This window comes from Nocardia sp. NPDC056000, from assembly GCF_042269265.1.
Lineage (GTDB): Bacteria > Actinomycetota > Actinomycetes > Mycobacteriales > Mycobacteriaceae > Nocardia.
The window spans coordinates 548,420-604,131 of the sequence record NZ_JBHJXS010000004.1; the positions used below are offsets into that span (position 1 = coordinate 548,420).

The window sequence follows — 55,712 nt, forward strand, 5'->3', positions numbered from 1 at the left end:
CATCGAGGCCGGCGAGGACATCCGGTACCTGCCTAGGCACCTGATCGACCCGTCCGAGCTGTCTGCGGACGACTTCTGGCTGTTCGATGACAACCTCGTCTCCTTCACTACCTTCACGCCCGAGGGCGCTGCGGGTGGAGGTGCGGTCACCTCGGACCCTGCAATAGTCGACTACATCAGTGGCGTGTGGAATCGGGTGTGGGACAAAGCCGTCCCCCACGCTGAGTACATCCGGGCGTGACTACAACCGCGAAACAGGCTCGCGAGGCGTTCGGTGAGCGTCTGCGCAACCTCCGTAAAGATGCTGGGCTGACCGGTAGGCAACTCGCCGAGCTTGCCGGTTGGCCTGGCTCCAAGGTCTCGAAGATCGAGTACGGCAGGCAGGTGCCGACCGATGACGACATCCGCGTCTGGTGCATCCACACCCGCAGTGCCGATCAAGTACCCGACCTCATTGCCAGTCTGCGCAATGTCGAAGCCGCATACCTCGAGTGGCGTCGGATGCGCTTGCCGCACAGGCAGAAACAATCCGTAGCTGTCGCGGAAAAGACCAACCTCATGCGCTGCTACGAGCCGGTTCTAGTGCCCGGTCTCTTGCAGACACCGCCCTACGCCGAAGCGATCCTTCACCGGGTACTCGACTTCTACGACGGGCCAGGTAACGATCTCGAAGCCAGTCTTGCCTCGCGCCTCGAACGGCAGCAGGTGTTGTACCGAGGCAATCACCGGTTCTTCTTCATCCTCGCGGAGCAGGTTCTCCACACCCGCGTGGGCACCGCAGATACGATGCTCGAACAGATGGACCGCTTGCTCACGGCGATGTCGCTGCCTCGCGTCGTGCTGGCCATCATTCCGTCCGAGCACGAATACCTCGCGCCGACAAACAACTTCGTCATCTACGACGAGCGAGAGGTCCGCGTCGAGACCGTGTCCGCAGAGCTGACGATCACCCAGCCCGCCGAGATCGCGTTGTACACCAAGGCATTTCACCGGCTCAAGGATCAGGCCATCCACGGACAGGAAGCACGCGCCATGATCGCCGCAGCGATGGACGGCTTGCGGTCTGATCATGATCCACGTACATAGGTTCCAACGTGCGGCCGAGCACCGCTCATCTGATCAGTGATCAGAAGCCTTTGCTTCAGCGTCGATACGGGTGAGCGTCGCGCGGAACTGCTTGATCATCTCTGTGCGAGCAGCCTGGGTCGCCTCGTGGTCCGTTCGCTGATCGTTCCCAGATTCAAGGGCAGTCTGATTATGTTGGACCGCCTGGCGAAGCGTCTTCAACGATTGCTTGGGGTCAAGGTCAAGCAGTTCAAGTTTCAGTTCCGCCGCCAACACAGCTCTGACAGCTTGACCTAAATCCGCCCGCGTTGGGATCCGGTCACCGATTCCACTGAAGTCCGCGCCCAAGTCTTCGACCAGGTCCCAGTACGCGGTTGCGGCTCCGAGCGCCTCTACCAGAACGTCACTAGCTTCCTTGCGCTTTCGGTCTCGCAGGGCTGCGCGTTCTTTGTCTCGGTGCTGGCGCTGGCTGACTACCGCGTTGACGACCACACCTATGAGAGCGATGGTGGCGGGCACCTGCACTGACAGCATCGGACTCACGCCGCGCAGAGTACGTCGGTGCGCGGCTATCGGGTGGTGGACTTGGTGTCGGGAATCGGAGGCAGCGGTCGGCCGAGAGCCTTCTCGGCCTGACGACGACACCTCTGCGCCTGCTCCAGGGTCAGCGTGCGCATGATCGGCTGCCACGACTCCTGTGTCAGTGCGCTCATGAATCTGTCTTCCCGGTTATCGATGTCCGTCTTCGGCCTCTTCGAAATGGCTTGGCGCCCATAATAGATGGCATCGCGGCTGCGACAACCGTATGCGGCAGCGCGCAGCTCCAGGAAGGGGTGTGATGAGCGCTCTCACGCAGGACACCTTGTGTCCCGTGCGCAGGTACCTGACTCCGGAGCAGCGGGAGGCGCGCATGCGCAAAGTTGAGGAGATACTGGGCCGAAAGCTCCCCCGCACACCGACTGCCACTGCGGACCCGGCCGACGAATAGCCCGTGAGGGCAGGGCACGTCACTCGCCCGCGATCGCGTGAGTGCGGGCCGATATCGTGGACCGATGAGTGCCGCCGACTGCCCGGACTCACAGTCACTGCGCATGGCGCGCGCGTACCTGGGGCAGACCGTCGAGCTCATCATCGACCGACCGTGCGGGAGTCTGCACCCCACGTACGGCTTTCGGTACGAAGCCAACTACGGCTACGTCCCCGGAACTCTCGCACCCGACGGTGAGGAACTCGACGCCTACTATCTGGGTGATTCAGTACCCCGGCACAGTGCCCGCGGGATCTGCATCGCCATCGTGCACCGCACCGGAGACGATGACGACAAACTCGTCGTTGTCCCTGAGGGATGCCAACTCGCCGACACCGATATCGCTGCCGCAGTGGCATTTCAGGAGATCGCGGGCCGGTATCGAATCGTTCGGCAGTGATCGGGTGGGCCGCGGTGAGCGAGCTGGCCCACCACCTGGGAGCAGCCGATCGGCGGCACCGAACTTGCCGACTCGGACTTGACTTAGACCATTGGCGTCAGACGGTGTCGCGAAGTCCCATATGGCCGGGCGTCCCTGGCGTTGTCACTCCCGGCTTATCTGCCATAGCAGGCGCTACCCCTGCTATGGCTTCAGACGCTCATACGAGACAGGGTGCTGCCGTTGCTGCGATCCGATAGGTCCCGCTCCAGTGGGATGACCAGGAGTCGTGTTGCTACTGCCGCCATTTCAGTGGTGAGGTCGTCAGGGCAGCGTCGGCGATCTTTATGGCGCTCGTGGTTTTGAGCCTGCTGTAGGAGTCATCGATCCATTCCTGCATCAGGGTGTTGCCGCCCGCGCGGTATTCGAGCGCTTGGAATAGGCATTCGAGCCGGTCGGCGTCGCGGGCGCAGACCGCTTCAACGGTGGCCTGGGCCTCGAATTCGGACACTGTGTCGTGCAACAGATTTCGCAATAGATCGGGCATATTCGCGACTTGTGCGACTGTGACGGCCACATGATCGACAGACGGCAGGAAGGGCTTTGCGGCCTTGTTCAAGTCGCGGGTGCGCGTCTCCTGGGAGTCGTGCCAGACGGCCATATGCGCTGCCTTGGAAGGATCACCACCTTCCAAGGCGGTGATCAAGGCAGCCAGCTGAGCGGTGCGGCAGGTATGGTCGGCAACCGATTCTGGATTGGCCACGAGCGCGTCGTTCCAACCCTTGCGTGATTCACGTTTGAGTCCACCGAGTTCGAATGCGAAGGCGGCGATCTCGGCAGCGGCTTCGGGGCCGAGCTGGGGTGTATCCATGGTTCGGTCCTCCGCGTCATCGGCGTGCAAGACGTATTGCGTAGGCCACGTTAGCCAGATCTCGTTGAGCATGCGGCATTAACTCGGAGTCACCGCGCATCTGCTCCACCACTATGGCGAGTGTCTCGCGCGCTGTGGGATTGGCGGCGAGCAAGTGCGGATGGCTGGCGATCAGGTCAGCGAGTGTGCGGGCGTAGAGATCTGCTTGGTCGGTACCTGGCCGGAGTCGGACGAGCAGGTGCCGCAGCAATTGGTCTCCAGACCACGCCGAGGGCGCGATGCGGATCATCGTGCTGTCGTCAGTGACTGCTGCGGGTCCCAGTTCGCCAACCCAGTACGCGTAGTAGTTGAGGTTGGTGATTTCCTGGGCATCGTCGTTGCGCACGCGAGTGAGGTAGGTGTGCAACGGTTCTCGATCACCGGTAGCTGCCAGCGCGATAGCTGAGGAGCGCACACGGAGCCAGCCCGGTGCGCCGGTGTTGTTGGCACACCGCAGTGCCCGGCCGAGTTCGTCGGCCAACCAGCCTGTGGAATCGGTGCGATCGTCGAATCCGAGCAGATAAATTGCTTGCCGGCGCAGCAGCGCGTTGCTGGGCTGGCCACATTTGTCAGCCAGCAGGAGCAGGTTGTCGAAGAATCGTCGACGATCATCCGTTGGGAGGAGTGGGCGGTCCGGGCGTGGCCCTCGGCCCTTGCGTCCGAGCAGACCGATCGCTTGCATCGGTGGGCGTCCAGTCATCGGCCAGGTAATCAGGTTCGCGAGGGTGCGCTGGTGCACGTTGATCGCAAGCGGATGAGTGTCGGTCCTGATCAAAGCGGTTTCGAGGGTGTCGCCGATGATGATGTCAGCTTCGAGTGAATCGATGAGTAGCGCGCTGGCCGCCGGTGGTGCTCCATGACGGATGAGCAGCATCCGGATGCGGGTCAGATCACCGGCGCGCAATGCGGCCAACGGTCGGCGACCGCTTTCCCACCCGTAGACGGTGCTCGGATCCACTCTCAGAAGTTCAGCGAAGTCGTTCTGGGTCAGTTGCGCTGATTCGCGCAGAAGCTTCAGCAGAAACCCGGACACCGCGCCAAAACGTGAACTCTGACTCGGAAGTGGGGTTTCGAAGGGGGTGCCCATGGGCTGTCCTCTGCGTTCACGCCCTGGCGTCGGTTAACTCGTACTCCAGGTCAGTTCAGCATCCAGCCTGGTCAGCATACCTTTGTGGATGTGCTCGGGCATCGGATCAACGGAATCGATTTAAGTGTTCAGCCTATCGGATTCGGTTGTTGCAGAGCATATTCCACGCAGTGCGCCAGCTCCGCGACGCGCCAGGACAATCGAACGAGATGAGGAAAATCGATGTTGCGCAAGAAATTTGGCGGCTTCATCATCGCTGCCGCAGTGCTCGGAACCGGCGGAATCGACATCGGCGCAGCTGGCCCGGCCGTTGCGGAAGCACTGCGCTGCGACAACTCTCACCCTGAGGTCTGCGTCCATATCCGGGGTGACTCGATCTTCGTCGACAAGTTCGCCGCCTACTACTACAGCCCGCCGGTTGGGTGCCTGCAGGCGCACTTCTTCTACACCCTCGCCGGCATGTCGACCGCGACCGGTGTCTACCACGACGTTTGCCCCACACCGGACAAGTACTCGTCGCATGATGGCTATTACTACGACACCACGGGCACGACCGGTGTCTTTCAAGCGGGAACACTTGCTTGCGCGGAATGGATCGGTAAACCTGGAGTAGCGTGCGCCGATATCAAGCGCTGAACAGGCGATTGGCAGGACCCGGGTCCAGACCCGCAACAGAAAGGTCGCGAGTCCGTGCAGGAACGAATTCCGGTCACCGACCGCAAACGAGACCACAGCCGCACCTGGCAATTGTGGGCCGGTCCTGCCCCGGCTCCATTGGCCGAGGCCCACCCTCACGACGACATCCTCATGACAGGAATCGACGTGACGGGGTCCGACGGACACGCAGAAGGGTGGGCTTGGGGCGGGCCGCTGCCGACCGAGAGCGATCCGGTACAAGGGGGCGGCTCCCACACCGAAGACGGCCGCACCGAATTCGTGACTCTGCGGTTCCTGGACCGACTCCCCACAGTCCATATAGAGACCACCAGGCGAACATTCACCGTCGACGCACGCGCATTCCCGTCTCATTTCGGGCTGAAGTTCTGGGCGCAACCCATGGAATCGGGTGAAGAATTCGTCGCAGCTTACGTCGACCCCGCTCAGCGCCCCAGACTGGAAGACCCCGCCCTCAGCTAGAGCATCCTGCCGGGTTTCGGAGCCGTGGCAGGTTCGTGGCGACTTCTACACCAGGCCAACGGATTTCGTTCGCCTACCTCGTGTTCGCGACCGCTTCTGCGCGAAGGCGAGCCGTACCGATGTGCCATCTATGCAGGTGACGCCGCGCGAAGTGGGGCCCGGCAGGCCGATGACAGCCCGCGCTGCTCTCCTCTGCCTCGCGGCGACATTGCTGCCGCGGTCGCATGTCACGACATCGCGGGCGGGTGCCCGATCGTGCGACGCTGAGCGAGTTGTTCATGGGTCCACGGGTTGGACATCGGTGGTGGCGGGAGATGGTGCGTATGGAAAGTGTTGGTGTGCATCCTGATGTGGTGCAGGCGTGCAACCTTTTCGACTGTATGGGTGTGGAGTTCTCGGCTGCGGTTCCCGAGGCCACGAACGCCGAGTACGGGGCGTGTGCGGCCGATGTGGGTTGTGGGACAGTCAGATTCAGAGTGGGCAAGGTGACCCCGACCAAGGTGGGGTTGTTCGTGGCAGTGTGGCGGCGCGTCGGCGATGGGTCGACCGAACCGTTCGCTGCCGAGGATGGCACCGATGTCTTGGTGGTCACGGTCCGTGAGGGGAAGCGGTTCGGGGAGTTCGTGTTTCCCACCTCCGCGTTGGCCGAGCACGGGATCGTGTCCACTGCGGGCAGAGGGGGTAAGCGGGGATTTCGGGTGTACCCGCCGTGGTCGGTGACCGCGAAGGGGCAAGCGAGTCGATCGCAGACATGGCAGTGTGAGTACTTTCTCGACCTTCATGATGCGCAGCCGAGTGATTTGGCGCGGGCGCGCAGGCTGTACGACCTCGTGTGGCCGATTGTGCCGCAACGCAATTCGCCATAACCATGCTGGCGGGAATTCGTCTCGGCGCCGGGTACTGTCCCGCGTTCTCAGTTTCAGAGGTGGTTTGCCCTGAGGTTGGTGTCGTGGACTGATCGCGATCGCGTGTCGTGCCAGGGCATTCGGTTGCCGTGCAGATGCCTCGATGACAGGAACCGCTATGCAGGATGTTTGTCCTTCCGACACCGAGCTGTGCCTGCGGGCCGGGGCCAATACCGTGGTGGCAGCGGCGATGGTGTGGAGCAGTCATCGGCTGCGCGCGATGGATCTCGATCAGATGCAGGATCGGCTGGGCACGCTCGATGCCGGTGGCCGGGAAGCGGTCACGCGGCTGGTTCGGTCGTTGCACGGGGGTGCGATGTCCGCGGGGGATCGGACGGATCTGTTTCGGGTCGGGAGTCTTTTCGCTCATGCGGTTGATCGCTTGGCCACCGCGGGGCGGATCGCGCGCGATTACGGGCTGATAGTGCTCTCGGAGCAGGTGTGCGTGCTGATCGATCTGGTCGTGGATTGTGCGTGGATTACCGCGCAATCGCTTCCGCCGCTGGAGGTTTCGGCGCCGGTGCGGCCGTATTGGGTCGAGTTGGCCGAGGTGGCGGGGCGTGCGGATCGGGTCTATGAGGTGCTGCTGGCTCGGCATCCCGTCGACAGCATCTTCTTGAGCAGCCACGCCGCCATCCGTGCCATCGGCGCGGAGTTGCAGGCCGCGGTCCACAACATCGCTGCTGCCGCTCACACGGTCGAGTTGCTGCTGTCGCGTCGCGGCGGGGCGCTGGTGTCGCCGTAGGTGGACCAGTACACCTCTGTCCTGCGACACGCGATCCCGCCTTCGGGTCCCGCGCTTGCCCTACCAGCGTTGATATCACTTGGGTATGACTCCGGTCTTACTGCGTCTGGTGGCGGCAGTTATCGGCGGAATCTCGTTGGTCATCGGCGCACCCGTGCTGGCGATGGCGCGACTGGCGGTAGCGATACCGGGAGTCCCGATCGCGGTGCGCAATAGAGCCCGGCTGGTGATGCTCGCGGCCGCGTTCGTGCTCGTGTACGAACTCGGGGGCAGCGTGGCGGTCCCCGGGCAGCGCGCGGGACGCCAAGGCGGATGCGATCGCCTGGCGGCGTTGAACCGGCGCTTCTACGGCTGGGGTTTCGCCGCCGCCGGAGTCCGCCTCGAGTGTGCGCCGCCCCCGCGGGTGGCACCGGATCGGCCGGTGATCGTGCTCGCGCGCCATGCCGGGGCGTTCAACAGTGCGCTGATGGCGCATCTGATCGCCCGCGATCTGGGCCGCGACACCTACACCATCGCCAAACGGTGCGCCGCGTTCACCCCGGGCCTGCGCCGCGCGTATGAGGCCTCGGGGGTGGTGTTCTGTCGGTTCGATGAACAAGGCAAAACTCAAGCGGTGCAACAACTTCGGGACCAGGCCGTCGGTGCGCTGCCGACCGACGCGTTGCTGCTGTTTCCCGAGGGCACCAACTATTCGGCCAAACGCTGGCGCGAGGCCATCGCCGCGCTGCGCGCCGCGGGCCGCGACGCCCACGCGCGCCGCGCCGAGCAGTGCCCGCATGTGATGCCGATTCATCCCGCCGGTGCGTGGGCGCTGGTCACCAGCGCTCCCACCGCGGATGTGGTGGTGCTGGCCCAGACCGGGCTCGAGGATTTGGCTTCGGGGACAACAGGTTTGGGCTATCCACCCAGCGGTCGCGGGGTGGTCGAGGTCGGCTGGTGGCATTTTCGCGCCGATCAGATACCGCGTGAGCGCGATGTGTTCGCGCTGTGGCTGAGCCAGCGCTGGTGCGAGGTCGACGCGTGGATCGCCGCGGCCCGGCGCGGCGAGCACCCCACCGCACCCGCGCTCACCGAGCCTGCCGCGCCCTCGATTCGAACCTGACACCGCCGCCCCGAAGGGACACACCCATGGCCGAGGCCACTGCGAGCACGCCACGAAACTCCGTGCCGCACACCGCGTTCGTGCTCGGCGGCGGCGGCATGCTGGGCGGCTATCAGGTGGGGATGCTGCGCGCGCTGCTCGAACATCACATCACCCCGGATCTGATCATCGGCACCTCGGTCGGGTCGATCCAGGGTGCGATCCTGGCCGCGGACCCGACCCCCGCGGTGGTGCGGGCGCTGACCTCGTTCTGGCAGGACGCGCTCACCCACAAGGTCATGGGTGTGCCGGTGCGGGCGCTGCTGGCGAATCTGGTGCGGTTGCGCCCGGCGCTGGCGACCCAGGATGCGTTGCGCGAGGTACTGATTCGCCATATCGGCGCGCACACCCGCATCGAAGACCTCGCGGTACCGTTCCAATGCGTGGCGGCCTCGATCGAACGCTCCACCGCCCGCTACTTCGACTACGGCCCGGTGGTGCCGGCGTTGCTGGCCTCGAGTTGCATCCCGGGACTGTGGCGGCCGCTGCGGATCAGCGCCGAGCACTATATCGACGGCGGCGTGGTGGAGACGGTGCCGCTCACCCGCGCGGTGTCCTTCGGCGCGAGCGAGATCTACGTGCTGCGCCTGCGCCAGCGCGAGCTGGCCCTGACACCCCCACGCCTGCCGTGGCAGCTCGGGCAGACCGTGTTCGAGGTGTCGCGCCGGCATCGTCTCGGGCAGGTGATCAATATGCGCCCGGCCGGGGTCACGGTGCATCTGCTGCCCACCGGCGAGGATCTGCTCGAGCCGCCCGATACGGGGCTGCACACCACCCTCGCGCAGCAGTTGGAGGTGTTCGATCGGCGCGTGCGGGCCGGCTATGAGAGCACCGTGGCCTATCTCGAGGCCACCGAGGAACGCAAGACCGCGACCATCCGCTCACGCACCCTCACCCGCCGCTCCCGCCGGGTGCGCGATGCCTCGCCCTCGGCGTCCCCGCTGGTGCGCGCCAAACTCACCCGGTTCTTCGACCTGTTCGATCTCGACGGCGACCAGCGCGTCACCGACCGCGAATACGCCCGCGCCGCGGACCGCATCTGCGCCGCGTTCGGTGTCGCGCCCGAGAGCGGCACCGGGGCGCGCGTGCATGGCGCGTTCACCGACTTCTGGGCCGGACTGTGCCGCGAGGCCGGGGTCGCGGACTGCGTCGAACTCGATCGCGACCGGTATGTCGCGGCGCTGGCCCGGCTCACCACCGATACCGCCGGATACGAGCGCAATGTGCTGCCCGCGATCGCGGCGATCCTGGCCGCCGCGGATCAGGATCGCGACGCGGTGCTCAATGTGGACGAGTTGCGGGCGCTGCTGACCGCGTTGCGCGTGGACACCGCCGATATCCACGCGGTCTCACTGCGCCTGGACACCAACAACGACGGTGTGCTGAGCCTGGACGAACTCGACGAGGCGTTCTGCGACTACTTCACCAGCGACGAACCCGGAGCTCCGGGAAACCTGCTGTTCGGTGCCGCGCACTGACGCGGTTGCCCCCGGCTCTACACTGCTTCTACACGATCGCGTTACCGCAGTTCCAGGCATCGACTCTATCGGTCATGAAACGGAGCGGACGATGATCACAGCCCGAACTCTGGTGCCCGACACCGCCTTTCGTGCCGGAACCCTGGTGCGCAGCGAGGATCTGCCGGTCTCGTTCCGGCCGCAGCACACCGGCGCGGCCTATCGCATCTGGTATCAGGGCGTGGGCTATGACGGGTCGGGCCGCATCGTCTCGGGCTCGGTGTTCGTGCCCGAAGGCGATCCCCCACTCGAGGGCTGGCCGGTGGTCAGTTACGCGCACGGCACGACGGGCCTCTCGGACCGCACCGCACCCTCGATCGCGGGACTCTCGCGGCCCGAAGCCCGGCACGTGGGCCTGTGGTTGCAGGCCGGATACCTGGTCACCGTCACCGACTACGAGGGCCTGGCCTCCCCCGGCCCGCACCCGTACTTCAACGGTGAGGCCGCCGCCGACGACGTGGTCGATATCGTGCGCGCCGCACACGGGCTCGGACATCGGGTGAGTCCGCGCTGGGTCGCGGTCGGGTTCTCCCAGGGCGGGCACGCGGCCCTGTTCACCGGGCTGATGGCCAGCAAATACGCTCCCGAACTCGACTTTCGCGGCACCGTCGCGCTCGCCCCGCCGGTGGAGCTGCCGATGATCATCGACCTGCAAACCGCCGAGGACAGCGCCGCGGTCACCCTGTTCCTGCCGTATCTGCTCGCCGGGCTGCGCACCACGCGCGGGCTGGCCACCGCGGAGTTCATGACCGGCCTCGGCCAGCGCCTGCTCGAATTGGCCGAACACGCCCCGGTGCGCGATATCCATTACGCGGTCGCGGTATTGACCAACCAGGACATCGGCACCACCGGGTTGAGCGCGCGCCCCGGAATCGAGGCCATGCTCAGCGACTGCCGAGTCCCGTGCGCGCGCTTCGATCAACCGGTGCTGCTGGCCGCGGGCACCGCCGACGAGGTCCTGCCCCTGGCCGCGGTCGAACACTTCGCCGCCGAAATACGCAGGGCCGGAACAGATATCGAACTGATCTCCTGTGCCGGAGCCGACCACACCGGCATGCTGTGCGCTGCCCCGCACATGCTCGCCTGGGTCGCCGAACGCATGAACGCCCCTCACATTGCCGAAACACCCCTGACCCGACGGGGATTCGGGCTGCTGGACACCACCGGCGACGGCTACCTCACCATCGACGACTACGAAGCGTTCGGCCTGCGCCTGGTCCAAGCCTTCGGAGAAGCCCCCGGCTCCCCCCGCGCCCTGGCCGTGCGCGAGGGCTACCGCGCCCTGTGGCACTCGATGGCCGCGCGCGCGGACACCAACCGCGACCAGCGCATCACCGCCACCGAATTCCTCATCTGGCTCCACACCCACTGGGACGACGACGGTTTCGACCGCGACATCACTCCCCTGGCCCAAGCGGTCATCGACCTGGCCGACACCGACCGCAACGGCGTGCTCGATCGCGAGGAATTCATCGCCCTGCTCACCGGGTGCGAGCACACCCGCACCGAAGCCTGCGCCCTGTTCGACCGCCTCGACACCGACCACTCCGACACCATCACCACCGACGAACTCATCACCGCCATCCGCGACTTCTGCCTCGACCCCACCCCCGACAAACCCGGCGCCTGGCTCTTCGGCCGCGTGGGCTGAGACCCACCACACCCGGTGGTATCACAGGAAATTCGAGATGTGCGCAGCCATTGCCCGGCCAGCGCTGCCCGTTGACCTGAAATCGGCTAGGACCCGGTGCCCAGGGGCTCGACGGTGGCCAGTTCGGTGAGTCCGCTGATTCGTAGCGCGGACACCAGCAGCGGGTTGCAGATCAGGTGCAGGCGCTCGGCGTGGGCGAACAAGGCGTTGATGGCGCCGCTGTCGAGATAGTCGACGCCGCTGAGGTCGACCACGATCGAGGTCGCCTCGGCGAGGGTGGCTACCAGCGCGTCGTCGAACGCGGCCAGGTTGCTCATGTCGATCTCGCCCTGCACGGTCAGCATCGGGCGGCCGTCGCGGTGCAGGCCGGTGCGCAGGGTCAGCGGAGTGCTCATGGGGCGATCCTCGCGTACATCTCGACGGTGGTCCCGGTCCGGCCGGGAACGATGGTGACCCGGTCCATCAGGCCGCGCATCAGGGTGATGCCGCGCCCGCGCCGCCCGACCGCGGTGGCGACAGGATCGGGGTTCTTCCAGGTGCCGCTGTCGGTGACCCGCAACCACAGTTGGTCGGCTAATGCGGTGGCGCGCAACCGGATCACTCCGGCAGGGCGGTCGCGGTGGCCGTGCTCGACCGCGTTGACGCAGGCCTCGCCGATCGCGATCACCACATCGCTGATCTGCTGCGCGTCCAGACCGCACGACTTGAGCCAGTCGCGCAGGGCGTGCCGGACCGGGGCCAGCTCGCCCGGATCGGCGCGGAAGTCGATTTCCAGCGGGCCGGGCTGGCGATACAGCAGCAGTGCGACGTCGTCCTCGTAGCCGTCGGTCGGGGTCAAGGTGCTCATCACGTGCCCGGCGAGGTCCTCGACCGGTTGGTTGCGGCCACCGTGCACCGCGGTGCCCGCCCGGGCGATCCCCTCGTCCAGGGATCGGCGGCGGCGTTCGACGAGCCCGTCGGTGTAGAGCAGCAGCGTCGCGCGCGCGGGCAACACCAGCTGGTCCTGGGTTCGGGGCCGGTCGACGCGCACTCCCAGTGGAAGACCGTGGATCGGGCCTTCGAGGGTGGTGATGGTGCCGTCCGCGTGGACCAGGATCGGCGGAGGATGCCCGGCGCTGCTGTACAGGAGTTCCCCGCTGATCGGATCCAGGACCGCGCAGAACACGGTCGTGCACCGCGCCCCGGGTAGCAGCGCGGCGAACCGGTCGAGCCCGGCCAGCGCGGGGGCGGGCCGGGCGTGTTCGAGCAGCAGAGCCCGGCAGGCGCTGCGCAGCTGGCCCATCACGGTCGCCGCGTCCAGCCCGTGCCCGACGCAGTCCCCGACCACGATGCCGATCCGCTGATCCGACAACGGCACGATGTCGTACCAGTCGCCTCCCACCTGCAAGGGGCGGGTGGCCGGTTGGTAGCGCACCGCGAATCCGGCGGGCAGCCGGGCAGGACCGAGGATGGCGTGCTGCAAAGCCACCGCGGCCTCGCGCTGCTGATCGATCTCCTGCACCCGGTGCAGGCCCTGGCCCAGGCGCGCGGCCAGCACCGACAGCAAGGTCAGATCCTGCGGCTCGATCGGCGGTCGCACGCCCAGATCGAGCCAGGCGACCAGCCGCCGCCGGGGATAGCTCGCGCTGACCCCGACACATCCGGGCTGATCGAGCTGCGGGGTCGACACCGGCGCGTGGACCAGGGCTACCAGAGACTCGCGCAGGCCCGCCTCGAGCCGGTCCCAGGCGTCGCTGCCGTGGATCAATTCCGGCTCCGGGTCGAGCCCGGGCGGGTCCGCGAACGTGGCCAGGATGACCCGGCGGGCTGAACAGATGCGGCGCAGCTCGCGCGCCGCGGCCCGCAGCGCGTCCGGCACCGTATCGGCTGCCGCCAGAGCCTCGGCCAAGGCGGCCAGGGCGGTGTCGCGTTGGGCGGTGTAATGCTCGGCGGTGATATCGCGAACCGTGCCCACGATGGCGTGGCGGCCCGCGGTCGGATCCTGCACCCGGTTGTAGGTGATGCGCACCCAGACCCGGTGCCCGTCGCGGTGCACCAGCGGCATCGTCGCCTCACCGCTGTCGGTCTCCACCAGCCGGGTGAACTCGCGCAGGGCCTGCTGATGGGCCTGCGGATCGGTCTCGGAGGCGGGCCACCACGGCAGCGGCGGGCGGTAGGGCAGCGCGTCGGAGCCGTAGCCGAGAATCTCGGTGAACGTGGAGTTGATCTCGACCACGCTGCCGTCGGCGTCGCAGACGAAGAACCCCTCCTGCAACGAATCGATCAGCGCGGTGCTCCATCGGGCGTGCTGAGCGCGCAGGCGCGCCAACTGCACCCCGGCGCGGACCTTGGCCAGCAGTTCGGCGGCGGAGAACGGTTTGACCAGATAGTCGTCCGCGCCCGCGTCCAGTCCCTGGATCGAGGCCTCCTGGCCCGCGCGCGCGGACAGCAGCAGCACCGGCACACCCGCGGTGCGCCGATCCGCGCGCAACGCCGCCACCAGCCCCAACCCGTCCAGCCGGGGCATCATGACATCGCTGACCACCAGATCCGGTAGCCGGACACAGATCGCCTCCCACGCGGCCTGCCCATCGGCGACGCTCTCGACCTGATGGCCCGCGCCGCGCAACAGACGCGTGAGGTACTCACGCATATCGGCGTTGTCGTCGGCGACCAGCACGCGCGCGGGCGACCCCGGAACGGGGGTGCCGACGATCGGGGGCGTCTCCGAGCCGGTGATCGCGTCGGTGTTGGGGTCCGGCTCGGTGCTGGGCAGCCACCGCAGCGCTTCCTGCACGAACGGTTCGGCCGAGCCCGCCGCGATCTCCGGGGTGAGCGGTTGGGCGTCGATCACCGCCTCCGGTGGCAGGTGCGCGTGACCGTAGCGCAGCGCGAGGGTGAAGGTGGTGCCGTGGTTAACCTGCGACTGCGCCTCGATGGTGCCGCCGTGCAGGCCGACCAGTTCCTTGACCAGTGCCAGGCCGATACCGCTGCCCTCGGTCGAGCGCGAGCGCGCGTGCTCGACCCGATGGAACCGGTCGAACAGGCGCGGCATCTCCGCCTGCGCGATCCCGACACCGGTATCGATCACCGTCAGCACCGCGTGCTCGCCCTGGTCGCGCAGCCGCACGGTGATGGTGCCGTCGAAGGTGAACTTCACCGCGTTCGAGAGCAGGTTCAACACCACCTTCTCCCACATGCCCCGATCGAGGTAGACCGGCGCGGGCATGCCGGGGCAGTCCACCTCGAACCGCAGCCCCGCCCGCTCGATCGCCGAGCGGAACACACTCGCCAGCTCGGCGGTCACCGTCGCCAGATCGACCGGCTCGTACCGGGCCTGCATGCGCCCGGCCTCGATGCGGGAGAAATCCAGCAGCGCGTTGACGAGTTTGCCCAGTCGCAGCCCGTTGCGGTGGATCACCTCCACCTCTTCGCGCACCTCGGGTTCGGCCTCGGCCAGGCGGGTCCGCAGCTCCTGTACCGGACCGGAGATCAAGGTCAACGGCGTGCGGAACTCATGGCTGATATTGGAGAAGAACGTGGTTTTGGCCCGGTCCAACGCGGCCAGCTCCTCGGCCCGCCGTTGCTGGGCCTGATAGCTGCGGGCCACCAGAATCCCGGTCGCGATATGCCCGGCGACCAACTCCACGAACCCGCGGTACGCCTCGTCCAGCAGCCGATACGGATTGAGCGCGGCCACCACGAATCCGACCGGCAGGGCGCCCTGCTGTGCCAGCGGCATCACCAACGCCTGGCGGGGAGGCTGAGACCATGCTCCGGTGGGCAACCCCGCGAACACCTCCGGGCTGAGGTCCACGAGCGCCGACTCCCCCTGCGCCGCCGCCGCGAGCGGCCACACCTGCTCGAGGTCCCGGGCCCGTATGCGCGTCGGTGCCGCCGCGTGCCCGCCCTCGATTCCGGTGGTCGCCACCAGCCGCGCGGTGGTGTCGGGGTCGAACAGATAGGTCGCGGTGAAGGGAAGATCGCTCCGGTTGCGGTTCAGTTGATCACCGAGGAATTCGAGGATCTCCTGTTCGGTGCTGATCACGCTCGGGTCCGAGCCCAGATCGCGCAGTGTCGCCATGCGCCGCTCGCCGATGACGCGGTCGGTGTCCTCGGTGACCACACACAACATGCCGACCACCACACCGTGGTCATCGCGCAGCGGACTGTAGGAGAACGTGTGATAGGTCTCCTCGGGATATCCCGAACGCTCCAGAAACAGCAGCAGACCCTTATCCCAGGTCGCTCGTCCCGTCTTCAACACGCCGTCGATCCGCGGGCCGATGTCGTCCCAGATCTCGGCCCACACCTCGGCGGCCGGACGCCCCAACGCCCACGGATATTTCTGCCCGAGGGTGTCGTGCCGATACGCGGCGTTGCAGAAGAACGTCAGCTCCGGACCCCACGCCATCCACATCGAAAACCGTGACGACAGCAGAATATCCACCGCGGTCCGCAAACTCTGCGGCCACTTCGCCGGCACACCCAGCGGGGTCGCGGCCCAGTCCACGACCGCCAGGTCCGGACCTACCTCATCGTCGACACCGAACGACTCCGCCGATACCACCGCGTTCCCGTCCTCGGTTCCCTCGTTCTCGTGCAGCCTGCGCTGGCGTTCCCGCGCGGATGCTACCAGACAAAGACCGCCTCGACCTGGGGATATCGGTGAGCGGCCGACGGCAGAGCCGAGGGTTCGACCCGCCGATCCGCGGTGAGCCCGGCAGGCGCGGGCGCGCGCATGCGCGGTCCGGACATCGTGTGGGGCATCGGGATCGGCGACCAAGACCGATCCCGCACACATCCGGCCCCGCGATCTGGCCCGCAGCGCCTGCGGTGCAGCGTAATTCGCCGACCAGCTGAATCGGTGCGGTCTATTCCGGTTCAGGGCAACGATATTGGATGTCAGCGGCGAAGACCTCACGCATCGTCACCTGCCGCGGGCGGGCGGCATCGGCATGCGGGAAGGTCACCGGGCGGCGTCGATCTCGGCGAACGCGGCCGCATCTTCAGCGGCCAGCGCCGCATAGGCGTCATCGCTGTCCATCCCGTTGTCGTGGTACCAGGCGGCCAGTACGGCAGCGCTGCTACCGGCTGCGCTCGACGAGGTGCTCGCGGCCATGGTTTCGAGGGTAGCCCTTCCACGGTTTCGGCAAGGGCCCATGTCTATGCCCGGCGGTCGGGCTATGCACCCTCAGGTGCTCGTACAGATCGCTCTCGAACCGGGGTGACTCGATTGGACAAAGCGGCGCATCGTCGTTCAGGATCGGGACGGCTTTGTTTCTGAAGCTGTTGTCCAAGGGGGGAATTCACAATGTCTATGTCGGGGAAGGCCGCTGCGTTCGCAGCGGCGGGGGTGGCGTTTCTGTCGGCCGGTGCGCCGCTGGCCGGAGCGTCCGGGTCGCTGCACGGCTCCATCGCCGTCGATACGAAAATCAACGGCAACCCGCGCGCCTCATGGGGTGCGACCTGGAACTATCCCAATCAATCCGCTGCCGAGAACGCCGCACTGCGCGAATGCGGTGGGGGCTCGTGCCGGGTGATCATCAGCTGGTCCGACGGATGTGCCTCGGTGGTGGGCAGTGACGGCGAGACGACCGTCGCGGGTGGTGTCGGCGCGACACCCGCCGAGGCCGAGCAGAACGCGATCGCCAACATCAAGATCGAAGATCCCATTCTGTTCACCCCGCAACCGGCCACGGGAAGCGTCGCGGGCACACCGGGAATGACACCCCACGTCATCGTCACCAAGTGCACCGGCTAGGTCCCAGCCCTCGATCTGACCGTCCTGGAAAGGAATTGGATCAATGTCGGCCGAAAGTGACGATCGCGCACTGGACCGGGCGGTAACGCACCTGGGGTTGGCGGGGGTCATCGCGGTGGTGGCGGTGGTGTTCTTCCTCATCGGTGCGTGCTCGCGCGGGGACACCGTGTCCTGCGGTGGGCAGACGATGAAGCCCGGCGACCGGTGCGGCGGGTACAAGAGCACCAGCGAAACCAAGTCCTACGACCAAGAATTGGCGTGGAAGAACAACCCGTGGCGGATGATCGTCCCGGGAGGTGTGGTCGTGCTGTGCGTGGTGTGGGTAGGCGCGACGCTGGCCGTCACGCGTCGCGTGGTCCGGCGAGAAGCAGGACACTCTCAGGAGTAGGTGCCGTGCTACGTCACGACGTTGCCTCGCCTCAACCGTTGAGGCCCGATCGTTCCAGGTGAAAGCTCTTGCTCGATCTCGCGCACGGCCAGATGTGGTGATCTACAGTGCTGTAGGGCCGTACTCCGCCTTCGTTGGGGAGGGCACGGAGTGCGGGTAAACAGGGGATCGGCAATGGACTTGCGCGCGGGGACGAGCTTCTGCGGGTTCACCATTCGCAGACTGCTCGGGCGGGGCGGAATGGGTGCGGTCTATCTCGCCGCGCATCCCCGGCTCGATCGGCTGGTCGCGCTCAAGGTGCTCAACGCGGTGCTGGCCGCGGATCCCAAGGCCCGCAACTCCTTCGAACGTGAGGCGCGGCTGGCGACCCGGCTCGAGCATCCCAATATCGTCGGAGTGTACGACCGCAGCCATCCCGGTGATCAGGACCTGTGGCTCTCGATGCGCTACATCGAGGGCGGTGATGTGACCGCGCTGTTGTCCGCCGCGCCCGATGGGCTGGACGTGGCACGGGTAGCGCGGCTGATCACCGATGCCGCGCACGCACTCGATTACGCGCACGCGCACGGGGTGCTGCACCGGGATGTGAAACCGGCCAATCTGCTCCTCGATCATGATGTGCGGGCCGGGGAGCGCGCGGTGCTCACCGATTTCGGTATCGCCCGCACCCTCGATGACACCGCGACCCTCACCAGTGTCTCGGCGACGCTGGCATACGCCGCGCCGGAACGGTTTTCGCGGATGCCGGCCGATCATCGCGCCGATATCTACTCCCTGGGCGCGACGCTGTTCCAATTGCTGACCGGCCAGCCCCCGTTCCCGCGCAAGGATCAGGCCGCGGTCATCGCCGCGCATCTGCTCGAGCAGGCGCCCTCGCCGCGGCTGGTGCGGCCCGATCTGCCGCCCGAGCTCGACGCGGTGCTCGCCTGCGCGTTGGCCAAAAGCCCCGAGGATCGCTATCAGAGCTGCGGTGCGCTCGCCGACGCGGTGGAACATGCCACCCGAACTCAGGGCGTGAGCGCGGAAAACGGTGCGCCGGTACGGGACTCGACTCCGCCGCCCCGGTTCACTCCGCCGCCGCTCACCGGACCGACGACGATCAGCACACCCGACCTGAGCGATGCGCCGGTATCGCAGCCGTCGGCGATTCGCACGCCCGCGCAGCCCGTCCTCGCGCCGCTGAAACCCGCTGTGCCACACCGCAGGTCCCGCCGCCGCACCCGGATGGCGGTGATCGCGGGTGTCGCGGTGGCGGTGATCGCCGCGTCCACGGTGATCGCGGTCAAATCACTGAGCGGGCACACCAGCGCCACCAACCACTCCGCCGCGACCGCGGGCGCGGTGCCGGGTATGGCACTTCCGGTGCAGCCCAAGGCCATCGCGGTCGATACCGCTACCCACGCGGTGTATGTGACGACCTCGGACAAGAGCGCGCGCCTCGAGGTCGTGGATCCGGTCAGCGGCGCGGTGACCGCGTCCATCGCCTTGCCCGCCGATCGGTCCGCGGTCGCGGTGGATCCGGTCTCGCATACGGTCTTCACCGCCGGAAGTGACGGCACCGACCCGGTCGTCGACATCGTCGATCCGGTCGCCAAGGCGGTCACCGCGACGATCAAGGTCGGACCGCCCAAATCCGGCCGCATGGCCGACTACCCCAGCGGCCTGCTGGTGGACCCCGGCACGCACGCGGTCTACGCCTTCAACACCCTCGATGCCTGGCTCGCGGTCATCGACCCGGTCACCCGGACCATCACCCACACCCTGACCGGCTCCTTCGAATACGCGGTCGACGCGGTCAATCACGGCCTCGCCGGGGTCAATATCGCCAGCTACACCGCCTTCACGATCGACCCCGCCACCGGTGCGGCCGCCGACCAGACCGCAGTCGAGAACTGCTGCTCGGGCACGGTGGTGTTCGATCCCACCACGCGAATCCTCTACGCAGACGACACCTATCGCTCGAAAGTGGTGGTCGTGGACCTGGCGAACCACCGGGTCACCACCACCATCGACACACCCGCGCAGGGGTTGGGCAACGGCTCACTCGGCATCGACCTCGATACCCACACCTTGTACGTGCCCAATGGTCAGGCCAGGTCGATCTCGGTGATCGACCTGACCCGACACCTCATCACCGCGACCATTCCGGTCGCGGACCCTCCCGAGACGCTCGCCCTGGACACCTCCACGCACACCCTGTATGTGATCAGCGAATCAGCCAGAACCCTGCGCATCCTGCACGTCTGAACCGTGCCCGTTCACGCCTTGTGCTGAGCCGAGGTGCGCGCCGGATTGGACTGTTGCGCGGCCTTGGGATCGAGCTCGTCCGCCTTGGCTCGCACGCCCGCCTCGATCCGATCCCCGAGTTCCTTGTCGACATTGCGCCAGTACTCGAAGGCGCGGGTCAGCACCGGGGCGCTGACCCCGTTGAGCAGATGACCGACGATATTGTCGACCAGACGCTCGCGCGCGGCATCGTCGAGGACCTCGCGGACCATGGTGCGGGCCTGGCCCCAATCGTCGTCCTCGGCGCGCAACGTGTATGCGGTGCGCACCATCTCACCATCGTTGTGCCAGCCGACCACCGGCCCGGATACCTGCGGATCGGCGTGCGGGCCGCCCTTGGAATTGGGCACGTACACCGGGTCCGAGACATTGGTGTAGCGCATCTGGCCGTCTTTGGAATACGAGTGCGCGGGTGCGGCGTGCGGCGAATTCACCGGCAGCAGTTTGTAATTGGCGCCGATGCGATGGCGGTGCGCGTCCGGATAGGAGAACCAGCGCCCCAGCAGCATCTTGTCCGGACTGGGTCCGGTGCCGGGCACGGAGTTGCTCGGTTCGAACGCGGCCTGCTCGATCTCGGTGTGGTAGTCGGAAGGGTTGCGGTTCAACGTCATCCGGCCCACCTCGATGAGCGGATAGTCCGCGTGCGGCCACACCTTGGTCAGGTCGAACGGATTGAATCGGTAGGTCGTGGCCTGCTCGAACGGCATGATCTGCATGTGCAGCGTCCAGCTCGGGAATTGGCCGCCGGCGATGTGCTCGAACAGATCCCGGGTGTGATAGTCGGTGTCGATGGCGGCCATCTGATCGGCCTCGTCCTGGGTGAAGAACTCGATGCCCTGATCGGTCTTGAAATGGTATTTCACCCAGAAGCGTTCTCCAGCAGCGTTATACCAGAGATAGGTGTGGCTGGAATAGCCGTTCATATGCCGCCAGGTGCGCGGAATACCGCGGTCGCCCATCAGCCAGGTCACCTGATGCGCAGACTCCGGTGACAGGGTCCAGAAGTCCCACTGCATATCGTGATCGCGCAGATTGTTGTCCGCGCGCCGTTTCTGCGATCGGATGAAGTCCTGGAATTTCATCGGGTCGCGCACGAAGAACACCGGGGTGTTGTTGCCGACCATGTCGAAATTGCCCTGCTCGGTATAGAACTTGAGCGCGAAGCCGCGCGGATCACGCCAGGTGTCCGGGCTGCCACGCTCCCCGGCCACTGTGGAGAACCGGGCCAGGACCTCGGTTTTCTTCCCCGGCTGGAACACATCGGCGCGCGTGTACGCACTCACGTCCGCGGTCACCTCGAACTCCCCGAACGCACCGCCGCCCTTGGCGTGGGGCTGGCGCTCGGGCACGCGCTCGCGATTGAACTGCGCCATCTTCTCGATCAGATATGCATCGTGCAACAGGATCGGCCCATCGGGCCCGACGGTCAGGGAATGCTCGTCACTGGGGACCGGGATCCCGGCGTCATCGGTCGTGTACTCGCGTCGCTCGGACATGTTCCTCCTCCGCACCGCTGTATTTCCGGACTGACTGGCATATGCCCGCTGCGGCGGAGTCGAATCGGATTCGGCAACTATTTCTCGCGCCCCGGGGCGCGGGGTCGTCCCGGCGACAGGGTCCCGGTAGTCACAGGTCACAGTCGATGCCCTCTGTGAGCTGCTCACGAGCGGTTGTGCCGTCGATCCCATCTCATTGCCCACCGGCCGCGCGCGCACCTACGCTCAGCACAGGTCCAGTGGTTCCGAACGACGAAGGGCGGTACATCATGACCATGCTCATTCTCGCGGGCATTGCGACAGCGGGCGTATTCGGGTTCTTCCACAACCGCGACAATATGGACTTCCGCGCCCGCGAAATCGCCGAATACCGCCGCCGCAAGTAGCGGGCACGCGCGGCACTCCGGACGCCGCACTCCGATCGATCGTCCCCGCGCCCGCGGCGCACTGATGCGCCCCCGCCCGCGGACCCGCACCGACCCGTACCGCCGACTCCGGTGCCCGCGTCCCTGGCAGCGCGGGCGCAGGGACCCGCAGCCACAGCGGACCCGCGATCACCAGCAGCGCGACCAGCGCCGCTATCGCACCGGGAATCGTGCCGAGCCGGTCCCACCAGGTCGCCACGATCCGCAGATTCGACGGCACCGCATCGAACCACAGGTAGAGCGGTTCGCTCTCGTCGAGGACCGCGCCGGTGTCGCGATCGCGCACAATGACCACCAGCGACAACTCATACGAAGTGGCCACGCTCGGTCGAAGCTCCCACGTCCAGCTCGTCGAGCGCTGCCCGAGCAGTGATGTGCCCACGGATCCGCGCGCACGGATCGACAGTTCTGTGCGCGCGGTCAATTCGAGCTCCACCGTCCGCCCGGCGGGCACATCCTGAACCCGCAACGGCTGCCTGCTCAGTGCGGATTGCAGAGCGCACGTGCGACTGTCCACGGTCGCGGTGAACACGAAAGTGCTGTCCAGATCGAGCATTCCGGGCGAGGCAGCGATCAACACGCAACCCTCGGCCTCATGCGTGGCGCCGCGACTGGCGGGACCGATCACCAGACCCACTGCGATGACCACGAGCGACCACCCCAGGCACATCGCCACCGCGATGCCCAGGTTCGCGGCAATCTCACCCAGCACACCGCGCCACCCGTGCCGGCGTGACGGGGAAAAATCATGTCGCCCGAAGCGAGCAGTCCGAGTATCGCGAGACCCCACAGATTCGAGGTTATGCAGCTCAGGTGACGTATTCGCGCACAGTACGGTCTCGAACGGTTTGGTGTGGCACCGGTTTCGGGAGATCATGGGCGCGTGTCGAGCGGTGCGGGCGAGGTCCCGAGGCGGCGCGCCGGTGTGGCGCCGCGCAGGGTGTTCGCGGAGCGATTGACCGCGTTGTTCGAGGCGGCGGGCAATCCGACGCTGCGGGTCGTCGCCTCGGGTGCCGCGGCCCGGATGGCGGGAACAGGCACGGGCAGCCCGGCCACGATGCAGCGAATCAGCGACTGGCGTTCGGGCAAAGCCGTTCCGGCCGACTTCGATTCGCTACTGCCGGTCCTGCTCACCCTCATCGAGAAGGCGACCACCACCGGTGACCCCGCGCCCGAGTTGACCAAAGTGACTGCGTGGCGCGTTATTTGGCGCGCGGCCCAGGCCCGCGGCACCGAACTCGACACCGCGTGTCCCTATCTGGGATTGGCCGCCTACGGCCCCGACGATCGGGAGTGGTTCTTCGGCCGCACCCGCGCGAGCGCCGAGATCGCAGACCTGGTGCGCCGGACGGTCACTGGTCCCGACCCGGGACCGGTGGTGCTCATCGGGGCATCGGGTGCCGGGAAGTCCTCGGTGCTGCACGCGGGGGTGATCCCGGCGTTGCGCACCGACCGGCAATGGCGGGTGGGCACCATGACTCCCGGCGTGCGGCCCAGCAAGACCCTGGCCGAGCTGGTGGATTCGCCGCAGGCCGCGCGCCTGGATCTGGTGGTGATCGACCAATTCGAGGAGACGTTCACCCTCTGCCGCGATGAACCCGAACGCGAGGACTTCCTGGCGCAGATCGCCGCCCTGCATGAGCGCACCGGCACCGCGGTGATCGTGGCGGTACGCGCGGACTTCTATCCCCAATGTCTGGCCTATCCGGTCCTCGAGGACGCGATCAACGCGCGCTGCTTCGCGCTGGGCCCGATGCGCACCGATGAGCTGAGCGAGGCGATCGCCGGACCCGCCCGCGTCACGGGAGTGAACTTCGAGCCGGGACTGCCCGAGCTGGTGCTGACCGAACTGTGCGGAATGGGCGCCGGACATGACCGCCACAGCTACGACCCCGGCGGCCTGCCCTTGTTTTCCCATGTCATGGCCGCGACCTGGCAGCATCGCACCGGGGCGCGCCTCACGGTCGCGGGATATCGCAAAGCCGGCGGGGTCGCCGGATCGGTGGCCGCCACCGCCGAGCAGGCATGGCAGAGCTTGACGCCGGGCGAGCAGAGCGCGGCCAAGGAACTGCTACTGCATCTGGTGACCGTCGGAGTGGACAGCCGCGATACCCGACGACGGGTACCGCGCACCGAATTGCTCGCCCGCACCGGCGATTCCGAGGACGCGCAGACCGCGCTGACCCGGCTGATCGATGCCCGACTCATCACCGCCGACGCCACAACCGACCGCACCACACCGGGCTCCCCCGCGGCGGACGGTGAGCCCGACGGCGCGCCCGCACGCGAAATCGTCTGGTTCACCCACGAAATCGTGCTCGAGGCGTGGCCGCGCTTGCGCGCCTGGATCGATGAGGGCCGCGTCGATCATCTGATCCGCCAGCGCCTGGAACTCGATGCCGCCGAATGGGCGGGCGCGCACCGTGATCCGGCGCTGCTGTATCACGGTGCGCGGTTGAGCACCGCCGAGCAGGTAGGCACGCCCACCGGGGTGATCGGTGAATTCCTCACCGCCGCACAGGCCACCCGCACCCGTACCCGCCGACTCGCGGTGGCCACCCGCACCGTGCTCGCGCTGCTGGGCGTGGGTGTGCTGGTCCTGGGTGTGGCGGCGTACGCCCAGACCCGGCTCTCGGCTCAGGAACGCGACAATGCCGACCTGGTGGCCACCTTGGCCGAGGCCGACAGCGTGCGCGCCACCGATCCCTCCCTCTCGGCCCAGCTCGACCTGGTCGCCGATCGCCTGCATCCAGGCGATCCCGATATCCGCTCGCGCCTGCTACGCACCCAGAACCTGCCCCTGGCCGCACCCCTGCCCGGACACCAGGATGCGGTGACACAGGTGACCTACCGGCCCGACGGGCGCATGCTGGCCTCGGCCGGCCGGGACGGCACCGTGCGACTGTGGGATGTGGCCGACCCGTCCCGCGCCGCACCCGTGGGAGTGCCGCTGGCGTGCGTGAACGGCTCCACCGCAACGCTATTCAGCCCCGACGGCACACTGCTGGCCGCCGCGTGCGGCACCGAGATCCGGCTCTGGAACCTCACCGACCCGGCGCATCCGCGACAGCTGTCCTCCCCGGCGGCGGGCACGATCAACGCGCTCGCCATGAGCCCGGACGGGACAACCCTGGCCGTGAGCGACGGTGCGGCCGTGACCCTGTGGCGTATCGATAACCCCGCCGCCCCCACCGTGTCCGCGCACCTGCCCGCTGCCGATCCGGTAACCGCACTCGCCTTCGCACCGACCGGACAGCTGGTGGTGGCAGGCGCGCACACCGTGCGACTGTTCTCCCCCGGCCCGGCTCCCGCCGCGGTGGGCGCACCGATCACGGTGCCGGGCCCGCAGATTCAAGCGATGGCGTTGAGCCGCGACGGGCGCACCCTGGCGGTCGGTGGCGGCGATGACGCGTTCGTGGCCACCGGGAACGCCGACGCCACCCTCACCCTGTGGGATCTGAGCACCGCCCAGCCGACCCAGCTCGGCAGCCCGCTGGTGGTCGCCACCAAATCCGAACTGCGTTCGCTCGCTTTCGATTCCGAGGGCACCATCCTGGCCACCGGCGACCGTGACGCGGTCACCCTGTGGACCGTCGTGGACCGCGCCCACCCCACGCGCCTGGGTGAACCGCTAGCGGCCCCGTCGCCACCGTGCCGTAACGCCAACAGTTTTCAACCCTGCCGCGACAGCCCCAGCGCCGTGGCGTTCGCCGCGGACGGGCACACCGTCGCGGTCGGCGGCGCGCAGGGCGGACTGCGCCTGTGGTCGCTGCCGCCCGCGGTGATCGGCGGCCGCATCGGCTGGTCCGCCAATTCCGGGGCCATGAGCGCGGTCGGCACCATGGTCACCAGCGTGGTGGACGGCCGAATCGAGTTGTGGGACATCGGCGATCGCCGATCGGTGCGCCTGCTCGCCGATCTCGGCCCCGGCCCCGGCCGGGACCTGGCCGCCACCCCCTCACTCAGCGATGACGGCCGCCTGACGATCACCACCGCCGGACCGCACCAGGGTGTGCAACTGCTCGACGCCAGCGATCCCGCGCACATCCGCCAACTATCCCGCTTCCCCGACGCGATCGGGGGCTGGTTCGGCCAAGGCGGGCGCCTGATGATCACCCTGCAGTCGCTGTGGGACGCGCGCCTGTGGGATCTGGCCGATCCCGCGCATCCGGTCGCCCTGGGTCCCGCGATCGATGTGGGTTCGGCCCCCACCGGTTTGGCGGCGGTGGCCGTCCCGCACAGCGGCCGCCTCTTGGTGTCCCTGGCCCCCGATAAGAACGCCGCGGGTGATCCGGAGTACTTGATCAAACTCTGGGACATCTCCCATCGCGGCAGCGCCAGCGAGATCCACCGCATCACCGGCGATCCCGCGCACCCCCCGGCCGGATTCGGCCTCACCCTCGACGAGCGCACCATGGTCACCTTGTCCGCGAACACCTTTCGCGTCTGGGATATCACCGATCCCGCACGCACCCACCCGCTCACGGAGCCGATCATCGGGCACGCGTTCAATATCCAGTCCGTCGACTTCAGCCCCGACGGCACCCTCATGGCCACCGCGGGCGCCGATTCCACGGTGCGGCTGTGGGACTTTCGCGACCGCGCGCACCCGCGCCCCATCGGACAAACCCTCACCATGCCCAGCCGCACCACCTGGAATGTGAGTTTCGACCCCGCCGGCGGGCGACTGATCGGCGTCGGCAACAGCGTCATGAGCATCTGGGACCTGGACGAAAACCATGCGCGCCAACGCATCTGCGCTGTGACTCGTGGCGTGCTGACCCGCGAGATCTGGGCCGCGCACCTTCCCCGACTCCCCTACCAGCCACCATGCCCAGGAGCGTCGTGACCCGACACCGTATGTGGGCCTTGTCTTTCGCGGCCCTGCTCACCCTCACCGGCACTGCCGCCGCGACCGCGGACACCCCGCGCCCGCGCGCCCAGGTCGGCGGCGGCACCGGCCTGGCCCTGCTGCGCGGCGCGGCGCTGACCGACCATTCGATCATCTTCGTATGCACACTCACCGCCATCGGCTACGACGCCGCGGACAACCTCATCGGATTGACCAACGCGCACTGCGAATTCGACGGCGACCATCAATGGCCGGGCGATCTGGTCCTACTCGAATCCGAAGCTCTCACCCCCGGCGCGAAAGCCCGCGACCTGCATCAACTCGGCCGAGTCGACTACATCAGCGGCGGCAACCCCGTCGGCCCCGGCCCCAACGGCCCCGGCCTGGACTACGCGGTCATCGTCTTCGACAAAACCCAGGTCGAACCCGTCGCCACCGTTGGCGACACCACCATCCGCACCCTGGGCGCCCCACCCCCCACCGGCACCCCGGTCTGCAAACAAGGCGCCACCAGCGCCCGCACCTGCGGACACACCCTCACCACCGCCGGCCCCTACCTCCTCACCACAGTCCCGGTATACCCGGGCGACTCCGGCTCCCCCGTGGTCATGGGCGACACCCTCATCGGCAACCAATGGTCCTGGGGCGCAGGCACATCCCTGCCCGCCATCCTGGCCGACCTCGACCGCCGCGGCGGCATCGGCGCAGGCTTTCACCTGTGATCGGCCAACGGTGTCAGGCGCGCTGTGCGGTGGCTCAGCGTCGCACTTCCCTGTGGTGGATTCGCTCGTGTCGCGGGATGCGGGTTGCTCTTACCGCCCCCCTTCGGCGGTGAGAGCAACCCACTTCCGCGGGAATGTGGGCGATCTCGATGGCGTCGCAGACCACAGCTTCCTTTTCCATGTCCCCGTGCCGAAGGTCATGAGGTGGCCGTCTCGGCCATCCGGTGAAAGGGTATGTGCGCGTGGATGATCGGATCGACCGGATGTGCGACAGTTGCTGTCCGGAAATGCGACACGGGGGTGCAAGTGGCCGAGATGCAATTGCTGAGCGGCTCCACCGCGGAAGTTGACGCGGACGACAGGCCTGCCTTCTGGCGACATCATGTGCACAACAACCACGGGGGTACGCGCATTCGATACGCGCGCACGCGGGGCTTCTCGGGATCGACGACGGTTCAGCGGCTGAGCACCTACCGGCTCGGCGATTTCCAGTCGGTGGATTTCACCTCAGACGAAGTCTCCTACGAACGCACTGACACACATATCGACGGCGACGGTGATCGCAGTGGACGTCTGCTGATCCCGCGACGCGGATTGATCAGCCTGGCCCAGGCCGAGAGCACGGCGCAGTTGAGGCCCGGACAGCTGGGCGTGGTCGACTGGGGCAAGCCGATGATCCTGGCACATGGCGATCAGGTGCGCGCATGGATCCTGACCGTCCCGGCCAACGTTATGCGGGCCGTGCGCGGTAACCGCCAGCGCTTGGCTTTGGAGCCGCGTGATCCGCTGCTCGGGTCGGTGATGGCGCTGGCCGGGCAGTTGCACCGCCATCGCACGACACTCACCGCCGACCAGTTCCTCACCACCAGCACGCATCTGGTCGGCCTGCTCGCTGCTGCGCTCGACGAACGTAGCGCGCCGGAAAGCACACGGCTGGCAGCGATTTCACGCGACGCACAGCAGTACATCCGGGCGTACTCCGACGACCCACGCCTGAGCGTGGACTCTCTTACCGAACATCTGGGCATCACACGCCGCCAGCTCGAACGCGCGATGCGGCTCGCACAGACCACCCCCCATGCCTACTTGCTCAAAATCCGAGTGCAGCGGGCCGCCGAACGGCTCACCGATCCCCTTCACAGCGGCAGGACCGTGACCGACATCGCCTACGACAGCGGATTTTCGACCATGTCGGTCTTCAACAAGGCATTTCGGGATCACTATAAGCTCACTCCCGGTGACATGCGCCGAGGTGCGGCCCGCTGACCGAGCTCCCCTGCGCCGACCGTTCGGCGCCCCGGCGGCCTCGCCGCCGTTGTCCTGTGCGGCAAGGTCGGCGCGGACCTTCATCTGTGGTCAGCAAGGAAGTCCGACGCCCGATCCGGTCCTGACGTAGCCGAAATCAGTAGTGCGGCAAAGGCTATGGGCGCGATCACCTGGTATCCGACCCAGATCTCACCCCCTGCGCTGCTGCCCTGCCATGCCAGCACAAGCCCCGCGATCGCCGTGAGTGCCCAGCCGCTGTCGTAGGCGACCATGAGCGGTGTGAACACTCGCGCCGGGCGCTTGCTCACATACCTGATCTCCACTGCGCCACCGCTCATCAGCGCGACACCCGCGACGATCAGCAGCCATACCGGCACGCCGAGCCGATCACCCAGCGGTGCGGCGCCGAGCAGCGCACCCGCTCCCAGCAGCACCTTGAACACTCCGTCGGCGACGATTCCCGCTGTCATCAGCGGAGTCGATTTTCTGGTCAGTGTCATGACCGTTCCTCCTGAAGCCCGTCACCTTGTCTCGTAATCAGATTACGGTAATAATCAAATTATGCGAATGACGAGAGCGGAGACCAAGGAACGCAATCGGCGCGCGCTGCTCGATGCCGCGTTCGGGGTCGTGTCCCGCGACGGCTACCGCGCCAAGCTCGAGGAGATCGCCGCGCGCGCCGAGGTGACCACCGGCGCGATCTACTCCCTGTTCGGCAGTAAGAACGGCCTGGTGGTCGCGATGATCACCGACTACCTGAGCCCGCACTACACCGAGATCGAACAGGCGATCACCGCCGAGATGGACCTGCTCGGCGCGGTCGAGGCCTTCGCGCGCTATTACCGGCGCAGCTGCGACGCCGCCGACGCCCTCTCGGGCCTGACCCTGCAGATCACGTTGCTGGACATGGCCGTTCACGACCCCGACCTCGGCACCCAGCTCGCCGAATCCATCCGCGCACAGGAACATCACCTGACCGCACTGTTCACCGGCCGATCCCACAACGCGCACACGGTGACCCCGGCACAGGCCCAGCGACTGGCCACGGCCCTGCGGGCACTGTTCGTCGGCCTGACCCAGGGCGTCATCCTCGGCCTGGCCTCCGACGCCGACGAGCAGTACTTCGCCGACGCCGCACGCGCCCTGGCCGCTGGCTTGGACCACACCGACCACCCGAATTCCTCGACCCCGCAGGAGCTTTCATAACCGCGCACCCCACCCCAGACGTCACCCCCGCCTCCCCCATCACCTTCATCAACGTCTCCCACTGGGACACCCGAGAGGCCTGGGACGCCGCCGCCGACCCCGCCTTCGAGAACCAGGCCACCACCGCCCGCGACGACCGGACCATCCCGGTCACCTCCAGCACCGGCCTGTACGACGTGGTCGTCGAATTCTCCCCAGCCGCAGTGTAAGCGGGGAATCTCCCGCCTCGAGCCGAAGCCAATTCGTTGGTAGGGTGCGGAAAAAAAGGGGGGTTCGGGGTGGGATCAGTTACACGAGAGCATGTGTCGACCGGTGCGGTGATGCGACGCCGAGCCAGGGCACTGGCATACACCTGCGTCGGGGTGGCGGCACTGTTCGCGCTGGTGATGGCAGTTGTTGTCACAGGCTGTGTGTCGATGCTGTCCAAACTCGACGTGACGGTCGACGACAAGTATGTGACGACCGAACTGTCCGATGGTCAAGCCAGAGCCGATCTGGCCCGATACTTCCACCTGCACATCCCCGACAATTGGCCACTGGTGCGGATGACCACGATCTGCAATGTCGGGACAACCCTCAATACCTGCTCCTATCGAGGGTCGTTCTCCGGCCCGGCCGCCGAATTCGACCGTTACCCAACAGTGTTCCGGGCCCAGCCGCCCGAGACCGCCGACCAACCCGCCGCTCGACCCGTCACCTGCGCTGACCTTGCGGCCCGCTCTCTCCTCGGGGTGGCATCAGAACTCGGCATCGACTGCGCCGCCTCACAACAGTTGCTCCTGAGCGAGTTGCGTGCGGCCCGCACCGTGCTGATCACCGGTACCGATACCGCGGTCACCGTCCATGTGCGCGCCATGGTCTGAGGTGCGCACCGCGGCGCCGGTGCGGGCACGGACCTGCTCTTCGGTGACCTCGGGGGCGAGTTCGACCAGGACCAAACCGCTTTCGGTCACCTCCAGCACGGCCAGGTCGGTGATGATGCGATGCACCACGCCCACCCCGGTCAACGGCAGCGTGCACTGCTCGACGATCTTGGGCGTGCCGTCCTTGGCGGTGTGCTCGGTCAGCACGATCACCCGGCGCGCGCCGTGCACCAGATCCATGGCCCCGCCCATCCCCTTGATCATCTTGCCCGGGATCGACCAGTTGGCCAGATCACCCGTGGCCGAGACCTGGATCGCGCCCAGGATCGCCACATCCAGATGCCCGCCGCGAATGATCCCGAACGAGAGCGCCGAATCGATATAGCTCGCGCCCGGACGCAGGGTGACCGTTTCCTTCCCGGCATTGATCAGATCCGGATCCTGTTGTCCGGCAATCGGATACGGTCCGACGCCCAGGATGCCGTTCTCACTGTGCAGCACCACGGTGATGCCGTCGGGGACATAGTTGGGGACCAGGGTCGGCAGCCCGATCCCGAGGTTGACGTATTGGCCGTCGACGAGTTCGGCGGCGGCGCGAGCAGCCATCTCATGGCGGGTCCAGGGCATGGGTGTTCCTCGAATGTGTGTCGGTGGATAGGGGCGCTCAGGCCGGAATCGGCTGGCGCACAGTCAGTTTCTCGATGCGCTTGACGGTGGCCGCGACCGGCACCACGCGCTGCACGAAGACCCCGGGCACATGCACCTGATCGGCCGGGATCTCCCCCGGCTCGACGAGTCGCTCCACCTCGGCGACGGTGATCTTTCCCGCCATGGCGCACAGGGCATTGAAATTGCCTGCCGAGGCATGGAATACGAGATTGCCGTGCCGGTCGCCGATCGCGGCGTGCACCAGCGCGTAGTCGGTGGTGATCGCGTGTTCGAGGATGTAGTCGCGGCCCTGAAACGCGCGCACTTCCTTGGCGGGAGCGTGCACGCCCACCGAGCCATCGGCGCTGTAGCGCAACGGCATCGAGCCGTCGGCGACCGGTGTGCCCAGTCCCGCGGGGGTGTAGAACGCGGGGATCCCGCACCCTCCGGCGCGCAGGCGCTCGGCGAGGCTGCCCTGCGGAGTCAACTCCACTTCGAGCTCACCGGCCAGGTACTGGCGCGCGAATTCCTTGTTCTCCCCGACATAGGAGGCGGTGACCCGCCGGATCCGCCCGGCGGAGAGCAGTCGTCCCAGCCCCCAGTCGTCGACTCCGCAATTGTTGGACACGACATCCAGATCGCCCACCCCGGCCGATTCGAGTGCCTCGATGAGTGTTTCGGGGATACCGCACAATCCGAAACCACCTACGGCCAGCGATGCCCCGTGAGCGATATCGGCGATCGCGGCCGCCGGATCGGTGATCGTCTTGTCCATCACGGACGTTCTCCTTCTACTCGATATCGGCCTCCGCCGAATTCGGTTGATCGGGTGCGCAACTGATCAACAGCTGCGCGGTGTGCGCGATGTGATCGCGCAAAAGCTCTTGCGCCAGTGCGGGATCGCGGCCCACCGCGGCCTCGAGCAGCGCGCGATGCTCGGCGGGCAGATCCCGGTCGGGTTCATTGCCGAACGAGACCGACCACTGCAGATACAGCTCGGCCTCCTGGCGCAGCGCCCGCGCGGTCTCGAGCAGGCGGCGATTGCCGCAGCCGTTGAGCAACGCGATATGGAACGCCGCGTGCGCGGCGGACCACTCATCGGTGGGATGGTCCGGATCGGCCGCGTCCCGGAACGGGGTGCGCTCGAGCAGATGGTGTGCGGCAACGGCATTGGATTCCCATTGCAGATCACCGTCCTGCACCGAGAGCTTGAGCACGAGCGATTCGACCTCGACGCGGGCCTGGGTCAGATCAGCCAGATCCTGATGCGAGAGCGGACGCACCACATAGCCCTGATGGGCTTTGGTGCTCACCAATCCCTCGGCAGTCAGCTTGGTCAGCGCCTCACGGGTGGCCCCGACGCTGACCTTGTACCGCTCGGACAGGTCGGGGAATTTCAGCCGCTCGCCCGGTACCAGGCGTCCGCCCAGGATGTCGGCTCGTAACGCCTGGTAGATGCCATCGGTACGGGTCGTTCCGCCACTCTTCGCCATGCAAGCACGGTATCACTATACGAAACAATCTTGCAGAATCGAAACTATACGTCTACTTTCGAAAGTGATCCAGTGCACAGGCCCGGTTCGGGCCGCATTCTCGAAACAGGAGTTCCCTCGTGCGATTCGCCACCATTTCCGATCGACTGTCCCTGGTCACCACCGCCGACCGGGTCGTGGATATCGAGCAGGCCAGCGGTGGCACCTTCGGTCCCGCGATCGCGGACGCCTACGCGCGCTGGGACGAGCTGGTGCGGTTCTGCGCGGACCTCGACGCCGATCCCGGTGTGCCACTGGCCGATATCGCGCCCGAGTCGTTCGGCAATCCCGCCCCCGCGCCACGCCAGATCTTCGCCATCGGCCTCAACTACGCCGACCACGCCGCCGAATCCGCGTTCGCGGTGCCCGACGAGCCGCCGGTGTTCACCAAGTTCGCCTCGTGCCTTGCCGGGCCCTACGGCACCGTCACCCTGCCCCCGGGCAAGGTCGACTGGGAGGTCGAACTCGTCGTCGTCATCGGTCGCCCCGCCCACCGGGTCGCCGCCGCCGACGGCTGGGCGTATGTCGCGGGACTGTCTGTGGGACAGGACCTTTCCGAACGCGACCGCCAGCGCGTGGGCCCGGCACCGCAATTCAGCATGGGCAAGTCCTTCCCCGGCTTCGGCCCCATCGGCCCGCTGCTGGTCACCCCCGACGAGTTCGACAATCCCGACGACATCGAACTGGGCTGCCTGATCAACGGTGAGCAGATGCAGAAGGGCCGCACCCGCGACATGGTCTTCCCCGTGGGCGAGCTCATCGCGCGCCTGTCCGCCATCACCGCGCTGAGCCCCGGCGATGTCATCTTCACCGGCACCCCCGCGGGCGTGGGCCTGGGCCGCACCCCCGAACGCTATCTGGCCCCCGGGGACGAACTGGTCAGCTACGTGCGCGGCGTCGGGCAGATGCGGCACGTCATGGTCGCCGAGCACTGAACCCGCACACCGCTTTTCGAAGGAGCCGGACCATGGCGCTGCACGCACTGTCCTCGGTCACCATCGGGGTGCCCGACCCGAACACCACCCGCGACTATTACACCGATTTCGGCCTCGCCCCGCGCCCCGACGGCTGGCTGGGCACCCGCGACGGCGGCGACCAGCTGCGCCTGGTGTGCACGCCCACCCGGCGGCTGGTCGAAATCACCCTGGGCGCAGACGATCCCGATGATCTCGACGCCATCGCCGCGCGCCTGCGCCGCCTGGATCTGCCGGTGACCCGCACCCTCGACGCGCTCACCACCGTGGAACCGATCGCCGGATTCACCGCCGTGGTGCGTGTGGCCGCGCGGCTCACCCAACCCGAAACCCCCGCCACCGCCTACAACGGACCCGGTCGTTATGAACGTGTCGGGGCCCGCGCACCCGGGGTGCTGCGTACCGGGCCGGTGCGCCCGCGCAAGCTCGGGCACGTGGTGATGGGCTCGGTCGACTACGAGGCCACCCGCCGATTCCTGTGCGAGGGAATGGGTTTCAAACTCAGCGACGAGATCAAGGGTGAGGGCGCGTTCCTGCGCTGCTCCACCGATCACCACAACGTGCTGGTGCTGCGCGCCCCGGTGAACTTTCTGCACCACACCTCCTGGCAGGTCCAGGACATCGACGAGGTCGGGCGCGGGGCCACCGCCATGCTCGACGGCAATCCCGAACGCCACGTCTGGGGTCTGGGCCGTCATCACGCGGGCTCGAATTTCTTCTGGTACCTCAAGGATCCGGCCGGGAACTTCAGCGAGTACTACTCCGATATGGACGCCATCGTCGATGACCAACTGTGGAAACCCGAGGTCTTCGACGGCGCGCAAGGGCTGTTCAACTGGGGACCCCCGCCCCCGCCGTCGTTCCTGCATCCCGAGGACCTCGCGGCCCTCATGACCGGCGCCCACCACGCGGGCTGAACGGGGAGAACCACTGATGCCGAACAAGATTCACGATGTGGCCGTAGTGGGCTTCGGCCCGGTCGGACAACTCCTGGCCATCCTGCTGGGCCGCCAAGGTCACGATGTGCTGGTCCTGGAACGCTGGCCCGAGCCCTACCCCAAACCCCGTGCGGTGCACTTCGATCACGAGATCGGGCGCATCTTCCAAGCCGCCGGCGTCGCCGAGCAGGTCATGGCCATCACCGATCCGGTGCCCGACTTCTACGAATGGCGCAACCGCGCTGGAGAGTCGCTGCTGCGCATCGACTGGAGCGGCACCGGCGAAAGCGGCTGGCCCACAGCCAATTTCTTCTCTCAGCCCGACCTCGAACGGGTGCTGGCCGAGGTTGCGGAGGGGATCTCCTCGGTCACCGTGCTGCGCGGGCACGAGGTCATCGACCACGCCGAACATGGCGAACACGTCGAGATCACCGCGGGCAGCGCCGACGGCGAGCGAGTGTTCGCCGCGCGCTGGGTGATCGGCGCGGACGGCGCGAACAGTTTCGTGCGCCGCGCCATGGGCGTGCCGATCACCGATCTGGGCTTCTTCTTCGACTGGCTCATCGTCGACACCCTCCCGCACGACGATCTGCGCTGGTCGCCGATGAACTGGCAACTGTGCGATCCGGTCCGCCCCACCACCATCGTCTCGGGCGGACCCGGCAGGCGGCGGTGGGAATTCATGCGCCTGCCCACCGAAACCGTCGCCGACCTCAACACCACCGAGACGGCATGGCGACTGCTCGAGCCGTGGGGCCGCACCCCCGCCAACACCGGCATCGAACGCCACACCGTCTACACCTTCCAAGCCCGCTGCGTGGACACCTGGCGCGCGGGACGACTACTGCTGGCCGGGGACGCCGCGCATCTCATGCCGCCGTTCGCCGGACAGGGCATGTGCTCGGGTCTGCGCGATGCGCTGAACCTGTCCTGGAAACTGAACCTGGTCCTGCACAACATCGCCGACCCGGCACTGCTGGACACCTACTCCACCGAACGCTCCGCGCACGTGCGCCACGCGATCGAGATGTCCATCGCCCTGGGCGAAGTCATCTGCGTTCTGGACGAACACGTTGCCGCACAACGCGATCTGCGCATGATCGCCGGTGACGCCGATCCCGCCCGGGTCCTGCCCGCGGGCGCACCACCGGTGCTGGGCCACGGCGTACTGCACCGCGAACCCGACGGCACCCTGGCCCCCGGCGTCGGCCAACTCGTCCCCCAGCACCGCATCTCCCAAGGCCACGCCATCGGCCTGCTCGACGATATCGCCGGGTCCGGCTTCAAAATCCTCACCGACGGCCCCGTCGCCGATATCGTCCTCACCGACGATCAGTGGGCCTTCCTCGACGAAATCGAAGCCACCGTCCTGCAATTGAGCACCGACGGCCGCTACGGCACCTTCGCCGACCTCGACAACGCCTACCTGCCCTGGCTCCGCGAACACCACGCCGTCGCGGCCATCCTGCGCCCCGACTTCTACCTCTACGCAAGCGCCCCCACCCCACCCGCCCTCGGCGACCTCATCGACGAACTCCGCGCCCACCTGCGCCCCGCCTACCGCACCACCGCCCCGGTCACCGGAGCCCTCGCCGAACTCCTGCACCCCAGCCCCACAGAGTCCCGGTAGCGCCGGACCCTTCCGAGCCCGTCCTATCGACAGGAGAAACATCATGGGCTACCACACCTTCGACGTCGATGTCATTGTCGTCGGCGCCGACCCGCCCGGCCTCACCGCGGCCGCCGAGATCGCCTCCCGCGGTGCCCGTGTCCGCATCCTGGACAAACACCCCCTCGACCCGAATTCCCCCGTGCCCGCCTGGGCCGGGGAACACGGAATCGACATCCGCTTCGGCCGCGAAGTCACCGCCGTCGACGACAACGGCGTCCGAATCACCGTCACCTCCAAGGACGCCCAGGGCCGCAGCTACCTGACCACCGCCCGCCGGTACGTTGCACAACCATGACCCTGACACCCCAGCAACGCGCGGTCTACCAGGCCATCGTGCACGGCCAACGCTCCACCGGCCCCCAGCACTTCCCCCTGCTCGACGCGCAAGGCCACCTTCAAGGGCCCTTCGGTCTCATGGTCGAAGTCCCCGACATCGGCGGCCCCCTGCAAGAACTCGGCGCCGCCCTGCGCTACCACACCGCCCTGACCGCCCGCGAACGCGAAATCGCCATCCTCACCGTAGCTCGCTGCACCGCAAGCGATTTCGAACGCCACGCCCACGAAGCCGTCGGCCGCGCCATCGGCCTGACCGACACCGAACTCACCGCCCTGCACGAAGGAACCTTCACCACCCCCGACCCCCGAGAACAAGCGATCGCCACCCTGTCCGCACAACTCACCACCCACCCCCTCACCACCCCCGCCGACCTACCCGCCACCGACATCCTGGACCGAGCCTCGGTCATCGAGGTGACAACGCTCGCCGGTTACTACCGAACCCTGTCCCAACTCATGGGCATCTTCGGCATCGGCGCACCCGAACTCCGCGATTAACTACTCACACAACGGCATTCGCCTGCAGGGTCGACTCCGAAGTGGCCGGGCAAGGCGGCATCCCACCCGGCCACTCATCGAGCACGGCGAACGTCACGGGCAGTGCGACATCGATCCGCCGACTCTTAACGGGCACCGCTTCCTGCGGAGTCGAACACCACGATGCCCGGCCGGTCGCACCACGACCGACACGACCACTCTCGCGCCCCCGACCTCACTAAATCCCCTGCCGAGCCTGGCAATTGGCTGGGAACCCTCACCGGCCTCGATACAACCCGCGATCGCCCGCACGGTCCGAGCCTTCGGGATCGGTGTCGCCGGCCGATCCATGCGTGACCGCTCACGACCCCCAGTAGATCTCTCCGACTCCATCGCTGCCGAACCCGATGCCTTCGAAGAAGATGTGGTGCACGTCGATTCCGTCGAACCAGGAGGTGTGGTGCCGGGTGGCGCGTTCGGTCTGCACGATCGCGTCGAGCAGATCCGCGACGGTGAACCATTGGCCGTTGGGAGCGCGGTGGGTGACCGGGTCTCCCAGGCCGCGCAGGGTGAGTTCGGGCGTGGTCAGCGCCACCTGCTGCAGTTCGTCGGCGGTGGGGTCGCGGAAGTCCGCGTTGTCCTCGTGCCACACCTGTACCGCGAGAGTCATGTCGGCGATCTCGGCCGTTGCGGTGGCGCGCTGGTTCGACAGGGTCGGCGAGATGGGCTCGGGAGGCTCGGTGAGGGTGATGCGCAACGTGCCGGACAGGCCGTTGAAGAATTCGAGGGACACCGGGGGAATCCTGGCACACCACACCGGGTTTCGTGCCAGGTGGATCAGTCCTTGCGGCCGGGGCGGCTCACCGGAAGCGAGTGACCGGTCTCCAGGAGGGATTTGAGGTCGCTGAGCATGAAGGGGTAACCGCCGCCGAAGCCTTCGGGCTCGAGGTCGCCGGAGATCAGGACCGAGATCAGCGGGGCGCCGGAGACGTCATGGATGATCGTGAGGGCGCACGTATCATCGCCGCGGTCACGAATTTCGTAGCGCAGGTACGTTTCCGGTTCCGCGACGAGATTCTCATCGCCCAGGAACCGGATGCGCGCGGCCAGCAGCGTCGGCGGATCGTAGTCGGTCACCGTGCCACGAATGATGATCACCGGGTCAGCGTCGATCGGCCGGGGCCCGGTGGGCGCGAAAACCGTGAAGGCCCCGCCGATTCGAGGTTCGATGACGCTGCGGCCGCCGAAGCCATAGCGCACGGTCCACTCGGGATCGGTGATCGCGGCCCAAATGCGTTGCGCCGGTGCGGCAATGATGACGCGATGGATCTGGGTCGTCTCCGGGCGGGCACGCGAGCGGATATCGTCCAGGCTCACGATTCCAGATCCTTCTTCAGATCGGCCAGCGCGGTGATCTGCTGCTCGGTGAATTTGTCGATCCAGCGATCGTGGATCAGCCGAATCGGCACGGGGTTCAGATAGTGCAACTTCTGGCGTCCGCTGCGCACCACGGTCACCAGGCCCGCATCCTCGAGCAGGCGCAAATGCTTGCTGATGCCGAACCGGGTCATCTCCACCCCGGTTTCGAGCTCGGTCAGCGTCTGCCCGTCCCGGGCGAACAGCGCGTCCAGCAGATGCCGCCGGGTGGGATCGGCCAGCGCCTTGAACACCGCGTCCTCGTCCACACCCCCACCCTATACGAGACCAAAAGGTCACATGACCGTTGACATGTGACCTTTTGGTCACCTATCGTTCCGGACCATGAAGCGATACATAGTCCTGTACCTCGCGCCCCTGTCGGTCGCGCAACGATTCGCCCAGGCCACACCCGCCGAAGCCGCGGAAGGCATGCAGCTGTGGGTCGAGTGGAGCCGGCGCATCGGCACCGGCCTCGTCGACGGCGGCAAGCCACTCGGCAACGCCCGCCGCATCACCCCGACGGGCACCTCCGAGACCGACAGCGGCGTGATCGGCATGTCCATCCTGCAGGCCGAGTCCATGGACGAGGCGCTCGAGCTGGTCGGCGATCACCACCACCTGCACTGGGCCGAACAGTGCGAGATCGTCGTCCTGGAAGAGCAGCCCATTCCCGAACTGCAGCACTGACATCCGAGCGTCGGCGACATCGGCTCGCCGAACGCAAGGGCGTTCGCCAGCGCCCGCGAAGTTCAGCCCTGCAGGGCCGGGACGAGAACCAATTCGCACCATTGGCGAAAGCTCGTCGGGCTCGCGGTCGCCGCGGTGCGCACTACGCCGTTGTCCAAGCCTTCATTCTTGGCACGCATCATGTCGACAAACGCGGTCGCGATCGCCCCGCTGGCCCCTTGCGCGGCGAGAGTGGCGCGGAAGTCGTCGAGAGACTCCCGCTCATATCGGATTTCGCGACCGAGCACCTCAGAGAGCGTGTGCGCCATATCGTTCGGCGACAGATCCTGCGGCCCCAGCAGCGCGACCTCGCCGGTACCGGACCAGGAGCGGTCCACGAGCAGGCGCGCGGCCGCGGCGGCGATATCGCGTGTGGCGACCATCGGCGCCGCGAAGTCGGCGGGCGTGGTGCCGGTGAAGACGCCCGCGTCCCGAATCGAGATCGCCTGCCAGAGCAGGTTATCCATGAAGGACGGGTTCGCCAGCGCCCGATAGGCCACCCCCGTGCTCGCGATGAGATCGTCCATCGCCAGCGACGCCGTCACATGCCCGGCGGTACCGGCCACGGGAGTCCCGCGACCCAACGCCGAAATCCCGACAACGTGCCCGACCCGGTGAGCGGTGAACGCCTTCGCCGCCGCGCGGGTGAATCCGGAGAACGCGGCCTCCAGGCTCGGGGCCCGCATATCCGGCGGGATGAGCCACAGCACCGCGTCCGCGCCGGCGAAGGCGCGGTCCACGGTGTCGGGATCGCGATGTGATCCGGTGACGATCTCCGCGCGAGCGCGAACCTGCGCGGGGAGCCTGTCGGGATCGCGCGCGATGACGCGCAATTCCTCAGTGTGAGTAGGGTTTTCGAGCAGGTTGCGCAGGACTTGACTGCCGATGCTCCCGGTGGGAGAGGTAATGACGATCATGATTCGAGTCTGCTGAGAGAACCCCCGCGCCGTCCAAGACCCTTTCCATCAATTGATACCCTGAGGGTATGGATCTGGATCTGCGCAAGCTCCGCTACTTCGCCGCGGTGGCCGAGCATAGGCATTTCGGCCGGGCCGCGGACAAGTTGTTCATCGCCCAGCCCGTCCTGAGCCGTCAGATCAAGGCGTTCGAGCACGAGCTCGACTGCGAACTGCTGGTGCGCACCACCCGCAGCGTGGAGCTGACCGCCGCCGGGGAACAGCTCTACCGCGAGGCACAGCGGATCTTCGACACCGTCGACACCGCCGTGCGGCGCGTGCAGGATGCCGACCTCGGCGTGCGCCGACTGGTGGTCGCCTTCTCCACCGGACTCCATGTCTCCGAAGCGATCCGGGAATTCTCCCGGCGCCACCCCGAGGTCGAGACCGACGTGGTCCCGGCGCGCTGGCGCGAAGGCGACGCGCCACTGCGCGACGGCCGCGCCCGAATCGGTTATCTGCGACGGCCTTTCGACGAATCCGGGATGCGTGTCATCCCGGTCGATATCGAACCCCGGGTCGTATGCATGCCCGCCGCGCACCCGCTGGCCGCGCGCACCGAACTCACCATGGCCGACCTCGACACCGAGCCGATGCTCGATATCGCCAAACGCAAGACCACCTCGCTGGAGGAGAAGTTCGAACTCGTCGCCTCGGGACACGGACTGGTGCTGGTCCCGGTCAGCGTCGCCCGCGCCTACGTCCGCCCCGACCTGGCGCACCGCCCGGTCACCGACGCCCCCGGCACCGAAACCTGCCTGGTCGTGGCCGCGGACAACCGCGACAAGCTGGTGAGCGAATTCCTCGATATCGCCCTGGCGATGCTGCGCCGTTAGGCGTGGATTACGCGGTCTCGGAACCGAATTCCGGGAACAGCGTCACCTGTGGCCGCTCGGCCGCCCACTCGCGCAGCCATGCTCCCGTCGGGCCGTAGATCTCGGCCGACACCAGCTCAGCGCAGTCGAACACGCTCTCGAGCCATTTGGCGCCCCGCTCGTTATGTGCCTGCGCGGCATCGGAATCGACATACTCCTCGAGGGCCACGTAGCTGCCCGGCACCGCGGAAAACCATCGGTACGTGAGGGTTTCGGGCTCCCCGGCCGCCTGCGTACGCAGGGCGAGCGCGGCCTCCTCGAACTCCGCCTGCCGACCTTCCCGGACATCGAACCGCGCGCGCACGAAAAAGCTCATGCCCCATTCCACCAACGCGACAGCCGAAGATCAACGGGCTGTGCGACTTCGGGTTGCGGCACGGTCGCCGAGCCAATAGCGTAGTCATTCATAATGAATGACGTACATACTTCTGATTCGGGCATGGCCAGCGGCGACGACGGCCTCATCTACGACCCCGGCGTCCGGCAGTCGATGCACATACTCGCTGACGGGCAAGACAGCGCGATGGAAGCCGCCGCCGCGCTGCGACTGGCCTGGCAAGCCGTGGACAAGCTGCGAACCAGCGGCGCGGGCGGCCGCGGACTCAGCACCGGAGCCCTGGATGTCCTTGGACGACTGGCGGTTTCCGATCACGACCTGAGCATCGGAGAACTGGCGCGAATGTGCGGAGTCAGCTCCCGCAATATCACCGGCCTGGTCGACACCCTCGCCGCCAAAGACCTGGCCGAACGCACCCCCGACCCGCACGATCGACGCGGCGTCCGTGTCTCCATCACCCCGGCCGGCCACGAATGGCTCGAATCCTTCCGCGAACCCACCCGCCGAGCCATGGCCGCCATCTTCGCCGGATTCACCCCCGACGACCTCGCCCAGCTACGCCACCTGTCCCTGCGAGTAGTGCAGAACCAACGCCGAATCCAGCACTACCTCGACAACTCCGAACCCCCAACGTCCTAGCGCCACAAGGAGAACCATGCCCACCACCCCACCCACTCGCGACATCGTCCAGGCATACCACCGCGCACGTTTGCGCGCCGACATCCCCGCCGCGGCCGAACAGCTGGCGCCGGACTTCTCCTTCCGCAGCCCATTCATCGAATCCAACAGTCCCACAGGCCATCTCACCGGAATCGAGCAGCTCGTCCACATCACCGACCATGTCGAGATGATCACCGAGCTCTACACCGACACCGACGCCGTACTGATCTACCACCTGCACACCAACTCCCCCGCCGGAATCCAGCGCACCGCAGAGCATTTCCGCCTCCACGACGGCCGCATCACCGAAATCGAGCTGATCTTCGACCCGACCCCCTGGCACGCCATCATGTCCGCCGCGAACCTCGAAAAGCACTGAGCGGGCAGCAATGACGCGGCGATCAACCCAGTGGTCGTATCGAGGGCGCATACGCGGTGAGGGTCAGCGGTAGCGATCCGCGATGTCCACCGACCTCGCGGCCACGCGCGGTCAACGCGAGAACCCCGTGCCCGGTCACCCGAGAGTCCGGACCGAGACTGCGAGGTCCCACCGACGCACTGTCGGCGATCCGGCTCACGCCCACCGACTCCAGTTCAAGCCCCTGCTCGGAGGGATGCGGATCGCCCTCGAGATCCAGATCGCAGAGATCATCTCCGCGGTATGCCCTTCTGAGAATCTCGCCGTTCTCGGCGATACACCAGCCACCCCAGTCGTAGGCGTCGGAGTTCTTGTAATAGTGCGCCGCCCCGAACTGGCTGCTCAGCTCAGCGCAACGCTCATCGATGGAGGGGCGTGCCACACGTTCCAGCACACGTTCTTTCATATCATCGCAATGCAATTCGAAGAGCCCCCGTGTGAATTCGTCGTCCAGGTACTCGCGAATCCGCTGTTCATCGCGGGGAATGTGCGAGGTCGGGTCACCGAACACCAGCGTCCACCCGTCCAGAGCGGCACTGACGTAGACGCGTTCGAAGTCCAACTCGTTGATGCTGCCGTTCCGTTTGGCCACGGCCCGTCCCATCGCGATGGTCGCCGGAACCGGATCCGAAAGCCCGAACGCCTCGAGCACCGCGCCCTGATCCCCGGTCGGTAGTGCCCACCAGAGAGATTTCATCACGACGGGGTTCAACGGGGCCTCGCGGGCGGATTCGCTCGTGACAAACCGATGCAGCAGCCTCAGATCCTCCGAATCGAGAGTGTGCCAGCCGATTTCAGCCAGTGCCTGCAACGCCATGTGCCGTGCCGGAAGCGGTGATCGCCGGATCCGGCGCAGCAGCGGAGCCACGTCGGTGCCCAACGCGGCGAAAGAACGCGCCGCGGCCTTGCGCACGTTGTCTTCCTCATCGTCGAGCAATGCCGCGAGCACGAAACCGTATTCGGTTCGGCCGTTGTCACCGATATCGCAGGCAACTCGATAGCGCGGCGAGTATTCCGCGCCGACCCGGATACCCTCGGAGTATTCGATCGCCTGGTCGAGAGTGGCGAGCCCCAGCAGTCGGCACAGACGGGACTCGAGGCGGGCAGCGATGGCGGCCGCACCAGGCTCGGCTCGCATTCCCGCCAGCAACTCCACCAGCGGCCGGTAGGCCAACGGGCCGAGCCCAGTCAGCACCCGCGCGCACGCATCGGCCGTGCTCGTCGAATCGGACTCGCGCAGCCCGCGCAACATGGCCGGTATCGCCTGGCGGCCGGCGCCGATCAGTGTCCGCACGGCCGCTTGTCGGCGATGCTCCTCGGCCGACTCGAGCTCCGCGATGGCATCGTCGATACTCACGTGATATCGAAACCTTTCGAAATGCGTTGTCCTGCAACGGATGGTCTGCCCAGCACCGTGCCACAGGGCACCGACAAACGACGTGAGCGCTGTGTGGCCGCTGGCTCGTGAAGCGGGTGGCCGAGGGATATACCGGAGGCCGCGTCGGTGCCACCCGACCTTGTTTTGCTACGGGTCGCCATAGAAGCGCCGCTGTTACCAATGATTGGTATTATCGTTCGATGGGCAGGAACACGTCATTCAGTCTCGACGCGCATTACCACGAGTTCATCGAAGCGCAGGTCCGGTCGGGCCGATTCCGCTCGGCCAGCGACGTCGTGCGGGCGGGACTGCGCATGCTCGAAGACCGCGAAACTCAGCTCAACGCTTTACGCGGTGCGCTCGACGACGGCGAACGCAGCGGAGCCTCCACCCCCTTCGACTTCGACAGCTTCCTGACACGCAAGCGCGACGAGCAGTAAACGCCCGGTGAGTCGCTACCTTCTCTCCCCCGCAGCCCAAACCGACCTCGAAGAGATCTACGACTACACCCGTAGCCGCTGGGACCTCGCCCGGGCCGAGGACTACATCCGAGCACTGCAACACGCGATCGAACGCGCTGCCGCAGACCCCCGCATCGGGCGCGAATGTGACGAAATTCGACCCGGCTACCGCAAGCTCCCCGCCGGATCACATGTGCTGTTCTACCGGCTCACCGACGGCGCGGCGGACATCGTGCGCATCCTGCATCAACGAATGGACGTTGACCGCCACCTCTGAACTACACCCGATCCGCACCGCGATCGCACCACCCCGAACTCCCGACCCTGATTTCGCACGCGCGGGACAAGGCATCGCCCGCAACCGCGACCAGGCAGCCCGGTCGCGTCGCGTTCCGGTGGCGGGACCGCAGCGCACTCGCCCATCGATCGGATGCCCCTGGCGTCAGAGATCGAACCTGACGGCGAGCACCATCTTGATGAAGTCGAGCATCTCCGAGGACGCCGTGCCGTCGTAGCTTCCGGCCTCCAACACTGCTCGCACGCAGGGAATGAACCGGTGCACCGCGAGCACGCGGCCCTCATCCCAGCCAATCGAGAAGATCCGCAGGTCTTTCGGCATCTCGCGCGCATCGACCACCGGCACCGCAAGCGCCACATCACGATGACGCAAAAGCGTCTGACCGTCGACGATCACCACTGTCAGATAGCTGTCACCAGCGGCGATGGTGTAGATATCCCCCTGGCGCAGTTCCCTCAAAGGGGCATGCCCATGCCGATACGCGCCAAGTCCGCATCGCTGTACTTCGGTGGGTTCTGCTGCTCGTGCGCGGCGATGCGCCGCAACTCCTTGTCCGCGAGCCGCTGGAGAACGGCCCGGTTGATCTCGGCACTGACGTTGCCGTCCGAACTCTCGCGTAGAGCCTCGGCAGTCGTGTCCGGGAGGCTGATGTTCAGTTTCGCCATGCCACCACGGTAAAGCGTCACGCTTTACCGTGGCAACCCCAACCTGGACAGAATCGCCGATGAAGTCGGCGACAATGAGGAGGACCTATCGGCCGTGTGTCGATAGAGAAACTGCGGCGCAGTCACGATTGCCACGGCGCACCGGCGCCAGGACCGCGTCCCGGCGCTGGCGGATCGGGAGATCACTTGCGGTGCAAGGGAATCCGTGTGATCAGTTGGTGCACTTGGTGACCAGGATGTGCCCGTCGTCGTGCGTGCCCGCGACACTTCCCGAGGACGGCTGGTTGGTCAGCTCACGCAGCTTGTTCAGCGCGTTCTGCTCAGCCTCTTCCCGCGTGGCCCCTACCCCGCCACGATGCCACACCTTGCCCTGGCTTTCAGCAACCGAGCCGCAGCCATTGGACCAGCTCACCGTCAGTTCACAGCGCCGGTCATTGCACTCGCTCATCGCGTCACGCTCAGCGGCGTCCGCGCTCGGATAATTCCACGCCGCACCCCAACCACTACCGCCCTGCATATCGGTCGTCGCGGCGATGGCACCGTAATACCCACCCGGACCACGCTCGGCACTGGCGACCGGACCACCCATCACCGTGACCGCGGCCGCCGCAATGACCACCACAGCGTACTTTCGTGCTGTCGACTTCAAGAAAAGTCCCCTCCCACAACGCTTTACAGTACGGCCCGATCTTGGTCGACCGGTACGACGATGTCCAATCCGTTTGCGTTCACCAATAGACGGCGAGTTGGCTGCCGTCGCCAATGTCGCGCAGGCATGAGGTCAGAAATCGGGGCTGGTCCGTAGTCCGGCCGGGGCGGCGAGCGCGTGCTCGGGACTCGACGAACGCCACATCAGCCGGGGTCAGCCGAAACAGCCCTGCTAACGGCTGGAGGTCGCCGCGGAATCTGCTGCGACCCCGGCGAGCGTGAGCGCGCGCATTCCCGCCTTGAGATCCGTCATAGGGTCCAGGACCGCGACCAGATGCTCGCGGGTCACCGAACGGGAAACGGCCGCGTCGACGAACACTTCGATCGACGTGGCGTTCTGCCCGCGCACACATTCCATTGCCGCCAGCATCTTGACCGCACCCGGGGTATCCCAGAATGCCGGCACAACCCGCCACGCGTAATCGGCAACGGCCGCGGACTCGCCCTTGCACCACCGCGCCAACGCCGGATCCCACCAGTACACGAACGTCAATTCACGGCGGGCAGCGCGCGGATCGAGCACTTCATCGCAGATCTCCGCGGGCGCACCGGCATACAGGGCAGGAAGCGGACGGCTCTCATCCTGTATTGCCGCCATCTCCGGCGAGGAAGCCATCCCGCCGGACAACACCACCCCGCCGCCGGGCAGCAAATGCAACGTCGATCCTCCACTGCCGCTGGACAACTCGACACCGAGAGCCGCAGCAGAGAGCACGTGAATGCCCTCGTATCCACCTGCCGCGAGCACGGCCGCGATCGCGGCCCATCGTCCCCACATCTGCTCCGGCGGTGGCAACTCACCCTCGTCCATCACCGTTGCCCGCACCCCGGCGATCCGATCGGCGTCTGCGTCCTGTTGGGCCTGAGCCCTCGAACGTTGTTGCCCGGCAAAGAATTCCGGCCGCCGTCGACGCTCCGCCGCGCTCGCGGTCCGGGTCGAGCCCACTCCCGCCTGGCCCACGCCCGCGTTGTGCTGGGCCGCCGAGTAGGTACCGATGACACCCCCGACCGAGGTCGCGATGCCGAGCACGAGAAAGATGTAGCCCAGGGTCCTGCCCGAGCTCTTCTTCTCCTCCAGAGTCCGGGAACTGTTCCCGGACACGCACGTGTCACCCTCGTGCATCGTCAGACTCCCGCAGACCGGGTCGTCGTTTTGCAGACTTCCGACCGCGATCGCGATCATCGCGATACCCCCGAGGATGCAGCCGATCGGCCACCGATAGCTGCGTTTGATCCCGGACATCAATCCCTCCCCAATTCTCAATCCCCGAGCAGGGCACCCGCCTTGCCCGCGCCGCGCATCTTGCCACAGGCGACCCACGGCGGCCCGCTGCTGTCAACCCATCGACCGCCGGGCGGATCGGTCGGCACGTATTGGACACGAGTCGATTCCACGACTCATCGGGTCGGAAGGACGGTGGCCAGGAACGATTCGGTGTCGGCGGCGGACTGGGTCAGGACCGTGAAGTGGGTGGCCGAGGGATAGATCTGGAGTCGGCTGTCGGTGCCGCCCTGCTGAAGTTGTTGTTGCAGAGCCACAGTGGTGGGTATGGGCTGCAAGGTGTCCGACGCGCCTTGCAGGAGTAGTACCGGCTGGTGGTAGTCGGATGCCGGGACCGCGAGGTAGTCGATCAATGCCGCGGTGATGGCCGGATCGGACAGTGGCCGGGAGAACATCTCTCCGATGGGCTGGCCTGCTGCGGCCTCCTCGAGTGAGTCCTTGCAATCGATTTCGGCCTGGGCGATGGCCACCAGATGGCGGCCCAGCGGGCTGAGGTAGTCGGTGAGACGCAGGTCGGGGCGGGTGTGGTCCAGACCGGCGAGCACCATGATGAGCCGGGTGCGGAACCCGTCGAGTACCGACACCTCCGGCAGGCCCGGCTGGGCCAGCGCCGCGATGAGTTGTTCGACATTGCTGGTCGGGGCGTAGGACACGGTGCCGTGCAGGTCGAGTTCGGGGGCGTAGGTCGGTGACAAATGCGCGGCGAACAGCGCCGAATGCCCGCCGATGGAATGTCCCGCCAGCACATAGGATTCGGACAATGCCGGATCCACGGCGTGCCCGGCTCGGACGATGTCGAGGACCGCGTGGCCGTCCGCGCGCCCGGCGAGATAGCTGTAGAAGCCCGGTGCACCGAGTCCGATGTAGTCGGTGGCTTCGACCGCGTAGCCCTGGGACAGATAGTGCGTCAGCTCGGGTCGTTCGTTGAAGGTATCGGCCATGCCGCCGGTCAGATTGGGTGCGCAGCCTTGGGCGATACCGCTGGTGCCGTGCGCCCAGGACACCACTTTCCACCCGCCGGGCGGAGCGGCTCCGGCAGGCAGGAAGATACTGCCGCCGCTGATCTGCGGCTCACCGTTCTGTCCGGTGGTGCGGTAGACGACCCGATAGCCGTGGGCCGCACCGGGAATCAGATCGGACTCGGCCAGAGGCTCGGATCGCACGATCGTTCCGGGACCGGCCGTCGGCTGAGCCGCCGCCAGGGCGGGAGTCACTGTCGTTGCCGCAGCGACCAGCGCCGCGAGAGCCATGCCTCGCATGGGAACTCCTTGTTCGAGAGAGATTTTCAGTTATGAGGTGCGAGCGAACTCGCCGGAGATTCGACGAAGCGGTCAGCGACCGGCCGCATACCCTTGCATCCCACGGGGATTGGCGGCCGCGGACAGCACACCGGTCTCGGGATCGCGGGCCACCGCGCACATGCGCCCTTCGGACCAGGGCTCACCCACGGTCACCTGATGCCCGCGCCGGCGCAGCTCAGCGATGACGTCATCGCCGATTCTCGACTCCACGCCCACCCCACCGGGATTCATCGCGTGCGGATAGAACGAGCCCGGGAAACTGTCCTGATGCCAATTCGGCGCATCGATCGCGCCTTGGAGATCCCACCCACCGCGCACCGTCCCGCGCAGAGCCACCGCCAGGAAGAAATGCAGACTCCATTGATCCTGCTGATCACCACCCGGCGTGCCGAATGCCAGCACCGCCTCACCATCGCGCAGCGCCAGCGACGGGCTCAGCGTGGTGCGCGGGCGACGGCCGGGCACAAGCGAATTCGGCAGTCCCGGTTCGAGCCAGGCCATCTGCAAGCGTGTGCCGAGCGGAAAACCCAGTTCGGGCACAACGGGATTGGACTGCAACCAGCCCCCGCTGGGAGTTGCGGCAACCATATTGCCCCAGCGGTCCACCACATCGATATGGCAGGTATCCCCGCGAGTGGCACCGGTGCGCGATACCGTGGGCTCGCCCGCTCCCAGCGGAATCGCCTCGGGAACAGCATGATTCGCATGCCGGCCGAGTACGGGAACCCGCCCGCCCGGGCTGCCGGGCCGCAGCTGGTACGACGCCTCACGCCCGATCAACGCCCGGCGCGCAGAGTTATAGGCCGGTTCGAGTAAAGCCTCGAGGGTGATATCGGTACTGTCGCCGTACCAGGCTTCCCGATCGGCCATCGCGAGCTTCGAACCCTCGATCAGCGCATGGTAGTAGTCGGGTGTGCCGTACTCCAGCTCCTCGGGCAGCAGGGCGAGCTGCTGCAGGAACACCGGCCCCTGGCTCCACAGCCCCGCCTTGGCGATCGTCCAGCCGTTCCAGGTATAGGTGGCCGGATCCTCGTACGTCGCACTGTAATCGGCCAGATCCGCACCGGTGAGGGTGCCCGCGTGCCGCTGTCCCGAGGTATCCATGGCCGGTCGCGCGGCGCAGGCGGCCAGCGCCTCGGCGATGAAACCCTCGCGCCATACTCGCCGCGCGGCTTCGATCTGGCCGTCGCGGTCCGTGCTCGCGGCTTCGGCCTCGGCGATCACGCGCCGCCAGGTCTGCGCCAGTACCGGATTCTTCAGCAATTCCCCTGGCGCGGGCGGCTTTCCATCGGGCAGGTACACCGGCACCGATGTGGTCCATTCGGTCTCGAACAGGTGCTGCATCGCCGAGACGGTGGCCGAGACGTTCTCCACCACGGGGTGACCGTGCTCGGCGTACCCGATGGCGTATTCCAGCACTCGTGCAAGGGATTTGGTGCCGTGATCGCGCAGCAGCAGCATCCAGGCATCGAACGCCCCGGGCACCGCCGCGGCCAGCGGACCGGTGCCCGGCACCATATCGAGCCCGAGGCCGGTGTAGTGCTCGATCGTCGCGCCCGCCGGTGCGGGCCCCTGCCCGCACAACACCTTCGGCGCCTGTCCTGCCGGGGCCAGGATGATCGGGACCTCACCCGCCGGGCCGTTCAGATGCGGTTCGACCACATGCAGCACGAAGGCTCCGGCCACCGCCGCGTCGAAGGCGTTGCCGCCGTCCTCGAGCACCGCCATCGCGGTCGCCGAGACCAGCCAATGCGTGGAGGAGACCATGCCGAATGTGCCCTGCAAGGTGGGGCGGGTCGTGAACGTAGTCATGTGTGAATCCTTCAGCTGCCGTGCGCGTGATCGAGGATTTCCCGGGCGGCGCGTTGCCCCGATTCGATGGCGCCGTCGATGTATCCGGCCCAGCGGGTCGCGGTCTCGGTTCCGGCCCAGTGCATCGGGCCGACCGGGCGGCGCAGTTCGGAACCGAAGCGGGTCAATGTCATCGGGGTGGCGAACGCGCCGTAGCAGCCCAGGGTGTAGGGCTCGGCGGCCCAATCCTGCTCGATGTAATGGGCCGGATTGCGGGCCTTGGGGCCGAAGTAGGCGGCCAGATCGTCCAGTACCAGGGCGCGGCGCTCATCGGGGGTCAGTCGTGCGGCGGCCTGGGCGTGCCCGGCTTCCAGAAAGCCCACCAGGACAGCGGGTTCCGCATCAGGTGGGCTCGCGTCGAAGACGGTGCCGAGCGCGCGCAGATCGCTGTTGGCTTGCCCGGACAGCCCCTGCGCGCGCCAGAACGCCTCGTCATAAACGACATTGACCTTGATGGTCCAGCCCATCGGCATCCGTTGCAGCAGATGGTTCCGCGCGGCGGGCAGACCCGGCGAGAACCGGATACGCGACACCAGCGGCGGCGGCACCGCGATGATCACGTGCCGAGCGCGCCACTGCCGATTCCCCGCTCGCACAACGGCTTCGGTATCGCTCCACTCGATCTCGGTGACCGGAGCATCGAGAACCACACTCTCGCCGAGCTTTTCGGCCATGGCGATCGAGAGTCCCTGCGTGCCCCCGACCAGGCGATCCTGTTGCGCGCCACCGGTCGTATTGATCAGCGCGTCGATACCCCCGGCGGAGTGAATGTAGAACTGCGCCCACAGCGCCGACATCTCCTCGGGTTCGGCGCACCACACCGCATTGGTCACCAGGCGGAAGAATGCGCGACCGGTCGCGGTGTGCGCGTGGTTCTCCAGCCAGGTGCCGAAGGTCTGGCCATCGAGCGCGGCGGCGCGCGGGGCCGTCCAGGGCGCATCCACCGGGACCCGCCGCGCGGCCCTGTCCAGGCGCAGCTGGGTGAGGCCGATATCGGCCAGTACCAAGGGATTCAGCCGCGGAATGCGTCCCTGATAGCGGGTGATCCGCCCACCGAATTCGCCCAGGTGCACGCCCGAGTCATGAGTGGGGTAGGTGCCGAATCCCAGTTCCGATGCCAACCCCAGCACCCGATCCTGGCCCGGGCCGACCCACATACCGCCCACTTCGACATGCGAATCACCGCCCGGCACTTCGACATTGAGCGTGCGCCCGCCCACCCGATCGCGCGCCTCGAGCACGACCACCTCGCGTCCGGCCGCGGCGAGAGCGCGGGCCGCGGTCAGCCCGGCAGCCCCCGCCCCGATAACGATGACATCTTTGAGCTCTACCATTTGGCATACACCTTGCATCTCAAATACACGATGTATGTGAGAGTACTATTGCCGATGTGGCTGTCAAGGGACTACGCGCTGAATACGCCGAAGCAACGCGATCGGCCCTGCTCGAGGCGGGGCGACGGTTGTTCATCGAACGGCACTACACGGACCTGTCGGCCGAGGAGATCGCGCGGGCGGCCCGGCTGACCCGCGGCGCGCTGTATCACCACTTCGGCGGCAAACAGGGCTTGTTCGAAGCGGTCTTCGAAGAGATCGAACAGCAACTCACCGAACGCCTCACCGCGACACTCACCGGCGGTGACCCCTGGCAGGACGGCCTGCGCGCGCTGGACGCGTTCCTGGACGAATGCACCAGCGTCCCGTATCAGCGCATCGTTTTACAGGAGGGACCGGTCGCGCTGGGCTGGGCTCGCTGGCGCGAACTCGACGGGCGTCACATGCTGGGCCTGGTCCGCGCTTCGGTCGACGAGCTGATCCGGGCCGAAGTCTTCCCGCCCCGCTCCCCCGACCTGCTCGTGCGCGCGATCTACGGCGCGCTCACCGAAATGGCGTGGGGCATAGCCGAATCGGACGACACCGCGCAGGCGCGCCACGATGCGGGACTGATCGCGCTGGACATGATCAGCTCACTGCGCCTGAACAACTCGTGAGGTGCGTGCGCTCGTCAGATGCGGGCGGAGCCGCTCGGTGAGGTCAAGGTCGTTGCTGTCGCTGGGAATTGGCACGCCAGAATCCGCGCTCGGATCGCTCGACCACCAGATCGGGGTGCCGGGCCTGTAATTCGACGGCGATATCGTCCAGCGATATCGGGCGCAGCCAGCGCTCGGAAATGGTCATCGGGTAACCGGTGGTGAACCTGCCGACCGGGCCGTAAACCCATCGGGGCCACCGTCGTCGGGTGAGCTTCGGGCTGGACTCGACCGGCTCGATCGCCAGGTACCTCGCACCGTGCGCGGTGATCACATGGACGCGCGCTATCGCGGCCCACGGAATCCGCCCGAATGGGCTGAACGTCACCGCTTGATCGTCCACGACCAGATCGGGTGCGGGACGCACGATGTGGTGCAGTCCCAGCAGCAGCGCGAGGGTTCCGGCGAGGATCGGAGCCAGCACCGGAAACGTCAGCGTCGACCCGTCGCCGGTCGTGACGAGCAGGAGCGCGCCGCCCGCGATCGCCATCAGACCCATCGCCACCAACTCGACCCAGCGCACCCAGGACGATCGAAAGATGGTCGGCGCTGTCGAGAATTCGTGACTCTGGTCCACGCAGTGGACTGTAGCGCTCGCCATTCCACCGGTCCGGTCGCGGGTTCATTGGAATCTCGTTGGTGGGCCATTGGTCCGGCTGCGCATGCTCAGCGAGCCCTTTGGTTCTCATATCGCTCGGAGCAGAACATGAGCCGCAAGATTCTCGGCGGTGCCATGCTGGCGCTGACCATTACCGCCACCACCGCCCTCACCGCTCTCCCCCACATTGCCGCGCCCGCGGCCGCATCCTCGGTTTGCGCGGACGACGACCTTCCGGTGTACGGCTTCAAGCACTTCGAAGACAAGTTCCCCAAGAATGCCGTGGGCGCGATGTTCGCCCTCAACGATCAGTTCGACAAGGTCCAGCGCGCCGTGTTCTGCCTCACCAATGTCGAACGCGCCAATGCCGGTGTCCCCGCACTGAAATGGAGCGACGACCTGTCCGGTAGCGCCGCCGTGTTCGCCCGCCACGCCGAGGGCCGCCAATGGTGGACCGACGGCGCGAACTTCCACGATGACCCGGACCTCGCGGGCGTCCCGGTCAACACCCAGGTCCAGCAGCGTGTCCAGTCCAACAACCCTTGCACGTACTACAAAGGCGACGGTCACGAGGTCAACCGCTGGTCCGAAAACCTCTACGCCGGTTGGGATGCCGAGTCATTCACCACCGCCAAAGCCGCCGTCGCCTGGTGGATGAACAGCCCCACCCACCGCGCGAACATCCTGGACCGCAACGTCACCAAACTCGGCGTCGGCGTCCGCTCGGGCGCGGCCCGCCCCGGCATCGATCCGGCCAAGCCCGCGGGCACCTTCGTCCAGCAGTTCGCCGGATGCAGCTGAACCCCTGCCCTGCAGCCCCTCTCGCGATTCGCGACTACGGTGGAAGTGATCGAGTTCGCCCACGCGTGTGAAGGTGGTACCCGATGTTGGATTACGGCCTCGACCTATCCGAGGTGAAGCGCGATATCGCCCTGCCCGACTTGATAATCGAAGGCCGCGAACTCGACGATCTGGTCTCGGCCCACCCCGATTGGACCATGCCCACCCCCGCCGCGGGATGGACGATCGCCCACCAGATCGCCCATCTCGCCGCAGCCGACGCGAACGTCCTGAACGCCCTGCATGACCCCCAAGCCTTCGAGGGCGAATTGAAACGCGCCGACGCCGACGGCCCCGCCCATGCCGACCTGGTCGCCGTCGAGGGAGCGGCCCTGCCACGATCAGAACTGTTGCACCGGTGGCGAACCGGCCGAACCGAGCTGGCCGCGGCCCTCGGCGATATTCCCCTGACCCACGAATTCCCCTGGTACGGCTCGCAATTGACCCCGCAGCTGATGATCCCGCTGCGCCTGATGGAGACCTGGGCCCACGGCCAGGACATCTACGACACCCTCGGTGCCACCCACGCCCCGACCAGCCGCCTCCGCCATGTGGCCGCCCTGGGTGTAGCAGGTGTTCCCCTGTCGTTCTACGCAGCCGAACTGCCTACTCCCCCAACCCTATTCCGAGTGGAGCTGACCGCTCCCTCCGGCGACACCTGGACCTGGGGCCCCGAAGACGCCGAACAACGCGTCCACGGCACCGCCCTGGATTTCTGCCTCCGAGTCACCCACCGCAGTCCACTCGGCTCCACGGATCTCACCGCCGTCGGCCCCGATGCCCAGAAGTGGCTCGAAGTCGCCCGAGTCTTCCTCTGAGCCGTCATCGGACAGCACGCAGAACCCTTCGACTAGTCAACCAATGGTTGACGATACGTCTCGAGTCAACTATTAGTTGACGCACGGCGAGAGTTTGTGAGTGGTCCTCGCCGACAGCACATCGAGCCGAGGAGTCGGAATGGAAGCCTTCGAAAGCGCTGCGCGCCAGCATGAGTCATCGGGCAAGCGGGCGATCATCGTCGGCGCGGGGATCGCGGGCCTGGCCGCCGCGCTGCGATTGCATCAGCAGGGCTGGGACATCGTCGTGATCGAACACGCGCCGAGCCGCCGCAGCAGCGGCTATCTGCTGAACCTGCACGGACCCGGATATGACGCCGCCGAACGGCTCGGGCTGATACCGGCATTGACCCCGCGCGATATCGGATTCTTCACCTCGGTCCTCGTCCACGCGGACGGCCGCGAGAAACTCAGAATCCCCGCCGCTGTCACCGAGGCCGCCGTCGGGAACCGCGCATTGAGCATGTTCCGCGGCGATCTGGAGTCGGCACTTTACGACGCCGTCGCCGAGTCCGCCGACATCCGCTTCGGCACCACGGTGCGCGCCATTGCCCAGACCCCCGGACAGGTCGCAGTCACCCTCAGCGACGACACCCGCCTGCACGCCGACCTCCTCATCGGCGCCGACGGCGTTCACTCCCGCGTTCGAGAGCTCGTATTCGGTGCCGAGTCAGAGTATTTCGTGG

At 66.8% G+C, this 55,712-nt stretch carries 60 protein-coding genes (2 of these 60 running past the window's edge); 33 read left to right on the forward strand and 27 right to left on the reverse strand.

The window, feature by feature from the left end; all coding sequences use genetic code 11:
• Both ACFC4D_RS14980 and ACFC4D_RS14985 read left to right on the forward strand, forming a co-directional pair.
• Nucleotides 1-241, forward strand: partial view of a DUF6879 family protein gene (locus ACFC4D_RS14980; protein WP_376063432.1) — the end only. It extends 278 nt beyond the left edge of the window; only the last 241 of its 519 coding nucleotides appear in the window; its start codon lies off the left edge, out of view; it ends in the stop codon at nt 239-241.
• Nucleotides 238-1,086: a helix-turn-helix domain-containing protein gene (locus ACFC4D_RS14985; protein WP_376063435.1), complete on the forward strand. Its 849-nt coding sequence runs from the start codon at nt 238-240 to the stop codon at nt 1,084-1,086. Before ACFC4D_RS14980 ends, ACFC4D_RS14985 begins: the two co-directional genes overlap by 4 nt.
• A 33-nt stretch (nt 1,087-1,119) precedes the next feature.
• Here ACFC4D_RS14985 and ACFC4D_RS14990 read toward each other — a convergent pair whose 3' ends face one another.
• On the reverse strand, nt 1,120-1,608 hold the full coding sequence (locus ACFC4D_RS14990; RefSeq protein WP_376063437.1) for a hypothetical protein: 489 nt from the start codon (nt 1,606-1,608) through the stop codon (nt 1,120-1,122).
• A gap of 26 nt (nt 1,609-1,634) precedes the next feature.
• Nucleotides 1,635-1,778: a hypothetical protein gene (locus tag ACFC4D_RS14995; RefSeq protein ID WP_376063440.1), complete on the reverse strand. Its 144-nt coding sequence runs from the start codon at nt 1,776-1,778 to the stop codon at nt 1,635-1,637.
• A 339-nt stretch (nt 1,779-2,117) separates the two neighbouring features.
• On the opposite strand from ACFC4D_RS14995, the gene ACFC4D_RS15000 reads away from it, so the two are divergent.
• Nucleotides 2,118-2,492, forward strand: coding sequence for an inorganic diphosphatase (locus ACFC4D_RS15000; protein ID WP_376063441.1), 375 nt, complete (start codon nt 2,118-2,120; stop codon nt 2,490-2,492).
• A 274-nt stretch (nt 2,493-2,766) separates the two neighbouring features.
• On the opposite strand, the gene ACFC4D_RS15005 is transcribed toward ACFC4D_RS15000, so the two are convergent.
• Together ACFC4D_RS15005 and ACFC4D_RS15010 are read right to left on the reverse strand one after the other, a co-directional pair.
• Nucleotides 2,767-3,342: an HD family hydrolase gene (locus ACFC4D_RS15005; RefSeq protein WP_376063443.1), complete on the reverse strand. Its 576-nt coding sequence runs from the start codon at nt 3,340-3,342 to the stop codon at nt 2,767-2,769.
• Nucleotides 3,343-3,358: 16 nt separating this feature from the next.
• On the reverse strand, nt 3,359-4,468 hold the full coding sequence (locus ACFC4D_RS15010; RefSeq protein WP_376063445.1) for a helix-turn-helix domain-containing protein: 1,110 nt from the start codon (nt 4,466-4,468) through the stop codon (nt 3,359-3,361).
• Nucleotides 4,469-4,690: 222 nt separating this feature from the next.
• Here ACFC4D_RS15010 and ACFC4D_RS15015 point away from each other — a divergent pair, with 222 nt between their 5' ends.
• The 7 genes from ACFC4D_RS15015 to ACFC4D_RS15045 all read left to right on the forward strand — a co-directional run bounded on the left by ACFC4D_RS15015 (nt 4,691) and on the right by ACFC4D_RS15045 (nt 11,564).
• Complete coding sequence (locus tag ACFC4D_RS15015; RefSeq protein WP_376063448.1) at nt 4,691-5,104, forward strand: hypothetical protein; 414 nt, start codon at nt 4,691-4,693, stop codon at nt 5,102-5,104.
• Nucleotides 5,105-5,158: 54 nt separating this feature from the next.
• On the forward strand, nt 5,159-5,605 hold the full coding sequence (locus ACFC4D_RS15020; RefSeq protein WP_376063450.1) for a hypothetical protein: 447 nt from the start codon (nt 5,159-5,161) through the stop codon (nt 5,603-5,605).
• 314 nt (nt 5,606-5,919) lie between these two features.
• On the forward strand, nt 5,920-6,471 hold the full coding sequence (locus ACFC4D_RS15025; protein ID WP_376063451.1) for a MepB family protein: 552 nt from the start codon (nt 5,920-5,922) through the stop codon (nt 6,469-6,471).
• Between the two features lie 157 nt (nt 6,472-6,628).
• Complete coding sequence (locus tag ACFC4D_RS15030; protein ID WP_376063453.1) at nt 6,629-7,255, forward strand: hypothetical protein; 627 nt, start codon at nt 6,629-6,631, stop codon at nt 7,253-7,255.
• An 85-nt stretch (nt 7,256-7,340) separates the two neighbouring features.
• Nucleotides 7,341-8,357, forward strand: a complete 1,017-nt coding sequence (locus ACFC4D_RS15035) for a 1-acyl-sn-glycerol-3-phosphate acyltransferase (RefSeq protein ID WP_376063455.1) — start codon at nt 7,341-7,343, stop codon at nt 8,355-8,357.
• A 26-nt stretch (nt 8,358-8,383) separates the two neighbouring features.
• Nucleotides 8,384-9,874 carry a patatin-like phospholipase family protein gene (locus ACFC4D_RS15040; RefSeq protein WP_376063457.1) on the forward strand — a complete coding sequence of 497 codons (1,491 nt, stop codon included), beginning with the start codon at nt 8,384-8,386 and terminating at the stop codon, nt 9,872-9,874.
• Between the two features lie 91 nt (nt 9,875-9,965).
• Nucleotides 9,966-11,564 (forward strand): lipase family protein, encoded by a 1,599-nt coding sequence (locus tag ACFC4D_RS15045; protein WP_376063460.1) that lies wholly within the window; start codon nt 9,966-9,968, stop codon nt 11,562-11,564.
• An 86-nt stretch (nt 11,565-11,650) separates the two neighbouring features.
• Here ACFC4D_RS15045 and ACFC4D_RS15050 read toward each other — a convergent pair whose 3' ends face one another.
• The 3 genes from ACFC4D_RS15050 to ACFC4D_RS15060 all read right to left on the reverse strand — a co-directional run bounded on the left by ACFC4D_RS15050 (nt 11,651) and on the right by ACFC4D_RS15060 (nt 16,665).
• Nucleotides 11,651-11,959, reverse strand: a complete 309-nt coding sequence (locus tag ACFC4D_RS15050; protein ID WP_376063463.1) for an STAS domain-containing protein — start codon at nt 11,957-11,959, stop codon at nt 11,651-11,653.
• Nucleotides 11,956-16,113, reverse strand: coding sequence for a SpoIIE family protein phosphatase (locus ACFC4D_RS15055; protein WP_376063464.1), 4,158 nt, complete (start codon nt 16,111-16,113; stop codon nt 11,956-11,958). Before ACFC4D_RS15055 ends, ACFC4D_RS15050 begins: the two co-directional genes overlap by 4 nt.
• A 399-nt stretch (nt 16,114-16,512) precedes the next feature.
• Nucleotides 16,513-16,665, reverse strand: coding sequence for a hypothetical protein (locus tag ACFC4D_RS15060; RefSeq protein WP_376063466.1), 153 nt, complete (start codon nt 16,663-16,665; stop codon nt 16,513-16,515).
• A 192-nt stretch (nt 16,666-16,857) separates the two neighbouring features.
• Between ACFC4D_RS15060 and ACFC4D_RS15065 the strand changes: the two genes are divergently transcribed.
• The 3 genes from ACFC4D_RS15065 (at nt 16,858) to ACFC4D_RS15075 (ending at nt 19,942) form a co-directional block, all read left to right on the forward strand.
• Nucleotides 16,858-17,307, forward strand: coding sequence for a DUF4189 domain-containing protein (locus ACFC4D_RS15065; RefSeq protein WP_376063468.1), 450 nt, complete (start codon nt 16,858-16,860; stop codon nt 17,305-17,307).
• Between the two features lie 43 nt (nt 17,308-17,350).
• Nucleotides 17,351-17,695: a hypothetical protein gene (locus tag ACFC4D_RS15070; RefSeq protein ID WP_376063471.1), complete on the forward strand. Its 345-nt coding sequence runs from the start codon at nt 17,351-17,353 to the stop codon at nt 17,693-17,695.
• A gap of 174 nt (nt 17,696-17,869) precedes the next feature.
• The gene (locus ACFC4D_RS15075) at nt 17,870-19,942 is read left to right on the forward strand and encodes a serine/threonine-protein kinase (RefSeq protein WP_376063472.1); all 2,073 of its coding nucleotides are present in this window, start codon (nt 17,870-17,872) and stop codon (nt 19,940-19,942) included.
• A gap of 11 nt (nt 19,943-19,953) precedes the next feature.
• Here ACFC4D_RS15075 and ACFC4D_RS15080 read toward each other — a convergent pair whose 3' ends face one another.
• Both ACFC4D_RS15080 and ACFC4D_RS15085 read right to left on the reverse strand, forming a co-directional pair.
• Complete coding sequence (locus ACFC4D_RS15080) at nt 19,954-21,477, reverse strand: catalase (RefSeq protein WP_376063474.1); 1,524 nt, start codon at nt 21,475-21,477, stop codon at nt 19,954-19,956.
• Between the two features lie 279 nt (nt 21,478-21,756).
• Nucleotides 21,757-22,614, reverse strand: a complete 858-nt coding sequence (locus ACFC4D_RS15085; protein ID WP_376063476.1) for a hypothetical protein — start codon at nt 22,612-22,614, stop codon at nt 21,757-21,759.
• A gap of 171 nt (nt 22,615-22,785) precedes the next feature.
• Between ACFC4D_RS15085 and ACFC4D_RS15090 the strand changes: the two genes are divergently transcribed.
• From ACFC4D_RS15090 to ACFC4D_RS15100, 3 genes are all read left to right on the forward strand, one after another.
• Complete coding sequence (locus ACFC4D_RS15090; protein ID WP_376063478.1) at nt 22,786-26,751, forward strand: NACHT and WD repeat domain-containing protein; 3,966 nt, start codon at nt 22,786-22,788, stop codon at nt 26,749-26,751.
• Nucleotides 26,748-27,476 carry a hypothetical protein gene (locus ACFC4D_RS15095; RefSeq protein ID WP_376063479.1) on the forward strand — a complete coding sequence of 243 codons (729 nt, stop codon included), beginning with the start codon at nt 26,748-26,750 and terminating at the stop codon, nt 27,474-27,476. The genes ACFC4D_RS15090 and ACFC4D_RS15095 overlap by 4 nt, the downstream gene beginning before the upstream one ends.
• A gap of 315 nt (nt 27,477-27,791) precedes the next feature.
• A complete protein-coding gene (locus tag ACFC4D_RS15100; protein ID WP_376063693.1) occupies nt 27,792-28,742 on the forward strand; it encodes a helix-turn-helix domain-containing protein in 951 nt (316 codons plus the stop codon).
• Between the two features lie 80 nt (nt 28,743-28,822).
• Here ACFC4D_RS15100 and ACFC4D_RS15105 read toward each other — a convergent pair whose 3' ends face one another.
• Nucleotides 28,823-29,242 (reverse strand): hypothetical protein, encoded by a 420-nt coding sequence (locus ACFC4D_RS15105; protein ID WP_376063482.1) that lies wholly within the window; start codon nt 29,240-29,242, stop codon nt 28,823-28,825.
• Nucleotides 29,243-29,309: 67 nt separating this feature from the next.
• Between ACFC4D_RS15105 and ACFC4D_RS15110 the strand changes: the two genes are divergently transcribed.
• A complete protein-coding gene (locus ACFC4D_RS15110; RefSeq protein ID WP_376063485.1) occupies nt 29,310-29,948 on the forward strand; it encodes a TetR/AcrR family transcriptional regulator in 639 nt (212 codons plus the stop codon).
• A 320-nt stretch (nt 29,949-30,268) separates the two neighbouring features.
• Complete coding sequence (locus tag ACFC4D_RS15115; RefSeq protein WP_376063486.1) at nt 30,269-30,811, forward strand: hypothetical protein; 543 nt, start codon at nt 30,269-30,271, stop codon at nt 30,809-30,811.
• Here ACFC4D_RS15115 and ACFC4D_RS15120 read toward each other — a convergent pair.
• From ACFC4D_RS15120 to ACFC4D_RS15130, 3 genes are read right to left on the reverse strand one after another with little or no spacing between them, the layout of a single operon-like run.
• Nucleotides 30,713-31,438: a CoA transferase subunit B gene (locus tag ACFC4D_RS15120; RefSeq protein WP_376063488.1), complete on the reverse strand. Its 726-nt coding sequence runs from the start codon at nt 31,436-31,438 to the stop codon at nt 30,713-30,715. The genes ACFC4D_RS15115 and ACFC4D_RS15120 overlap by 99 nt on opposite strands.
• Before the next feature lie 37 nt (nt 31,439-31,475).
• Entirely contained in the window at nt 31,476-32,234 is a 759-nt protein-coding gene (locus ACFC4D_RS15125) for a CoA transferase subunit A (RefSeq protein WP_376063695.1), read from the reverse strand.
• 16 nt (nt 32,235-32,250) lie between these two features.
• Entirely contained in the window at nt 32,251-32,952 is a 702-nt protein-coding gene (locus tag ACFC4D_RS15130) for a GntR family transcriptional regulator (RefSeq protein WP_376063490.1), read from the reverse strand.
• Between the two features lie 119 nt (nt 32,953-33,071).
• On the opposite strand from ACFC4D_RS15130, the gene ACFC4D_RS15135 reads away from it, so the two are divergent.
• From ACFC4D_RS15135 to ACFC4D_RS15155, 5 genes are read left to right on the forward strand one after another with little or no spacing between them, the layout of a single operon-like run.
• Nucleotides 33,072-33,926 (forward strand): fumarylacetoacetate hydrolase family protein, encoded by an 855-nt coding sequence (locus ACFC4D_RS15135; protein WP_376063492.1) that lies wholly within the window; start codon nt 33,072-33,074, stop codon nt 33,924-33,926.
• Between the two features lie 32 nt (nt 33,927-33,958).
• Nucleotides 33,959-34,882, forward strand: coding sequence for a VOC family protein (locus tag ACFC4D_RS15140; RefSeq protein ID WP_376063494.1), 924 nt, complete (start codon nt 33,959-33,961; stop codon nt 34,880-34,882).
• Between the two features lie 16 nt (nt 34,883-34,898).
• Complete coding sequence (locus ACFC4D_RS15145) at nt 34,899-36,533, forward strand: bifunctional 3-(3-hydroxy-phenyl)propionate/3-hydroxycinnamic acid hydroxylase (RefSeq protein WP_376063496.1); 1,635 nt, start codon at nt 34,899-34,901, stop codon at nt 36,531-36,533.
• A gap of 43 nt (nt 36,534-36,576) precedes the next feature.
• A complete protein-coding gene (locus tag ACFC4D_RS15150) occupies nt 36,577-36,870 on the forward strand; it encodes an FAD-dependent monooxygenase (protein ID WP_376063498.1) in 294 nt (97 codons plus the stop codon).
• Nucleotides 36,867-37,409, forward strand: coding sequence for a carboxymuconolactone decarboxylase family protein (locus tag ACFC4D_RS15155; RefSeq protein ID WP_376063499.1), 543 nt, complete (start codon nt 36,867-36,869; stop codon nt 37,407-37,409). The genes ACFC4D_RS15150 and ACFC4D_RS15155 overlap by 4 nt, the downstream gene beginning before the upstream one ends.
• Before the next feature lie 340 nt (nt 37,410-37,749).
• Here the strand turns inward: ACFC4D_RS15155 and ACFC4D_RS15160 are convergent, their stop codons facing one another.
• The 3 genes from ACFC4D_RS15160 to ACFC4D_RS15170 are packed head-to-tail and all read right to left on the reverse strand — an operon-like array spanning nt 37,750 to nt 39,073.
• Nucleotides 37,750-38,181 carry a hypothetical protein gene (locus tag ACFC4D_RS15160; RefSeq protein ID WP_376063501.1) on the reverse strand — a complete coding sequence of 144 codons (432 nt, stop codon included), beginning with the start codon at nt 38,179-38,181 and terminating at the stop codon, nt 37,750-37,752.
• Between the two features lie 44 nt (nt 38,182-38,225).
• A complete protein-coding gene (locus ACFC4D_RS15165) occupies nt 38,226-38,765 on the reverse strand; it encodes an SRPBCC domain-containing protein (protein ID WP_376063503.1) in 540 nt (179 codons plus the stop codon).
• Nucleotides 38,762-39,073 (reverse strand): ArsR/SmtB family transcription factor, encoded by a 312-nt coding sequence (locus ACFC4D_RS15170; protein ID WP_376063504.1) that lies wholly within the window; start codon nt 39,071-39,073, stop codon nt 38,762-38,764. The genes ACFC4D_RS15165 and ACFC4D_RS15170 overlap by 4 nt, the downstream gene beginning before the upstream one ends.
• A 76-nt stretch (nt 39,074-39,149) precedes the next feature.
• Between ACFC4D_RS15170 and ACFC4D_RS15175 the strand changes: the two genes are divergently transcribed.
• Nucleotides 39,150-39,494 carry a hypothetical protein gene (locus ACFC4D_RS15175; RefSeq protein ID WP_375958295.1) on the forward strand — a complete coding sequence of 115 codons (345 nt, stop codon included), beginning with the start codon at nt 39,150-39,152 and terminating at the stop codon, nt 39,492-39,494.
• Between the two features lie 62 nt (nt 39,495-39,556).
• On the opposite strand, the gene ACFC4D_RS15180 is transcribed toward ACFC4D_RS15175, so the two are convergent.
• Nucleotides 39,557-40,450 (reverse strand): NAD(P)H-binding protein, encoded by an 894-nt coding sequence (locus tag ACFC4D_RS15180; protein ID WP_376063507.1) that lies wholly within the window; start codon nt 40,448-40,450, stop codon nt 39,557-39,559.
• 68 nt (nt 40,451-40,518) lie between these two features.
• On the opposite strand from ACFC4D_RS15180, the gene ACFC4D_RS15185 reads away from it, so the two are divergent.
• Entirely contained in the window at nt 40,519-41,325 is an 807-nt protein-coding gene (locus tag ACFC4D_RS15185; protein WP_375958299.1) for a LysR family transcriptional regulator, read from the forward strand.
• 7 nt (nt 41,326-41,332) lie between these two features.
• Here the strand turns inward: ACFC4D_RS15185 and ACFC4D_RS15190 are convergent, their stop codons facing one another.
• The gene (locus ACFC4D_RS15190) at nt 41,333-41,680 is read right to left on the reverse strand and encodes a putative quinol monooxygenase (RefSeq protein WP_376063509.1); all 348 of its coding nucleotides are present in this window, start codon (nt 41,678-41,680) and stop codon (nt 41,333-41,335) included.
• Between the two features lie 123 nt (nt 41,681-41,803).
• Between ACFC4D_RS15190 and ACFC4D_RS15195 the strand changes: the two genes are divergently transcribed.
• The gene (locus ACFC4D_RS15195; protein WP_376063510.1) at nt 41,804-42,340 is read left to right on the forward strand and encodes a MarR family winged helix-turn-helix transcriptional regulator; all 537 of its coding nucleotides are present in this window, start codon (nt 41,804-41,806) and stop codon (nt 42,338-42,340) included.
• A gap of 16 nt (nt 42,341-42,356) precedes the next feature.
• Nucleotides 42,357-42,740, forward strand: coding sequence for a nuclear transport factor 2 family protein (locus ACFC4D_RS15200; RefSeq protein WP_376063512.1), 384 nt, complete (start codon nt 42,357-42,359; stop codon nt 42,738-42,740).
• A 22-nt stretch (nt 42,741-42,762) separates the two neighbouring features.
• On the opposite strand, the gene ACFC4D_RS15205 is transcribed toward ACFC4D_RS15200, so the two are convergent.
• Complete coding sequence (locus ACFC4D_RS15205) at nt 42,763-44,136, reverse strand: HEAT repeat domain-containing protein (RefSeq protein WP_376063514.1); 1,374 nt, start codon at nt 44,134-44,136, stop codon at nt 42,763-42,765.
• 221 nt (nt 44,137-44,357) lie between these two features.
• Between ACFC4D_RS15205 and ACFC4D_RS15210 the strand changes: the two genes are divergently transcribed.
• On the forward strand, nt 44,358-44,597 hold the full coding sequence (locus ACFC4D_RS15210) for a type II toxin-antitoxin system ParD family antitoxin (RefSeq protein ID WP_376063516.1): 240 nt from the start codon (nt 44,358-44,360) through the stop codon (nt 44,595-44,597).
• Nucleotides 44,598-44,604: 7 nt separating this feature from the next.
• Nucleotides 44,605-44,895: a type II toxin-antitoxin system RelE/ParE family toxin gene (locus ACFC4D_RS15215; RefSeq protein WP_376063519.1), complete on the forward strand. Its 291-nt coding sequence runs from the start codon at nt 44,605-44,607 to the stop codon at nt 44,893-44,895.
• A gap of 165 nt (nt 44,896-45,060) precedes the next feature.
• Here ACFC4D_RS15215 and ACFC4D_RS15220 read toward each other — a convergent pair whose 3' ends face one another.
• The 7 genes from ACFC4D_RS15220 to ACFC4D_RS15250 all read right to left on the reverse strand — a co-directional run bounded on the left by ACFC4D_RS15220 (nt 45,061) and on the right by ACFC4D_RS15250 (nt 52,057).
• Entirely contained in the window at nt 45,061-45,375 is a 315-nt protein-coding gene (locus ACFC4D_RS15220) for a hypothetical protein (protein ID WP_376063521.1), read from the reverse strand.
• On the reverse strand, nt 45,372-45,581 hold the full coding sequence (locus ACFC4D_RS15225) for a hypothetical protein (protein ID WP_376063523.1): 210 nt from the start codon (nt 45,579-45,581) through the stop codon (nt 45,372-45,374). Before ACFC4D_RS15225 ends, ACFC4D_RS15220 begins: the two co-directional genes overlap by 4 nt.
• 211 nt (nt 45,582-45,792) lie before the next feature.
• Nucleotides 45,793-46,230, reverse strand: a complete 438-nt coding sequence (locus ACFC4D_RS15230; protein ID WP_364645099.1) for a DUF4189 domain-containing protein — start codon at nt 46,228-46,230, stop codon at nt 45,793-45,795.
• Between the two features lie 231 nt (nt 46,231-46,461).
• Nucleotides 46,462-47,472 (reverse strand): hypothetical protein, encoded by a 1,011-nt coding sequence (locus tag ACFC4D_RS15235; RefSeq protein ID WP_376063526.1) that lies wholly within the window; start codon nt 47,470-47,472, stop codon nt 46,462-46,464.
• 215 nt (nt 47,473-47,687) lie between these two features.
• Entirely contained in the window at nt 47,688-48,830 is a 1,143-nt protein-coding gene (locus ACFC4D_RS15240; RefSeq protein WP_376063528.1) for a lipase family protein, read from the reverse strand.
• Between the two features lie 72 nt (nt 48,831-48,902).
• Nucleotides 48,903-50,684 (reverse strand): gamma-glutamyltransferase family protein, encoded by a 1,782-nt coding sequence (locus ACFC4D_RS15245; protein WP_376063531.1) that lies wholly within the window; start codon nt 50,682-50,684, stop codon nt 48,903-48,905.
• A gap of 11 nt (nt 50,685-50,695) precedes the next feature.
• Complete coding sequence (locus ACFC4D_RS15250) at nt 50,696-52,057, reverse strand: flavin monoamine oxidase family protein (protein ID WP_376063532.1); 1,362 nt, start codon at nt 52,055-52,057, stop codon at nt 50,696-50,698.
• Between the two features lie 56 nt (nt 52,058-52,113).
• Here ACFC4D_RS15250 and ACFC4D_RS15255 point away from each other — a divergent pair, with 56 nt between their 5' ends.
• Nucleotides 52,114-52,713 (forward strand): TetR/AcrR family transcriptional regulator, encoded by a 600-nt coding sequence (locus ACFC4D_RS15255; RefSeq protein WP_376063534.1) that lies wholly within the window; start codon nt 52,114-52,116, stop codon nt 52,711-52,713.
• A gap of 43 nt (nt 52,714-52,756) precedes the next feature.
• Here the strand turns inward: ACFC4D_RS15255 and ACFC4D_RS15260 are convergent, their stop codons facing one another.
• Nucleotides 52,757-53,329, reverse strand: coding sequence for a hypothetical protein (locus ACFC4D_RS15260; protein ID WP_376063537.1), 573 nt, complete (start codon nt 53,327-53,329; stop codon nt 52,757-52,759).
• A 129-nt stretch (nt 53,330-53,458) separates the two neighbouring features.
• Between ACFC4D_RS15260 and ACFC4D_RS15265 the strand changes: the two genes are divergently transcribed.
• From ACFC4D_RS15265 to ACFC4D_RS15275, 3 genes are all read left to right on the forward strand, one after another.
• Nucleotides 53,459-54,151 carry a CAP domain-containing protein gene (locus ACFC4D_RS15265; protein WP_376063539.1) on the forward strand — a complete coding sequence of 231 codons (693 nt, stop codon included), beginning with the start codon at nt 53,459-53,461 and terminating at the stop codon, nt 54,149-54,151.
• Nucleotides 54,152-54,234: 83 nt separating this feature from the next.
• Nucleotides 54,235-55,008, forward strand: coding sequence for a TIGR03084 family metal-binding protein (locus tag ACFC4D_RS15270; protein ID WP_376063542.1), 774 nt, complete (start codon nt 54,235-54,237; stop codon nt 55,006-55,008).
• 139 nt (nt 55,009-55,147) lie between these two features.
• Nucleotides 55,148-55,712, forward strand: partial view of an FAD-dependent oxidoreductase gene (locus tag ACFC4D_RS15275; protein ID WP_376063543.1) — the start only. The gene runs 638 nt beyond the window's last position; the window shows 565 of its 1,203 coding nt (coding positions 1-565); the start codon lies at nt 55,148-55,150; its stop codon lies beyond the right edge, outside the window.

Coding starts and splice junctions, on each gene's coding strand:
- ACFC4D_RS14995 (WP_376063440.1), bottom strand. CDS start 1,778: ATGAGCGCACTGACACAGGAGTCGTGGCAGCCGATCATGCGCACGCTG.
- ACFC4D_RS15000 (WP_376063441.1), top strand. CDS start 2,118: ATGAGTGCCGCCGACTGCCCGGACTCACAGTCACTGCGCATGGCGCGC.
- ACFC4D_RS15005 (WP_376063443.1), bottom strand. CDS start 3,342: ATGGATACACCCCAGCTCGGCCCCGAAGCCGCTGCCGAGATCGCCGCC.
- ACFC4D_RS15010 (WP_376063445.1), bottom strand. CDS start 4,468: ATGGGCACCCCCTTCGAAACCCCACTTCCGAGTCAGAGTTCACGTTTT.
- ACFC4D_RS15015 (WP_376063448.1), top strand. CDS start 4,691: ATGTTGCGCAAGAAATTTGGCGGCTTCATCATCGCTGCCGCAGTGCTC.
- ACFC4D_RS15025 (WP_376063451.1), top strand. CDS start 5,920: ATGGTGCGTATGGAAAGTGTTGGTGTGCATCCTGATGTGGTGCAGGCG.
- ACFC4D_RS15030 (WP_376063453.1), top strand. CDS start 6,629: ATGCAGGATGTTTGTCCTTCCGACACCGAGCTGTGCCTGCGGGCCGGG.
- ACFC4D_RS15035 (WP_376063455.1), top strand. CDS start 7,341: ATGACTCCGGTCTTACTGCGTCTGGTGGCGGCAGTTATCGGCGGAATC.
- ACFC4D_RS15040 (WP_376063457.1), top strand. CDS start 8,384: ATGGCCGAGGCCACTGCGAGCACGCCACGAAACTCCGTGCCGCACACC.
- ACFC4D_RS15045 (WP_376063460.1), top strand. CDS start 9,966: ATGATCACAGCCCGAACTCTGGTGCCCGACACCGCCTTTCGTGCCGGA.
- ACFC4D_RS15050 (WP_376063463.1), bottom strand. CDS start 11,959: ATGAGCACTCCGCTGACCCTGCGCACCGGCCTGCACCGCGACGGCCGC.
- ACFC4D_RS15060 (WP_376063466.1), bottom strand. CDS start 16,665: ATGGCCGCGAGCACCTCGTCGAGCGCAGCCGGTAGCAGCGCTGCCGTA.
- ACFC4D_RS15065 (WP_376063468.1), top strand. CDS start 16,858: ATGTCTATGTCGGGGAAGGCCGCTGCGTTCGCAGCGGCGGGGGTGGCG.
- ACFC4D_RS15070 (WP_376063471.1), top strand. CDS start 17,351: ATGTCGGCCGAAAGTGACGATCGCGCACTGGACCGGGCGGTAACGCAC.
- ACFC4D_RS15075 (WP_376063472.1), top strand. CDS start 17,870: ATGGACTTGCGCGCGGGGACGAGCTTCTGCGGGTTCACCATTCGCAGA.
- ACFC4D_RS15080 (WP_376063474.1), bottom strand. CDS start 21,477: ATGTCCGAGCGACGCGAGTACACGACCGATGACGCCGGGATCCCGGTC.
- ACFC4D_RS15100 (WP_376063693.1), top strand. CDS start 27,792: ATGCAATTGCTGAGCGGCTCCACCGCGGAAGTTGACGCGGACGACAGG.
- ACFC4D_RS15105 (WP_376063482.1), bottom strand. CDS start 29,242: ATGACACTGACCAGAAAATCGACTCCGCTGATGACAGCGGGAATCGTC.
- ACFC4D_RS15110 (WP_376063485.1), top strand. CDS start 29,310: ATGACGAGAGCGGAGACCAAGGAACGCAATCGGCGCGCGCTGCTCGAT.
- ACFC4D_RS15115 (WP_376063486.1), top strand. CDS start 30,269: ATGCGACGCCGAGCCAGGGCACTGGCATACACCTGCGTCGGGGTGGCG.
- ACFC4D_RS15120 (WP_376063488.1), bottom strand. CDS start 31,438: ATGCCCTGGACCCGCCATGAGATGGCTGCTCGCGCCGCCGCCGAACTC.
- ACFC4D_RS15125 (WP_376063695.1), bottom strand. CDS start 32,234: ATGGACAAGACGATCACCGATCCGGCGGCCGCGATCGCCGATATCGCT.
- ACFC4D_RS15130 (WP_376063490.1), bottom strand. CDS start 32,952: ATGGCGAAGAGTGGCGGAACGACCCGTACCGATGGCATCTACCAGGCG.
- ACFC4D_RS15140 (WP_376063494.1), top strand. CDS start 33,959: ATGGCGCTGCACGCACTGTCCTCGGTCACCATCGGGGTGCCCGACCCG.
- ACFC4D_RS15145 (WP_376063496.1), top strand. CDS start 34,899: ATGCCGAACAAGATTCACGATGTGGCCGTAGTGGGCTTCGGCCCGGTC.
- ACFC4D_RS15150 (WP_376063498.1), top strand. CDS start 36,577: ATGGGCTACCACACCTTCGACGTCGATGTCATTGTCGTCGGCGCCGAC.
- ACFC4D_RS15155 (WP_376063499.1), top strand. CDS start 36,867: ATGACCCTGACACCCCAGCAACGCGCGGTCTACCAGGCCATCGTGCAC.
- ACFC4D_RS15175 (WP_375958295.1), top strand. CDS start 39,150: ATGAAGCGATACATAGTCCTGTACCTCGCGCCCCTGTCGGTCGCGCAA.
- ACFC4D_RS15180 (WP_376063507.1), bottom strand. CDS start 40,450: ATGATCGTCATTACCTCTCCCACCGGGAGCATCGGCAGTCAAGTCCTG.
- ACFC4D_RS15185 (WP_375958299.1), top strand. CDS start 40,519: ATGGATCTGGATCTGCGCAAGCTCCGCTACTTCGCCGCGGTGGCCGAG.
- ACFC4D_RS15190 (WP_376063509.1), bottom strand. CDS start 41,680: ATGAGCTTTTTCGTGCGCGCGCGGTTCGATGTCCGGGAAGGTCGGCAG.
- ACFC4D_RS15195 (WP_376063510.1), top strand. CDS start 41,804: ATGGCCAGCGGCGACGACGGCCTCATCTACGACCCCGGCGTCCGGCAG.
- ACFC4D_RS15200 (WP_376063512.1), top strand. CDS start 42,357: ATGCCCACCACCCCACCCACTCGCGACATCGTCCAGGCATACCACCGC.
- ACFC4D_RS15210 (WP_376063516.1), top strand. CDS start 44,358: ATGGGCAGGAACACGTCATTCAGTCTCGACGCGCATTACCACGAGTTC.
- ACFC4D_RS15225 (WP_376063523.1), bottom strand. CDS start 45,581: ATGGCGAAACTGAACATCAGCCTCCCGGACACGACTGCCGAGGCTCTA.
- ACFC4D_RS15235 (WP_376063526.1), bottom strand. CDS start 47,472: ATGATCGCGATCGCGGTCGGAAGTCTGCAAAACGACGACCCGGTCTGC.
- ACFC4D_RS15240 (WP_376063528.1), bottom strand. CDS start 48,830: ATGCGAGGCATGGCTCTCGCGGCGCTGGTCGCTGCGGCAACGACAGTG.
- ACFC4D_RS15245 (WP_376063531.1), bottom strand. CDS start 50,684: ATGACTACGTTCACGACCCGCCCCACCTTGCAGGGCACATTCGGCATG.
- ACFC4D_RS15250 (WP_376063532.1), bottom strand. CDS start 52,057: ATGGTAGAGCTCAAAGATGTCATCGTTATCGGGGCGGGGGCTGCCGGG.
- ACFC4D_RS15265 (WP_376063539.1), top strand. CDS start 53,459: ATGAGCCGCAAGATTCTCGGCGGTGCCATGCTGGCGCTGACCATTACC.
- ACFC4D_RS15270 (WP_376063542.1), top strand. CDS start 54,235: ATGTTGGATTACGGCCTCGACCTATCCGAGGTGAAGCGCGATATCGCC.